General features: G+C 66.0%; 41 protein-coding genes (2 of these 41 only partly in view). 19 read left to right on the forward strand and 22 right to left on the reverse strand.

Annotated features, from left to right (window positions below):
* The 5 genes in view from ACSYG9_RS13955 to ACSYG9_RS13975 are tightly spaced (at most 28 nt apart) and all read left to right on the forward strand, a layout consistent with a single transcriptional unit that may run on beyond the window.
* A protein-coding gene (locus ACSYG9_RS13955; RefSeq protein WP_454838749.1) for a nuclear transport factor 2 family protein crosses the window boundary here: on the forward strand, positions 1–85 show its 3' portion. Its footprint begins 293 nt before the window's first position; the window shows 85 of its 378 coding nt (coding positions 294–378); its start codon lies beyond the left edge, outside the window; it ends in the stop codon at positions 83–85.
* Between the two features lie 11 nt (positions 86–96).
* Positions 97–906 (forward strand): SDR family oxidoreductase, encoded by an 810-nt coding sequence (locus ACSYG9_RS13960; RefSeq protein WP_454838750.1) that lies wholly within the window; start codon positions 97–99, stop codon positions 904–906.
* A 24-nt stretch (positions 907–930) separates the two neighbouring features.
* Positions 931–2,073 carry a sulfotransferase family protein gene (locus ACSYG9_RS13965; RefSeq protein ID WP_454838752.1) on the forward strand — a complete coding sequence of 381 codons (1,143 nt, stop codon included), beginning with the start codon at positions 931–933 and terminating at the stop codon, positions 2,071–2,073.
* 28 nt (positions 2,074–2,101) lie between these two features.
* On the forward strand, positions 2,102–3,163 hold the full coding sequence (locus tag ACSYG9_RS13970; RefSeq protein WP_454838754.1) for a DUF1214 domain-containing protein: 1,062 nt from the start codon (positions 2,102–2,104) through the stop codon (positions 3,161–3,163).
* A gap of 11 nt (positions 3,164–3,174) precedes the next feature.
* Positions 3,175–4,053, forward strand: coding sequence for a TIGR03619 family F420-dependent LLM class oxidoreductase (locus ACSYG9_RS13975; RefSeq protein WP_454842955.1), 879 nt, complete (start codon positions 3,175–3,177; stop codon positions 4,051–4,053).
* A gap of 6 nt (positions 4,054–4,059) precedes the next feature.
* On the opposite strand, the gene ACSYG9_RS13980 is transcribed toward ACSYG9_RS13975, so the two are convergent.
* Both ACSYG9_RS13980 and ACSYG9_RS13985 read right to left on the reverse strand, forming a co-directional pair.
* A complete protein-coding gene (locus ACSYG9_RS13980) occupies positions 4,060–4,551 on the reverse strand; it encodes an FBP domain-containing protein (protein WP_454838755.1) in 492 nt (163 codons plus the stop codon).
* A gap of 41 nt (positions 4,552–4,592) precedes the next feature.
* Positions 4,593–5,066 carry a MarR family winged helix-turn-helix transcriptional regulator gene (locus ACSYG9_RS13985; protein ID WP_454838756.1) on the reverse strand — a complete coding sequence of 158 codons (474 nt, stop codon included), beginning with the start codon at positions 5,064–5,066 and terminating at the stop codon, positions 4,593–4,595.
* An 86-nt stretch (positions 5,067–5,152) separates the two neighbouring features.
* On the opposite strand from ACSYG9_RS13985, the gene ACSYG9_RS13990 reads away from it, so the two are divergent.
* Positions 5,153–6,979, forward strand: coding sequence for an ABC transporter ATP-binding protein (locus ACSYG9_RS13990; RefSeq protein ID WP_454838758.1), 1,827 nt, complete (start codon positions 5,153–5,155; stop codon positions 6,977–6,979).
* Positions 6,980–6,997: 18 nt separating this feature from the next.
* Here the strand turns inward: ACSYG9_RS13990 and ACSYG9_RS13995 are convergent, their stop codons facing one another.
* A complete protein-coding gene (locus ACSYG9_RS13995; protein ID WP_440123144.1) occupies positions 6,998–7,768 on the reverse strand; it encodes an SDR family oxidoreductase in 771 nt (256 codons plus the stop codon).
* Positions 7,765–8,907 (reverse strand): isochorismate synthase, encoded by a 1,143-nt coding sequence (locus ACSYG9_RS14000; protein ID WP_454838759.1) that lies wholly within the window; start codon positions 8,905–8,907, stop codon positions 7,765–7,767. Before ACSYG9_RS14000 ends, ACSYG9_RS13995 begins: the two co-directional genes overlap by 4 nt.
* A 248-nt stretch (positions 8,908–9,155) precedes the next feature.
* Between ACSYG9_RS14000 and ACSYG9_RS14005 the strand changes: the two genes are divergently transcribed.
* Complete coding sequence (locus tag ACSYG9_RS14005; protein ID WP_454838760.1) at positions 9,156–10,193, forward strand: ABC transporter substrate-binding protein; 1,038 nt, start codon at positions 9,156–9,158, stop codon at positions 10,191–10,193.
* Positions 10,194–10,287: 94 nt separating this feature from the next.
* Here the strand turns inward: ACSYG9_RS14005 and ACSYG9_RS14010 are convergent, their stop codons facing one another.
* Both ACSYG9_RS14010 and ACSYG9_RS14015 read right to left on the reverse strand, forming a co-directional pair.
* Positions 10,288–10,941 (reverse strand): hypothetical protein, encoded by a 654-nt coding sequence (locus ACSYG9_RS14010; RefSeq protein WP_440123147.1) that lies wholly within the window; start codon positions 10,939–10,941, stop codon positions 10,288–10,290.
* A 108-nt stretch (positions 10,942–11,049) separates the two neighbouring features.
* Positions 11,050–12,486, reverse strand: a complete 1,437-nt coding sequence (locus ACSYG9_RS14015) for an MFS transporter (RefSeq protein ID WP_440123148.1) — start codon at positions 12,484–12,486, stop codon at positions 11,050–11,052.
* A 131-nt stretch (positions 12,487–12,617) separates the two neighbouring features.
* Here ACSYG9_RS14015 and ACSYG9_RS14020 point away from each other — a divergent pair, with 131 nt between their 5' ends.
* From ACSYG9_RS14020 to ACSYG9_RS14055, 8 genes are all read left to right on the forward strand, one after another.
* Positions 12,618–13,502 (forward strand): phosphoribosylaminoimidazolesuccinocarboxamide synthase, encoded by an 885-nt coding sequence (locus ACSYG9_RS14020; RefSeq protein WP_169688262.1) that lies wholly within the window; start codon positions 12,618–12,620, stop codon positions 13,500–13,502.
* Positions 13,503–13,507: 5 nt separating this feature from the next.
* Positions 13,508–15,634, forward strand: a complete 2,127-nt coding sequence (locus ACSYG9_RS14025) for a S9 family peptidase (protein WP_440123149.1) — start codon at positions 13,508–13,510, stop codon at positions 15,632–15,634.
* A gap of 478 nt (positions 15,635–16,112) precedes the next feature.
* Entirely contained in the window at positions 16,113–17,873 is a 1,761-nt protein-coding gene (locus ACSYG9_RS14030) for an ABC transporter ATP-binding protein (RefSeq protein ID WP_454838762.1), read from the forward strand.
* Positions 17,870–19,675: an ABC transporter ATP-binding protein gene (locus ACSYG9_RS14035; protein ID WP_454838763.1), complete on the forward strand. Its 1,806-nt coding sequence runs from the start codon at positions 17,870–17,872 to the stop codon at positions 19,673–19,675. The genes ACSYG9_RS14030 and ACSYG9_RS14035 overlap by 4 nt, the downstream gene beginning before the upstream one ends.
* Positions 19,676–19,746: 71 nt before the next feature.
* Complete coding sequence (locus ACSYG9_RS14040) at positions 19,747–21,381, forward strand: (2,3-dihydroxybenzoyl)adenylate synthase (protein WP_454842956.1); 1,635 nt, start codon at positions 19,747–19,749, stop codon at positions 21,379–21,381.
* Positions 21,378–34,658: an amino acid adenylation domain-containing protein gene (locus ACSYG9_RS14045; RefSeq protein WP_454838765.1), complete on the forward strand. Its 13,281-nt coding sequence runs from the start codon at positions 21,378–21,380 to the stop codon at positions 34,656–34,658. The genes ACSYG9_RS14040 and ACSYG9_RS14045 overlap by 4 nt, the downstream gene beginning before the upstream one ends.
* 68 nt (positions 34,659–34,726) lie before the next feature.
* Positions 34,727–34,954 carry a phosphopantetheine-binding protein gene (locus ACSYG9_RS14050; RefSeq protein ID WP_247272727.1) on the forward strand — a complete coding sequence of 76 codons (228 nt, stop codon included), beginning with the start codon at positions 34,727–34,729 and terminating at the stop codon, positions 34,952–34,954.
* Positions 34,955–34,978: 24 nt separating this feature from the next.
* Complete coding sequence (locus ACSYG9_RS14055; protein ID WP_454838767.1) at positions 34,979–36,814, forward strand: siderophore-interacting protein; 1,836 nt, start codon at positions 34,979–34,981, stop codon at positions 36,812–36,814.
* On the opposite strand, the gene ACSYG9_RS14060 is transcribed toward ACSYG9_RS14055, so the two are convergent.
* From ACSYG9_RS14060 to ACSYG9_RS14070, 3 genes are all read right to left on the reverse strand, one after another.
* On the reverse strand, positions 36,805–37,614 hold the full coding sequence (locus tag ACSYG9_RS14060; RefSeq protein WP_440123154.1) for an ATP-binding cassette domain-containing protein: 810 nt from the start codon (positions 37,612–37,614) through the stop codon (positions 36,805–36,807). The two genes, ACSYG9_RS14055 and ACSYG9_RS14060, sit on opposite strands and share 10 nt — an antisense overlap.
* A gap of 90 nt (positions 37,615–37,704) precedes the next feature.
* On the reverse strand, positions 37,705–38,397 hold the full coding sequence (locus tag ACSYG9_RS14065) for a response regulator (RefSeq protein WP_169688270.1): 693 nt from the start codon (positions 38,395–38,397) through the stop codon (positions 37,705–37,707).
* Positions 38,394–40,019, reverse strand: coding sequence for an ATP-binding protein (locus ACSYG9_RS14070; protein ID WP_440123155.1), 1,626 nt, complete (start codon positions 40,017–40,019; stop codon positions 38,394–38,396). The genes ACSYG9_RS14065 and ACSYG9_RS14070 overlap by 4 nt, the downstream gene beginning before the upstream one ends.
* Before the next feature lie 202 nt (positions 40,020–40,221).
* Here ACSYG9_RS14070 and ACSYG9_RS14075 point away from each other — a divergent pair, with 202 nt between their 5' ends.
* Positions 40,222–41,586 (forward strand): cation:dicarboxylate symporter family transporter, encoded by a 1,365-nt coding sequence (locus ACSYG9_RS14075; protein WP_454838769.1) that lies wholly within the window; start codon positions 40,222–40,224, stop codon positions 41,584–41,586.
* A gap of 225 nt (positions 41,587–41,811) precedes the next feature.
* Here ACSYG9_RS14075 and ACSYG9_RS14080 read toward each other — a convergent pair whose 3' ends face one another.
* The 7 genes from ACSYG9_RS14080 to ACSYG9_RS14110 all read right to left on the reverse strand — a co-directional run bounded on the left by ACSYG9_RS14080 (position 41,812) and on the right by ACSYG9_RS14110 (position 47,410).
* A complete protein-coding gene (locus ACSYG9_RS14080) occupies positions 41,812–42,594 on the reverse strand; it encodes a TetR family transcriptional regulator (protein WP_440123157.1) in 783 nt (260 codons plus the stop codon).
* Positions 42,595–42,786: 192 nt separating this feature from the next.
* Positions 42,787–43,581: a hypothetical protein gene (locus ACSYG9_RS14085; RefSeq protein ID WP_454838770.1), complete on the reverse strand. Its 795-nt coding sequence runs from the start codon at positions 43,579–43,581 to the stop codon at positions 42,787–42,789.
* A complete protein-coding gene (locus ACSYG9_RS14090) occupies positions 43,575–44,546 on the reverse strand; it encodes an LLM class flavin-dependent oxidoreductase (protein WP_440123159.1) in 972 nt (323 codons plus the stop codon). The genes ACSYG9_RS14085 and ACSYG9_RS14090 overlap by 7 nt, the downstream gene beginning before the upstream one ends.
* Before the next feature lie 52 nt (positions 44,547–44,598).
* Positions 44,599–45,075, reverse strand: coding sequence for a hypothetical protein (locus ACSYG9_RS14095; protein ID WP_440123160.1), 477 nt, complete (start codon positions 45,073–45,075; stop codon positions 44,599–44,601).
* Positions 45,072–45,320 carry a hypothetical protein gene (locus tag ACSYG9_RS14100; RefSeq protein WP_440123161.1) on the reverse strand — a complete coding sequence of 83 codons (249 nt, stop codon included), beginning with the start codon at positions 45,318–45,320 and terminating at the stop codon, positions 45,072–45,074. The genes ACSYG9_RS14095 and ACSYG9_RS14100 overlap by 4 nt, the downstream gene beginning before the upstream one ends.
* A 37-nt stretch (positions 45,321–45,357) precedes the next feature.
* Positions 45,358–45,981, reverse strand: a complete 624-nt coding sequence (locus ACSYG9_RS14105; RefSeq protein WP_440123162.1) for an HD domain-containing protein — start codon at positions 45,979–45,981, stop codon at positions 45,358–45,360.
* Positions 45,982–46,033: 52 nt separating this feature from the next.
* Positions 46,034–47,410 (reverse strand): MFS transporter, encoded by a 1,377-nt coding sequence (locus ACSYG9_RS14110; protein ID WP_454838772.1) that lies wholly within the window; start codon positions 47,408–47,410, stop codon positions 46,034–46,036.
* Positions 47,411–47,921: 511 nt separating this feature from the next.
* Between ACSYG9_RS14110 and ACSYG9_RS14115 the strand changes: the two genes are divergently transcribed.
* Positions 47,922–48,665 carry a class II aldolase/adducin family protein gene (locus ACSYG9_RS14115; RefSeq protein ID WP_054716787.1) on the forward strand — a complete coding sequence of 248 codons (744 nt, stop codon included), beginning with the start codon at positions 47,922–47,924 and terminating at the stop codon, positions 48,663–48,665.
* Positions 48,666–48,747: 82 nt separating this feature from the next.
* Complete coding sequence (locus tag ACSYG9_RS14120; protein WP_454838773.1) at positions 48,748–49,998, forward strand: amidohydrolase family protein; 1,251 nt, start codon at positions 48,748–48,750, stop codon at positions 49,996–49,998.
* A gap of 39 nt (positions 49,999–50,037) precedes the next feature.
* On the opposite strand, the gene ACSYG9_RS14125 is transcribed toward ACSYG9_RS14120, so the two are convergent.
* From ACSYG9_RS14125 to ACSYG9_RS14150, 6 genes are all read right to left on the reverse strand, one after another.
* On the reverse strand, positions 50,038–50,856 hold the full coding sequence (locus ACSYG9_RS14125; protein ID WP_454842957.1) for a FadR/GntR family transcriptional regulator: 819 nt from the start codon (positions 50,854–50,856) through the stop codon (positions 50,038–50,040).
* A 193-nt stretch (positions 50,857–51,049) separates the two neighbouring features.
* Entirely contained in the window at positions 51,050–51,226 is a 177-nt protein-coding gene (locus ACSYG9_RS14130; protein ID WP_440127658.1) for an NAD(P)-dependent oxidoreductase, read from the reverse strand.
* Between the two features lie 218 nt (positions 51,227–51,444).
* The gene (locus ACSYG9_RS14135) at positions 51,445–52,911 is read right to left on the reverse strand and encodes an MFS transporter (RefSeq protein ID WP_440123166.1); all 1,467 of its coding nucleotides are present in this window, start codon (positions 52,909–52,911) and stop codon (positions 51,445–51,447) included.
* Positions 52,908–53,789 carry a VOC family protein gene (locus ACSYG9_RS14140; RefSeq protein WP_440123167.1) on the reverse strand — a complete coding sequence of 294 codons (882 nt, stop codon included), beginning with the start codon at positions 53,787–53,789 and terminating at the stop codon, positions 52,908–52,910. The genes ACSYG9_RS14135 and ACSYG9_RS14140 overlap by 4 nt, the downstream gene beginning before the upstream one ends.
* Positions 53,790–53,805: 16 nt before the next feature.
* The gene (locus tag ACSYG9_RS14145) at positions 53,806–54,969 is read right to left on the reverse strand and encodes an acyl-CoA dehydrogenase family protein (RefSeq protein WP_440123168.1); all 1,164 of its coding nucleotides are present in this window, start codon (positions 54,967–54,969) and stop codon (positions 53,806–53,808) included.
* A 32-nt stretch (positions 54,970–55,001) separates the two neighbouring features.
* Positions 55,002–55,838, reverse strand: coding sequence for an alpha/beta fold hydrolase (locus tag ACSYG9_RS14150; RefSeq protein WP_440123169.1), 837 nt, complete (start codon positions 55,836–55,838; stop codon positions 55,002–55,004).
* Between the two features lie 272 nt (positions 55,839–56,110).
* On the opposite strand from ACSYG9_RS14150, the gene ACSYG9_RS14155 reads away from it, so the two are divergent.
* Positions 56,111–57,671: the 5' portion of a class I adenylate-forming enzyme family protein gene (locus ACSYG9_RS14155; protein WP_454838775.1), read on the forward strand. Its footprint extends 128 nt past the window's final position; 1,561 of the gene's 1,689 nt are visible here — the first part of the coding sequence; the start codon lies at positions 56,111–56,113; its stop codon lies beyond the right edge, outside the window.

Here is a 57,671-nt window from a genome sequence, read left to right on the forward strand (position 1 = left end):
CGAGTTCGACGACGAATGCCGGATCGTCTCGCTCAGCGTCGTCATCGATCCCGAAGCACACGCAGACCGAGCACGGCACGAGTGACGCGGCTGGGAATGCCCGAAGCGAGTCGGAGACGAAAGAAACTCCCACTGCTCGAAGAGAAAGTAGTGGTGGTTTCCGGGGTCGGGCCCGCATTGGGCCGGTCCGTCGCAGTTCGCGCTGCCGATGCGGGCGCGCGTGTCGTGCTGGCGGCACGGACCGCGTCGCGGCTCGACTCGGTGGCCGCAGAGATCCGGGCGGGTGGCGGAATCGCATTCTGTGTGCCCACCGATCTCACCGACAGCGCCTCGCTGCAGCATCTCGCATCGAGCGCACTCGCCGAGTTCGGCCGGGTGGACGCTGTCGTCCACAATGCGTTCGTCGTACCCACCCACGGCGGTCTGCTCGACGCTGCGCTCGACGATGTCCGGCAGGGAATCGACATCAACATGCTGGCGTCGCTCGAACTCACGAAGGTGTTGGCTCCGGCTCTGGCGCAGTCGCAAGGCGCGGTCGTGATGATCAATTCGATGGTGATCCGCAACCAGTTGCCGAACTTCGGTGCCTACCGCGTGATGAAGGCAGGACTGCTTGCGCTTGCCCGGAGTCTGTCGATCGAGCTCGGTCCGAAGGGTGTGCGCGTGAATTCAGTCGCGCCAGGGTATATCTGGGCAGACTCCGTCAAGCGTATGTTCGAACGGCAGGCCGAGCATCGCGGTGTGGATCCGAGCGTGATCTACGCCGAGGTTGCGGCCGGAACCGACCTGCGCCGGCTTCCTGAGCCGGACGACATCGCAGACGCCGTGGTGTTCCTCGCCTCCGATTTCGCCCGCGCGATCACCGGACAGTGCCTGGACGTCAACTGCGGTCACACTCATCACTGACAACCCGAGAACGACAGGATAACGATGACTGAGCACGACGGTGTGGGTTCGATCGACGACCTGCACGACGCCGCCCGAACCGCGACCGGGTACGACGACTTCGGAGAAGACGAGTATCTGGAGGGTTTGAAGGTCCTGCTCGACTCGTTCGAGCGCGAAGCCGATCTCACCCCGCACGGAAGGGTCATCGCCCGCAAGATGATCACCAACGCGCTCTCCGGTCGTCTGATCAGCGAAGCCGGGTTCTCCCGTCACCCCCAGTATGTCGATGTGGCGGTCGAGCGACCGATATTCGTGTGCGGACTGACCCGGACCGGCAGCACCGCGCTGCACCGGTTGCTCAGTGCCGACCCGGCGCACCAAGGCGTCGAAATGTGGCTCGCGGAGTCGCCGCAACCACGACCCGATCGTGAGAAGTGGCCGGAAAACGAGGATTTCCTCCGAACCGATGCCTTCTACCGGGCTCGTCAGGAGAAGGAGGCAGATCTCATGAAGGTGCACTTCATGGGGGCCGAGGAAGTCGAGGAATGCTGGCGGTTACTCCAGCAGACGATGCTGTCGATCTCGTTCGAGTGCGTGTCGTACATACCGTCCTACTCATCGTGGCTGGCCGAGCAGGACTGGACCGCGACCTACGTGCGGCACAAGAAGAATTTGCAGCTGATCGGGATGAACGACCCGGGTCGTCGGTGGGTGCTCAAGAGCCCCAGCCATGTGTTCGCGATCGACGCGATCATGCGGACATACCCGGATGCGTTGATCGTGCGCACATTTCGCGACTCACACACGTCCATGGCATCCACCTTCAGTCTCGCCGAGCAGGGCAAGCACGACATGTCGGATGCGTTCGACCGCGAGACTATCGGACGTACCCAACTCGAGTTGTGGGCGAGGGGCAACCGGGAATTCAACGATGCTCGCGCCCGCTACGACGCGGAGCAGTTCATCGATGTCGACTACCGGGACTTCGTCGCAGATCCGATCGGCACAGTGGAGAAGATCTATTCGCAGTTCGCGATTCCGTTCACCGCCTCTGCCCGTAACGCAGTGGAGCACTCGCACCGCGGCAGTCTCGCCGACCATCGTCGTCCGTCGCATGTGTACTCGCTCGAGGACTTCGGCGTCACGGCCGCCGATGTCGACCGGGCATTCGCCGTCACCTCGTGAACACCGACCGAAGAACAGGACCGAGCACATGAACGAGACCTGGGAGAAGTTCTGCGCTGATCTTCTCGAGACCGGCAACATCCTGCAGGACGAGATCGTCCCGCAGGATTCGGTGACGCAAGCCGAAGGTGTCCGCTATCTGAGCAGGCTGCTGCGGTACGCAACCATCAATTGCGTCGAGTACACCGATCCGCGGTGGCCGCAATTCACGTCGGCACCGAACCCGAACATGATGACGAAGATCGGCGCCGACAACCCCGACAACCTGTACATGCGCGCGAACATCTCCGGCAAGTACACCTACCGGATCACCGGAACACGGGGCACCGTACCGCTCGTGACGTTCGGGTCGCGGATCAACCGCTACCACATCGACGGCACCATGCTGCAGACCGGAGACCTCCACGGGCACGAACTCGATGTCGACGAACACGGACGCTTCACGTTCATCGCGAGCGTCGATGAGCCGGCACAGGGGTCGTGGCTGCCGTTGGCACCGGACAGCAACCTCATCTCCGTGCGGCAGACGTACCGGGACCGACGCAGCGAGGTGCCCGCCGAACTCTCCATCGAATGCCTCGACCCCGACGGGGAATTCGTGCCGCTGGGCTCGGAAGAGATGGCCGATCGCCTCGGGAAGGCCACCGCTATGGTCCGCGGGACCGCGAACACCTTCCTCGAGTGGTCGCGCGAATTCAAGGGACAGCCCAACGAGATCTTCGACCGCGGACAGGAGCGGTTCCAGAACGCAGGCGGCGATCCCACGATCTTCTACCTGCACGGCTATTGGAAACTCGCCGACGACGAGGTCTGGGTGATCGAGACCGAGGTGCCGGACTGTGAGTACTTCAACTTCGTGCTGCAGAACTTCTGGGTCGAATCGCTCGACTACAACCGGACCAGCGTCTACATCAACAACCACACCGCCAAACTGAATGATGACGGCACATTGACGATCGTCGTTGCCGCAAGGGATCCCGGTTTCGGCAATTGGATCGATACCGATTCGCACACCGAGGGCACGTGGGCAATGCGCTGGATCAATGCCGATTCGCACCCGATTCCGTCATCGCGTGTGGAGAGGCTGTGACGGGGTCCGTGATGAAATGGGCGTTGCCGGTGGCGATGATCGACACCGCGCACCTGCCCGAACTGGCGCAGGTCGCCGACGAGTGTGGATACGATGCGATTGCGTTGCCCGACTCGGTGTTCTACCCCGAGGCGGTGTCGGCCGACTATCCGTATTCGCCCGACGGCAAGCGGATGTGGGCCCCCGAAACGCCGATGCCCGACCCGTTCATCGCGATGACTGCCATGGCCGCCGTCACGCAACGCGTGCGGTTCTACACGAATGTGCTGAAATTGCCGTTGCGGGATCCGCTGCTCACCGCGAAGCAGGTGGCGACCATGGCGGTGATGGCGGGCAACCGTATCGCACTCGGTATCGGATTGTCTTGGATACCCGAGGAATTCGCCTTCACCGGCACTGAGATGCGTACCCGTGGTGCCCGCACCGACGAAGCCATCGCGATCATCAAGGCGGTGTGTTCCGGGGAAGGCCCGAGCTGGGTCGAATTCCACGGCACGCACTACGAATTCGACCGTCTCATGATCAGTCCTGCGCCCGACCGACCCGTGCAGATCTACGGCGGCGGTCACAGTGAGGCGGGCCTGCGGCGTGCCGCGCGCCTGTGCGACGGCTGGATCTCGGTCAACACGGGTGTCGAAGCGCTCACGGCGGCGATCTCGCGGCTGGCGGCGCTGCGTGCCGAGTTCGGTCGCGCCGATGTGCCTTTCGAGATCGATGTGTCACCGACCGACGTCTCCGACGTCGACGGATACCGGCGCCTGGCCGAGATCGGAGTCACCCGTGTGCGAGTGGCGCCGTGGCGTATGTACGACGCCGACCTGTCCGATCCGCAGGCCCGGCTCGACGCCGTCCGCAGATTCGCGGACGAGGTGATCAGCGTTCAGTCCTGATCGGCCTCAGTAGGGGCCGACGCGGGCGATGAAGGCGTCGAGATTGGACCGGACGCGTTCGATGCGGCCGTCGAGCGGGGAGTCGTCACGGTACAGGCGGCCCCCGCTCGGGGTCTTCTTCCGGCGTGCGTAGAGCGAACAGTCGAGGTCGGCGCACATGTAGGTGCCGATGGTGTTTCCCCGTCGGCCGTCGTCGCCGGTCTTGCGCGCCGCCATCAGGTGCACGCCGCCGTTCGGATGGGTGGTCTGGCAGATCGAGCACATCTGTGCGGGGCGTCGGCCGCCGGATTCGTGCCGCAGGGCGACACCGACGAGGCGGTCGCCCTGCTCGGTCACCACGTAGCACCGGCCGGGATACGACGGATCGGTCCAGCCGAGGAAATCGAGGTCGTCCCAGGGCAGGTTGTCGAGATCCGCGGGGACGGACAGGCGCTTGGCGTCACCCTTCGAGCAGTTGATGAACGACGATCGGATGTCTCGTTCGGTGACGGGCAGCATGCTTCTGGCTCCTTCGGCGAAGAGTGGGACGCCCGCCGAGGTTACGGACACTCGTTCGCCTGAGCAACGGATTTTCCGACGTGCGCCTCGCCGAAGTGCTCGTCGGTGAGCTTGCGGAGCAGCCGTGCAAGCTCGGCGCGTTCGGCAGTATCGAGGCGGGTGAACACCTCGGCGGCGTCGGCGTCGCGCGCTGTGTCCAGCTCGGTGAGCAGGCGTTGCCCGTCAGAAGTGAGCTGTACACACACTGCCCGGCGGTCGGCGGGATCGGGAAGTCTCTCGGTCAGCCCGCGCGATTCGAGACGGTCGACGACCTCGGTGGCGGACCGCGGCACGATGCGCAGCGACTTTGCGACGACTCCCAGCCGAACCGGCTCGTCGACGCTCCCGATCACCCGCAGCGCCCGGTGTTCGTGCGGCGTCAGACCCCAGGGGTGAATCCTCTCGTGCCAGCGTTTCCGCAGCGTACGAGTGGTCGCCATGAGGAGGTCGCGGAGCGTCGCGGGGGAGTCCGACATGACGTTCACCATACCTCAGTTGACGGCTGCCTCTTAATGAGGCAACCTCACTAAGTACGAACGAATCATGAATCGAGGTGGTGTGCATGATGCAGCCCCCACCGGGCCAGGGCGGCGGCAGAGGCCGTGGAGCCAAGGTCGACCCGAAAGATATCGAACAGCTGAAGGAATCACCCGTCAGTCTCCGGCGCATCGGCGCCCTGTTCGCCCCCTACCGCTGGCAGATCACCGTCGTCGTCGCGCTCATCGTCGCGTCGTCGGTCATCGCGCTCGCGAATCCCTTCCTTGTCCGCGCGGTCATCGACGACGCGATCCCGCACCAGAACGTGAGCTTGCTGCTGTGGACGGTGGGCGGCATGCTCGCCGTCACCGTGGTCGGCTCGCTGCTCGGCGTCGCCCAGACGTGGATCTCCACGACCGTCGGACAGCGGATCATGCACGATCTGCGCACCCACGTGTTCTCCCACCTGCAGCGGCAGTCACTGAGCTTCTTCACCCGCACCCGCGGCGGCGAGATCCAGTCGCGGCTGACCAACGACATCGGCGGAATGCAGTCGGTGGTGACCTCCACCGCGACATCCATCGCGTCCAACATCACCACCGTGGTCGGCACCGCCGTCGCCATGACGATCCTCAGCTGGCGGCTGGCGTTGCTGTCGCTGATCGTGCTGCCGCCGGCCATCTGGCTCACCCGCCGCGTCGCGATGATGCGACGCGCGATCACCACTCGTCAGCAGCGACGCATGGCCGACATGCAGACCCAGATCGAAGAGGGCCTGTCCGTCAGCGGTGTGCTCCTGGTCAAGACGCTCGGCACCGGTCCTGCGCTGTCCGAGAAGTTCGCCCGGACCTCCGATGAACTCGCCGACCTCGAACTGCACGCGCAGCTCTCCGGTCGTTGGCGCATGGCCACCATGAACATCGTGTTCTCGGCGCTCCCCGCGGTGCTGTACCTCGTGGCCGGGTTGCCCGCGACGTCCGGTGGCATGACCATCGGTACCCTCGTTGCGTTCACCGGCCTGCAGGCAGCTCTGTTCCGGCCACTGATGAGCCTGCTCGACGTCGGAATATCCATCGTCAGCTCGCTTGCTCTGTTCAGCCGCATCTTCGAATACCTGGACCTGGCTGTCGAGATCGACGACCCGGAGAAACCGGTCCGTCTCGATCGGCCAACGGGATCGGTCCGGTTCGAGAACGTCGACTTCCGGTACGACGGCGCGCACCGCCTCGCCCTCGACGGCATCTCCCTCGACGTACCTGCGGGCTCGCAGGTTGCGCTGGTCGGCGAGACCGGCTCGGGTAAGACCACGCTGGGATCGCTCGTCGCGCGGCTCTACGACCCGGAATCCGGGCGGGTGACCATCGACGGTGTGGACCTGCGCGACATGGCGCTGGCCGACGTCGCAGACCTCGTCGGTGTGGTCTCGCAGGAGACCTACCTGCTGCACGCCACCGTGCGTGAGAATCTGCGCTACGCGAAGGAAGACGCCAGCGACGCGGAGATCGAGGACGCTGCCCGCGCCGCGCGCATCCACGATCTGATCGTGTCGCTGCCCGACGGGTACGACACCGTCGTCGGGGCCCGCGGCCACCGTTTCTCGGGAGGCGAGAAGCAGCGCCTCGCCATTGCCCGCACGTTGCTCCGCGATCCGCGGATTCTCGTGCTCGACGAAGCGACCAGCGCGCTCGACAACGAAACCGAGCGTCTGGTGCAGCAGGCGATCGACACCGCGCGACACGGACGCACCACCATCACCATCGCGCACCGGCTCTCGACGGTTCGCGACGCGGACGAGATCGTCGTCCTGGACCACGGCAGGATCGCCGAACAGGGATCTCACGACGCGCTTGTCGCGCTCGGCGGTCGGTATGCTGCGCTGGAGGCCCGCGTCGAGCAACCCGTCGCAGTGTGAGCCGCACGTCGGAACGGATCACGCTCTGAGGGTGGCACCACCGTCGACGTACAGGGTCTGCATGGTGATGTGCCGGGCACGCGGTGAGAGCAGGAACTCTATCGACTCGGCGATATCCACGGGTTCTGCGATGCGTCCCAGTGGGATACCGACCTTGAACTGCGCGAGATCACCCGCGATGGCGCCCTGCGCTCCGGTGTCGTCGTCGGGGTCGGCCCACAGCGTGCGTTGCATCGCCGTGTCGGTGGAACCGGGCGCGACGACGTTGGCGCGAATCCCGTACTGCGCGAGCTCGAGGCCGAGAATTCGCACGAGCATCGTCGCGGCTGCCTTCGAGGACCCGTACGCCCCCATGCCCATGCGGGGCACGCCCGCGGAATTCGAACCGACCACGACGATCGATCCGGACTTGCGGTCGCGCATCGCCCGCCCGACGGCTCGCAGCACGGAGAGGAGCCCGGTGACGTTGATGTCGTGGATGCGTTGCCATTCGTCCGGGTCGCAATCGAGGACCGAGGCGACGGAGAACACGCCTGCGACGTGGGCGAGGCCCTCGATCGGGCCGTGGGTGCCCTCGATGTGGGCGATCACAGTGTCCACGGCGTCGCGGTCGCGGATATCGAGTTGATACGAGGGCGCAGGATCGTCCAGCATCGCTGCTGTCTCGCGCACTCCGTCGAGATCGCGATCGGCGAGGACGAGGCGATGCCCCGAGGCCGCGAGCGTCAGGGCGGTCGCCCGCCCGATGCCCTGGGCCGCGCCGACGACGAGAGTGACCGGCCGGGTCATCGGCGAACTCCGAAGGCATCGAGCACTGTTCCGAATTTCACTGTGGTCTCGGCTAATTCGTCGGACGGATCGGAGTCGGCGACGATGCCTCCGCCTGCGTGAGCGGTCAGTGTCGTGCGGTCGGGGTGGAGGACGGCGCACCGGATGGTGACCATCCATTCGCCGTCGCCGTTCTCGTCGCACCAGCCGAGTGCGCCGGCGTAGAATCCCCGGTCGCCTTCGAGTTCCTGGATCACCTCGCGTGCCAGGCCGGTCGGGGTGCCGCAGATCGCGGGCGTCGGATGGACGGCGAGCGCAAGGTCGAGCGCGTTGAGGGAACGGTCGCGCAGCCGACCGGATACGGGCGTGCCGAGATGCCACAACTGCCGAGTGTTCGTGAGGGACGGGCTATCCGGAATGTCGAGCTCCGAGCACAGCGGCTCGAGTGAGGCCCGCAGTGAATCGATGACGTGGGCGTGCTCGCGCAGATTCTTCGCGGAGGCCCGAAGCGTCTCGCCGGTGGCGCGGTCGACGTCGGGGTCCGAACTGCGGGGCGCAGAGCCGGCGAGCGGGTGGGCCGTGACGAGGTCGCCCCGGCGCCGGACGAGTACCTCGGGGCTTGCACCTACCAGGTGACACCCGGACCACTGCGTACCGGCCGCGCTGAGATCGACGGCGAATCCGTTGCCGACGGTGTCGCGGGAAATCAGAGCGGCAAGAAGCATTTCGGGAGCGAGGCGGCTCTCGGACTCGAGCGTGAGAGCGCGGGCGAGAACGACTTTCTCCAGCGCGTGGTCGTCGGCGCGGAGCAGTCCCAGCGCCGTGGTCACGCGGTCGACGTGTTCATCCTCGTCGGGGGTGACACCGGTGAGCCGAATAGTCGGTAGCGCAGGAGTTTCCGTCGTGTAGGGGGTGGCGATGTGGTCGAGGGCCTCGGGGACGGTCAGCGCTGCGGGGTGGTCGGGGGCGAAGGGCAGGGCGCCGGCCACCGCGCGGATCCGGCCGGCGCGCAGTGCGGATGCGGCGTCGAGGGCGGAATCGAAGCGGTCGTGAACACCGTGGGCGAGCACGGTGCCGTGAGGGCGGGACAGCACGAATGGGGGTGGTGCGGTCCGTGCTGCCCGGTCGGTTGCGGTAGCGGCGGCGACCGGTGCCTGCATGCTCACACCTTTCGGTTGCGGCTGGTCGGCCGCGGCGGCTGCGCGCGACCGGTGACGAAGATATACGGATAGCCTTACCTTTGCTAGCGCTACGGGTCGTGTCGTGCGGCAGCCTGGATCCGAGGTGGCCGAAATTTCGGTCGAAACAGGGTGAACCGGGCGCTTGGCCTCGTCGTCGATGTCGGTTAGCCTAACCAATTGTGACCGGGGCGACGTGCCGCGGCGTAGTGACATGTGGGAGACACACGATGCGGGTTCTGGAACGGAGCCGGGGGCGCGCCGCCGTAGTGCTCGGCGCGGCGGCCTTGTTGGCTGTCGGACTGGTCGGATGCTCGAGCGACGGTGACAGCGACACTGCAGATGGGGGTGCCGGCACCTCGGCATCCTCGGAGACGCGGACATTCGAGGCGCAGAACGGTTCCATCGAGATCCCGGCCGACCCGCAGCGCATCGTCGCCTGTGGCTACGCGGTGCTCCCTCTGATCCAGTCGAACGCCAACCTTGCTGCTGTGTGCGAGTGGACACGTGAGACCGAGAACATGGACGAGGAAACCCTCGCCGCATACGAGGAGCTGCCGAAGGTCGCTCCCGACATGTCGGTCGCCGACCTGAACTACGAGGCCGTCACCATGGCCGAGCCCGACCTCATCATCATGGGTGTTCCGGCGATGGTCCAAGAGCAGCTCGACATGGCCACACTGGAAACGCTTGCGCCGGTGGTGTTCCTCGGCCCCAGTATTCCGGGTGAATGGCGTGAACTCGGCGAACAGTTCGCCGATGCAGCCAACGTGAGCGATTCGTACGGTGAGTTCAAGGACGAGTACGACGCGCGCGCTGCGGAACTCGCCGAGAAATACGCCGGTACTCTCGGCAGCCTGAAGTTCGCGGGTGTGTGCAGTGAATGTGGCACGAACCCCGGCGAATACATGCGCGAATACAAGTCGTCCTACACCACGAACCTGTTCGACGACCTCGGCTTCGACTTCCCCGGCACGCCGGCCGACCCCGCAATCACTCACGGCGAGTACCTCTCGTTCGAGCAGCTGCCGGAGAACCTCGGTGACGCGGACGTGATCGTCTACGGCATCGAAGCGGACGGATCAGTCACTCCGGCCTTGCAGGAACTGTTCGATTCACCGCTGTGGAAGGAACTGCCCGCAGTGAAGGCGGGTAACCTCGTCGCCGTCGAGCACGCCAACGCGGCGACCTACCAAACCGCTCTCCTCGCACTCGATTCCATCGATGCGGCACTCGAGAAGCTGCCCGCCAACCAGTCGCAGCAGTAGTACTTCGTTGCGGGTGTGGCCCCGCGGCAACGCACGCCTGAACGGCCCCCGGCCCCCGGGGGCCGTTTTCGTGCCTGAACGAGCCGGTCATGCCTCAGGGGCGCAGAGCGTTCTTCGTGGTGCGTGCCCAAGACTCGATCGCAGAGTAGCTGTCGCCGACGCCCTGTGTGTAGGCCACGAGGGCCCCGTACAGGTGCGCTCCTTCGGTTGCCAGCTCGATCGTGCTGACCCAGTGGGAGGCACGCGCCATGACGGCGGCGGAGATGTCGAGGCGATCGCGGGTCTCCCGTGATACCGAGGTGAACGAGTCGTCCGCGATCATGAACGTCTCCGTCACCCCGCGCCAGTAGTACTCCGCGTCCATCGCTGCGCGCAATGATTCGTAGTCCGTCGTCTCCTGCATCGCCGTCGCATGCCGGAGCTGGCTCGACGCGTGGCCGGACGAGCCGAGCGGGATGTACGTGATGTCGTCGATGGATCTGTTGTCGCCGCGTCTGGTCCTCACCGCAGAGATGGTGCCTGATTGCGAGGCAGAACGGAACACGCGGTTCCAGAACGGTCGCGCACCCGGTCGGTGAGTGTGGGCAAGTCCCTGGTGATGGTGCGATTCGACATCGGACTCGTCGTCAGCGCGATCACGGTCGGTGGTGTTGCCGTACCCGGTCTCGGGCAGGCCACGCCGCCGATATCCGATCGCCGGAGTGGACCTGTGGTCGGACTCTGCATCGTGCCGCGACCACTTACGCATGGCCAGTTCGGTTTTCGTCTCGGCCGGTACCTACCCGAATTTCGATGAAGAGGGAGCGGCTCATCCTGATTCGTCATGCCCCGCCGCATCAGGTGAACCTGACCGAATTCAGGTGCGCTGGGTTTCTCTGCCGGGACGGTTCGGAATCGACGCTACACAGACGGCGAGCGCGAGCGCGCACACCAGAACGGCCGTGAACACGGGAGAGACGGACGCGGCGAGCTGCTCTGCGCCGGGTGCGGAGCCCTCGATCGCGCCGGAGCGAGCCAGCGCGGCGTTCGCGAGAGCGCCGAACACGGCAACGCCCACAGCACTGCCGATCGAACGGGCGAAGGCGTTCGCGCCGGTGACGACGCCGCGCTCATTCCATTTCACGCTGGACTGGGCGGCGATGAGTGATGGACTCGCGATCAGACCCATGCCCAGGCCGATGACGACACAGCAGCCCGCGACCTGCCACGGTGCCGAATCCGGACCCGTCTGTGTCAGGAGGGTGGTACCGGTAAGGAGCGGGACCGCACCGATGAGGCCTGTGGTGCGGAATCCGAGACGCAGGTACAGGCGTCCCGACTGCGCGGCTGCTATCGGCCAGCCGAGCGTCATCGCGGCAAGTGTGAACCCGGCGACCAGAGCGGTGGTGCCCAGCGAACCCTGTACGAACGACGGCACGTACGACGTCAGGCCCAACACCACTGCGCCGACCAGGCACGACACCGCGCTGGTGGTGATCAGAACCCGGCGGGTCAGCACCCACACCGGCAGGATCGGCTCGGGCACCCGCGTCTCGATCACGACGAACGACACGAGCAGGACCGCACCGGCCGTGAAGATCGCAATGCTCGTCGTCGACGCCCATGCCCACGACTGCCCGCCCTCGAGTAGCCCGAGGATCACCAGCGCCGCTCCGACGGCCAGCGTGGTGGCGCCTGCCCAGTCCACGGAGCGTCGCGGTCCATCGGGTTTCGACTCGTGGAAACTGCGCACGAGCACCCACGCCGCGACCGCACACAGCGGCACGTTCACCCAGAAGATCCACCGCCACGACAGAAAATCGGAGAACACCCCACCGACCGTGGGGCCGACGATCGACGACATTCCCCACACGCTGGCCAGGTAACCCTGGGCCTTTGCGCGCTCCGCCACCGTATAGATGTCACCCGCGATGGTCTGCGCCATCGGTAGCACCGCGCCCGCCCCGATCCCCTGCAAGGCACGGAAGGCGATCAGCGCAGGCATGCTCCACGCCACCGCGCACAGCACCGAACCTGCAGCGAACACACCGATACCGAACAACAGGACCGGCGTGCGCCCGAAGATATCGGACAGCTTCCCGTACACGGGTACGAGGACGGCCTGAGCGAGCAGATAACTCGAGAACAGCCACGGGAACTGGGTGAATCCGCCCAGGTCGTCGACGATCGTGGGTACCGCGGTTGCCAGGATCGTGCTTTCGAGTGCCACCAGCGCGGTGGCGAGCATCAGAGCGATCAGGATCGGCCCTCGCTCCGACCGGAAGCCGACGTCCACACGGTCCGACACGGCCATCACACCTTCCTTTGTTCTGCCGCGTCGTCGTCCGGGGGAGCGATCTTCGTGGCCTCTTCTCGCAATTGTGGTCGATGGGACATACGCCACGGCGTGCGGTACGAGTCGGTGTCGACCACTAGGGTGTCATCGTGCGTCCTTCACTCGAGTCCTACTCACACCTGGCAGGCGGCAAGGTCCGCGACCTCTACATCGTCGACGACGAGCACCTGCTGCTCGTAGCCAGCGACCGGATCTCGGCCTACGACCACATCCTGGAGACCTCGATCCCCGACAAGGGGCGCGTCCTCACCGCGATGAGCGTGTTCTTCTTCGACCTTCTCGACGCGAACAATCACCTCGCAGGCGAGCCCGACGACGAGCGGATTCCCGCCGAGGTTCTCGGACGCGCGCTGATCGTCAAGCGTCTCGAGATGGTGCCGGTGGAGTGCGTGGCCCGCGGATACCTCACCGGGTCCGGTCTCGCCGACTACAACGCCACCGGATCGGTATGCGGCGTCGAACTACCTGAGGGGCTGGTCGAGGCATCCAGGCTTCCCGAACCGATCTTCACGCCCGCGACGAAGGCCGACCTCGGCGATCACGACGAGAACGTCAGCTTCGAACAGGTCGCAGAGAAGATCGGACTGAACCTGGCGATGCAGCTGCGCCAGGACACCCTGGACATCTACGACCGCGCCTCGATCTATGCCTACGAGCGCGGCATCATGCTCGCCGACACCAAGTTCGAGTTCGGTCTCGACAAAGCAGGCAATCTCGTGCTGGCCGACGAGGTGCTCACCCCCGATTCGTCCCGGTACTGGGATCTGGCCGAGTACGAGGTGGGCAAAGTTCAGCCGAGCTTCGACAAGCAGATCGTCCGTAACTGGCTCACCAGTGACGAATCCGGATGGGATCGCGCATCGGACACGCCGCCCCCCGCACTGCCGCAGCACATCGTCGACAAGACCCGTGCGCGCTACATCGAGGCCTACGAACGCATTTCCGGACTGTCCTTCGACGATTGGATCGGCTGACCACGATGACCTCCCCGACCCCGCCCGTTGCCGCGAAAGTTCCACAAGAGCGCACCCATCACGGTCACACGTTCGTCGACGACTACGAGTGGCTGCGCGACAAGGACAACCCCGAGGTGATCGCGTACCTCGAAGCCGAGAACGCGTACACCTCGGCGCAGACCGCGCATCTGGCACCGGTGCGGGAGTCGATCTTCGAGGAGATCAAGTCGCGGACACAGGAGACCGACATGTCGGTCCCCACCCGCATGGGTGAGTGGTGGTACTACGCCCGCACGGTCGAGGGCAAGCAGTACGGAATCCAGTGCCGGTGCCCCATCACCGACCCGGACGACTGGACGCCGCCGGAGGTCGCAGCGGGCACCGAACTGCCCGGCGAACAGGTGCTGCTCGACGGCAACGTGGAGTCCGAGGGGCACGACTTCTTCTCGGTCGGCGCGTTCTCGCTCAGCCATGACGGCACGCTGCTCGCGTACTCGACCGATGTGGTGGGCGACGAGCGGTACACGCTCAAATTCAAGGACCTCACCACCGGCGAACTCCTCCCCGACGAGATCCCCGGCACCGCGCCCGGCGCCACGTGGGCACTCGACCACAGTCACATCTTCTATCAGACGGTCGACGAGTCCTGGCGCCCCGACACCGTGTGGCGGCATCGGCTCGGAACCGCCGTCGACGATGATGTGAAAGTCTTCCACGAGCCCGACGAGCGGTACTGGGTGTCGATCGGCGCCACGCGCAGCGAGAAGTACCTCATGATCTGGGTGGGATCGAAGATCACCACCGAGGGCTGGGTTCTCGAATCCGACAATCCCACAGGTCAGTTCCGCGTACTGCTGCCGCGACGTGAAGGTGTCGAGTACGGCGCCGAGCATGCCGTCGTCGGAGGCCAGGATCGGTTCCTGGTGCTGCACAACGACGTCGACCCCCGCACCGGCGAGAAGGCGGAGAACTTCGTCCTCGCGGAAGCCCCCGTCGACGACCCCTCGGCGCTGCGCACGCTGATCGAGCACCGCAAGGACGTGCGGCTCGAAGATGTCGAGGCGTTCGAAGGACACATCGTGCTGAGTTACCGCCGCGAAGCGCTCACCCGGCTCGCGGTATGGCCGCTCAACGCCGACGGATACGGCGACCTCCACGAACTCGAATTCGACGAAGAACTGTTCGCCGTCGGTCCGGGCGGAAACCCCGAGTGGAAGCAGCCGTTGCTCCGACTCGGATTCACCTCGTTCATCACTCCGACCCGTGTCTACGAGTACGCCGTGGGCACAGGGGAGTTGTTGCTACGCAAGTCGCAGCCCGTGCTCGGCGACTTCGATCCGTCGCGCTACGAACAGCGACGTGAGTGGGCGACGGCCGACGACGGAACGAAGATCCCGATCTCGATCGTCGCGAAGAAGGGCACACCCGCGAACGCTCCGGCCCTGCTGTACGGGTACGGCTCGTACGAGGCCAGCATCGACCCGGGGTTCTCGGTCGCGCGACTGTCGCTGCTCGACCGCGGCATGGTCTTCGCGGTCGCGCATGTGCGCGGCGGCGGCGAGATGGGCAGGCACTGGTACGAGCACGGTAAGTCGCTCACCAAGAAGAACACCTTCACCGATTTCGTCGCGTGCGCGCGACATCTCGTCGACACGGGTGTCACGAGCCCCGATCGGCTCGTCGCGGACGGCGGCAGTGCGGGCGGATTGCTGATGGGTGCGGTCGCAAACATCGCACCCGAGCTCTTCGAGGGCATCCTCGCGAATGTGCCCTTCGTCGATCCGCTGACCTCGATCCTCGATCCGTCACTGCCGCTGACGGTGATCGAATGGGACGAGTGGGGCAACCCTCTCGCGAATCCTGAGGTGTACGAGTACATGCGCTCGTACAGCCCGTATGAGAACGTCGAAGCGAAGGATTACCCGGCGATCCTCGCGATCACGAGCATCAACGACACCCGCGTGCTGTACGTCGAACCCGCCAAGTGGGTCGCGAAGCTGCGCGCGACGAAGACGGGCGAGTCGCCGTTGCTGCTCAAGACCGAGATGAGCGCCGGCCACGGTGGTGTGTCGGGCCGGTACGAGAAGTGGCGTGAGGTCGCATTCGAGTTCGCATGGGTGCTCGATACCTCCGGCGCCCTTCGCGCGTGAGGAGGTTCCTGCGACCGAGCTGCAGGTGACACCGTTTCGGTAGAACACCGACTAGGCACCCACGATGCCCTCCGGATGTACGCCCTCCAAGGCGCGCACCCGGAGGGCATCGTCCGTTCTCCGGCCGCTCGACGTGCCGCGCCGGACCTACCTCTGTACCGATCGACCTTAGGTAGGTTAGGCTCCCATTACTGATACCGGTCGAGGGGAGGGTTGTGTCTACAGGGCGTGTCCAGGTTCTGCACGTGAGTCCCGGTTCATGTTGTGCCGGTGAAATATTCGTGCACAGAGACGCCCGTGTATCCGCACTCCACCCACGACGAACCCGCTTCTGCGCGCGCACGAAGACTGGGGTCAGGCCACCCGCAGCGCTGTGCGCTGCGCAGGCTCGACGTATCGACCGACGCTGACTGACATACCGACCGCTCGGAGCCGCCGCGACTCGATGGCTCCGTCATGGGCCAGGAGAGCCGAGTACATGCGACTACCAGTCTTCTTCGAAGCGCCTGCGTCACCGCTGCGCACCGAACACATAGAGGTCACGGAATCCACGACTCCGCGGGAGCTGACGCTGCGAACGATGTTCGCTGCGAAGCGGTACACGGTCCCCGGTGGCCTCCTGCTGATCGTCCATCAGCTGTGCGGAGCTCTCGTTCCGGTCATCATGGGTGTGGCCATCGACCGTGCGATCAGCCCGAACGACGCGGGTCAGCTGGTGCTGTGGGTTGCCGTGCTCGCCGTCGACTTCGCGCTCGTGTCGTTCACCTTCCGGTTCGGATCCCGCGTCGGATTTCTCGGCATGCAATCGATCCAGCACCAGGTGCGCACGAGGATCACCGACCGGATCCTCGACGCACGAGGTATGGGCGGCCCCCGGCGCCAGCCCGGAATGCTGTTGAGCATTGCGACATCCGACGCACGGCAGCTCGCCATGGCCGTCGCGATCGTCATCTATCCTCTCGGTGAATTCGCTGCTGTGGTCTTCTCGGCATTGATTCTGCTCTTCATCTCGTGGCCGCTCGGACTCGCAATCCTGGTGGCAGCGCCGCTGATGCTGTGGGTCATGGACCGTGCAGGTTCGCCGTTGCGCAGACGGAGCATGCAGGAACAGCAGGTGGCAGGGGAAGCTGCCGGCACCGCCGCGGATCTCGTGGGCGGCTTCAGGATCGTCAAGGGCCTTGGCGCGGAACACGAGGCAGGACGCCGATACCTGGATGCCAGCGAACGCGCGCTGCAGGGCACCCTCAAGGCGAACGTCGCGCGCGGGGGCTACCTGGGGTCGATGGAGATCGTCACCGGACTGTTCATCGCCGGAGTCGCGATCGCTGCCGGAGTGATGGCGGTCGGCGGTGAGCTCACCATCGGCCAACTCATCACCGTGGTGGCAGTGACCCAGTTCGTGATGGGCCCCCTCCAGGCGTTCGCAGCGAACTTCGGTGCCATCTGGGCTCAGGCATTGGCCTCGGCGGAACGCGTACTGATGGTGCTGCAGGCGCCGTACTCGAACGAAGACACTGCTGCCGCGCGTGCTCCGCACGGCTTCGAACTGCGATTCGACGGCGTGACGTGCGGTACCGCGACCGAGATCGATCGCCGTATCTCCGAAGGGGAGTTCATCGCCGTCGACACGGATGCGGCCACCACCTCCGCGTTCGCCGACGTACTTACCGGACTGGTGAATCCGGACGCCGGGGTGATTACCGTCGGCGGAGTGGACGTCCGCGACCTGCCCCATGACTCTCGCGCAAGGACCCTGCTGGTCGCCCCGCACGAAAGCGATCTCTTCGAGGGAACGATCGGCGAGAACATCGCCGCAACGGACGATGTCACCGACGACGCCGTGGCCCGCGCCGTATTTGCAGCGGCCTGCGACGATGTGGTGGCGGCGCTTCCCGACGGCCTGACTACCGATGTCGGAGAGGCCGGACGACTGCTGTCGGGTGGGCAGCGTCAGCGTGTGTCGCTGGCACGGGCCCTCGCAGCGAACCCGGACATCCTCGTCCTGCTCGACCCGACGACTGCCGTCGACTCGGTGACGGAAGCGACCGTCGCCGAGCGTATCGCGGTTGCACGGGCCGGAAAGACCACTGTCGTGTTCACCTCGTCGCCGGCGTTGTTGGCGGCAGCATCGAGCGTGTGGCGTATCGACGCTGCCGCAGACGAGGCAGCCGAACCGCACACCCCCGCCGAGATGGTGGGAAGCGATATCGATTCGACGCTGATGGAGCCTTCACGATGACCACCCAGTCGATTTCCGAATCAGCGAGATTCCCGATCGCCGAGGCGCGAGCGGTGTGGCACGAGGTTCGTCGCGCGCTGCAGGGGCAGCACCTCCGCCTGGTCGCAGTCGTGGCGACCATGGTCGTCGGAGCTGCGCTCGGTCTCGTTCCGCCGTGGGCACTCGGCCGCATGGTCGATGCCGTCATCGACGGAGGCGGGACAGGGCGGATCTGGCTGCTCGGTGCCGCCATGATCGGCGCGGCGCTTGCGTTCGCCGGATTCACCGCGCTCGGAGTCATCCTGTCGTCCAGGCTTTTCGAGACAATTCTGGCGAGACTGCGCGAGCGAATGTTCACGACTAGTCTCTCGTTGCCGCTCGAACGTGTCGAGGCGGCAGGCAGCGGTGATCTCGTATCGCGAGCCACGGATGATGTCGAAGAGGTGTCCCGAGCGATCAGCACGGTGATGCCTGCACTGTCGACATCGTTGTTCACGGTGCTGCTCACCGCAGTGGGGCTGACCGCCCTGGACTGGCGGTTCCTCGCGGTGCTCGTGGTGGCCCTCCCGATCTACGTGCTCGCGGTCCGCTGGTATCTGAGCCAGGCGCCGGCGATCTACGCGGCCGAACGGGCCGCGATGGGGCTTCGAGCACAACAGGTGCTGGGCGGGGTGCGCGGACTGCGCACGGTTCACGCGTACGACCTGTCGCCCAGGCTGGCAGATCGCATCGGATCCCACTCGTGGGAAGTCGTCCGCTGGTCGATGCGTGCCCGCATCGTGCAGAACCGGTTCTACGGCCGGCTCAACACCGGCCAGTTCATTGTGATGGCAGGCCTTCTCGTGGCCGGATTTCTCCTGGTGGGGTCCGATGCACTGACCGTGGGAGCCACGACGACGGCAATGCTGCTCTTCCTCAGGCTGTTCGCCCCGATCGACGACCTTCTCCTCGTCATCGACGAGTTGCAGTCGGCACTCGCATCGCTCGCACGGATCGTCGGTGTGATCGAGGTCCGTACGGCGAAGGAGAGCGAGGGACAGGACGGTGACGACCGGGCTGCCGAATCCCGTACGCCTCGGCTTCCGTCGCGCGGTGCGCTCGCAGTGCGGAACGTGACGTTCGGCTACACACCCGGACGAGAGATCATCCGCGGTATCGATCTCGATGTCGCACCCGGCGAAACCGTTGCGGTCGTTGGGCCTTCGGGAGCCGGGAAGTCGACACTGGCGGCACTGCTCGCCGGGGTCCGGACGCCCGACTCCGGCGCCATCCGGTTCGGTGGCGTCGACATCCTGGATGTACCGGAGTCCGAGCGCGCGCAGCGGATCACGCTGGTCACACAGGAAGTGCATGTCTTCGCCGGATCGTTGCGCGATGATCTGGCTCTGGCGAACCCGAACGCCGACGACGCTGCCATGGAGGCGGCGTTGCGGACCGTGCTCGCCGGCGACTGGTTCGAACTGCTTCCCGACGGACTCGACACGGTCGTAGGGGACGCCGGCCATCAGCTCACACCCATGCAGGCCCAGCAGCTCGCATTGGCTCGGCTGGTGCTTGCCGACCCGCCGATGGTGATTCTCGACGAGGCCACCGCGGATGCCGGGAGCGCCGGTGCCTCGCTGCTCGAGCGTGCCGCCCGTGCAGCACTCGCCGGGCGCAGCGCACTCGTCGTTGCGCATCGACTGGGGCAGACGCGGGATGCGGACCGAATTCTCCTGGTGGACAATGGGACAGTTGTGGAATCGGGCAGCCATGAGCAGTTGATCGCACGTGGCGGCCGCTACTGCGAACTGTGGGATGCATGGAGCATGCATCGGCAGTGACCGTGAACGCGAATATGGAAAAGCGGGCCGGCGAGCACTTTCCCGCTGCAGACCGATCCGAGAGGGACCCGATGGCACCACCGAAGCTATCCGTCGACACCAGCACGCCCATCGCACCGCTCCGCCTCGACGGGGTGGTGGACTACCCGGCCGAGTTCGCCGCGCAGTACCGCGAGAAGGGCTACTGGATCGGACAGACACATTCGGCGCTCCTGGCCGGTACGGTCGCTGCCCATCCGGACCGGCCGGCGGTCGTGGATCCGCGGCGTTCGTTGTCCTACGCCGAACTCTCGGAGCGAGTGCAGATCATCGCGGGTGAATTCGCGGCCCGAGGACTCGGCCGCGGCGACCGCGTGATCGTCCACATGCCGAACACCGTCGAGTACGTCGAAGTCGTGTTCGCGCTGTTCGAAATCGGTGCGTTGCCGGTGTTCGCGCTGGCCGCGCACCGCTCCGCCGAGATCCGCCAGTTCTGCACGGCCGCAACGGCCCGCGGGTACGTCACCGTCGACAAGTTCGGTCTCACGTCGTACGGGGACCTCGCAACCGAGATCGATACCGACTTCCCCGATGTCTCGACCTTCGTGATCCCGATCGGTGACGAATCGTGGGCAACCGGCCCACCCCTGCCGCGCGTCGACCGCTCACTGCCGTCGGACGTGGCGTTCCTCCAGCTCTCGGGAGGCACCACCGGTACACCGAAACTTATTCCGCGCACTCACGACGACTACCTGTACTCGGTGCGTGAGAGCGCGCGGATCTGCCAGATCGACAGCTCCTCGGTGATGCTTGCGGTACTGCCGATCTCGCACAACTTCACGATGAGCTCGCCGGGGCTGCTGGGAATGATCGCCGTAGGTGGCCTCGTGGTGATGGCCCCGGACCCCAGCCCGGATACCTGCTTGCGGTTGATCGAGGAACACGCGGTCACCCATGCGGCGCTCGTACCGCCGGTGCTGATCGCGTGGCTGAATTCATCGGCGCGCCACGATCGTGATATCTCGTCGCTCTCCTCGCTGTGGGTGGGGGGCGCGAAGCTACCGGAGGAGGCGGCCCGCCGGGTCGCCCCGGAGCTCGGGTGCTCCCTGACGCAGGTGTTCGGCATGGCCGAAGGACTGGTCAACTACACACGCCCCGATGACGACGAGGAGACAGTCACCACCACCCAGGGTCGTCCCATCTCTCCCGACGACGAAGTGCGGGTCGTCGACGACGCGGGCGCGCCGGTGGCCGACGGCGTGGCGGGGCACCTGCAGACGCGTGGACCGTACACGATCCGCGGCTATTTCCGGGCGCCGAAGCACAACCGGACGTCGTTCACCGCCGACGGGTTCTACGCCACCGGCGACATCGTGGTCCGCGACCCCCGCGGATACCTCACGGTCGTGGGCCGCAGCAAGGATCAAATCAATCGCGGCGGCGAGAAGATCGCGCCGGCGATGGTGGAGAACCATCTGCTGGCACACCACGAGATCCACGACGTATCCGTCGTAGGTATTCCCGATGAGGCTCTGGGCGAACGCATCTGTGCGTACGTGATCCGGCGCGATCCGAACTCCGCGACACCCACCGCGTCCCAGCTACGCGCATTTCTGCGGACCGAACGGCAGGTGGCGGCGTACACGATCCCGGATCGCTTCGAGTTCGTCACCGAGTTTCCCACCACGTCGGTAGGCAAGATCGACAAGAAAAGTCAGGGATCATGACACTCACCGAAGGGCACCCGGCCCCGACCACTGCCGCCGCGACTGCCACACCCACGCTGATGCCGCTCACCGGCGCGCAACTCGGGATCTGGAACGCGCAACGACTCGAACCGGATTCGCCGTACTACCTCGTGGGTGAAGTACTCGAGATCGACGGCTCCGCGGCAGGCGTGGAGATAGATCTGCCGGTGCTCATCGCGGAGATCTCGGAGACCGTCGCCGAGGCCGAGACGATGAGGTTGCGATTCGTCGACACCGATGACGGACCCCGCCAGTGGATCGCCCCCGAACAGACGTTGTCGATCCCCGTCCTCGACCTCGGCGACGAGAAGGATCCGCTCGCGGCAGCACACGAGGCCGTAACCCGCATCCGCGCCGACGCAGCCTGCGCTGCCCGGGACATGGAGGAGCGAGAACTTTTCACTTACACGCTGCTCCGCTTGTCGTCCACGCAGGTGTGGTGCGTTCAGCTGTACCACCACTTGATCGTCGACGGGTACTCCGCGGCGATGATCTCCCGTCGGCTGGCGACTCGCTACACCGCTGCAGTGACGGGAAAGCGGCTTCGCCCGAACACTTTCGGTTCGATCTCCGAGGTCGTCACCGAGGATGTGGAGTACCGGGACTCCGAACAGGCGTCGCTGGACCGTGCCTACTGGACAGCGCGTCTCGATCCACTGCCCGAGTTACACGGCCGCCGCGGGGGAGCCGATCTCGGATCGGCAGCACAGACACATTCTGCTCGGGCGATCCTCGATGCCGAGGTTATGGAGCAGCTGAAACAGATCGCTGCAGAGAGCGGATGCACGTGGGCGGACGTACTGATCGGTGCCTACGTGGGATTCGTTGCCCGGCTGCACGGGACCGCCGACGTCGTGCTGGCGCTGCCCGTCATGGTGCGCACCACGCGCACCGCACTCACGACACCGTCGATGGCGGTCAACGTGCTGCCGCTGCGCGTCTCGGTGTCCCTGTCCGATGACATCTCGATGCTGGGGTCGTCGGCCGCGACCGCTCTGAGTGAGCTACGTGAGCACCAACGCTACCGCGGCGAGGATCTCGTACGTGATCTGGCCGCGCCCGGAGCGGGTGCCGTCCTGCACGGGGTGGGAATCAACCTCAAGGCCTTCGATTTCGATCTGAACTTCGCCGGAGCAGTCGGAACCCTGCGCAACGTCGCGGGCGGGCCGCCGGAGGAACTGGGTCTGACAGCGACACCCATCGACGGCGGGCGCATGATGCTCGGGTTCGAAGTCGACGCCCGGATCGTGTCCGAGGCCGAGGTGAACGCCCGGGCCGAAAGCCTGGCCGGGCTCATCCGCGCACTGTGCGCGCCCGAGCGACCGTCGCTCGGCACGGTGGGTCTGCGCTCCCGCGGTCTCGACGAGAAGTGGAGTCCCGCTGCGCTTCCGCAGGCCGGTGCCCGCTCGGTCGCCGACATGTTCGCGGACATGGCAGCCGCGCACCCCGACGACGTCGTGCTCTCCGATTCCGACAACCACGTGACGGCAGCAGATCTCGCATCGCGCACGTACCGTCTTGCACGCCTGATCCGCTCCCGCGGAGTGGGCCCCGACGACATCGTGGCGATTGCCCTGCCACGGACCACGGACATCGTCGCCTGCATCTTCGCGGTCTGGGAAGCCGGCGCCGCCTACGTCGTACTGGATCCGGCGTACCCCACCGAACGACTCAACGGCCTCGTCGAACTTGCCCGCCCCTCGCTGCTGCTGTGCGCAGGGGAACCGCCGGTGACGAACGCGGCATGCGAGACGATCCGGCTGGGGACGGAAGAGACCGAATCCGAACTGGACTCACTTCCCGACGCACGACTGCGCGACGGCGAGCGGGCAGCCACCCCGCACCCCGACGACGCCGCCTACGTACTGTTCACCTCGGGTTCGACAGGGACGCCGAAGGGTGTCGTCGTCCGCTCAGGAGGGCTCGCGCATCTCGTGCATCGTCAACGCGACACGGTGCACGCGGATGCTCGCGCGCGAGCCGGGGGACGTCAACTGCACGTCGCCCACACCACCTCGTTCGCGTTCGACGCCTCCCTCGATCCGCTGATGTGGATCGTCGGCGGTCACCATATTCATCTGTACGGCAGTGATATTCAGCGCGATGCCGATCTGCAGATCGAAAAGTTCACCCATGATGCGATCGACGTCGTCGACACGACCCCGTCGATGGCGGCGTTCCTCGTCGAAGCGGGACTGATCCCGACTTCGTTCGCGACCGACACGGGCCACCGGGTCGATACGATCGTCGTCGGTGGTGAAGCGCTGCCCTCCGCACTCGCCGAGCAACTCGGACGGAGTCCGGCCCGCGCCTACAACATGTACGGGCCCACCGAAGCCACGGTCGATGCGATCGCGGCCGACGTGACCGGCCCCGACGTCTACATCGGTATGCCCTTGGAAGGCACCGCGGCCTATCTCCTCGACGCGGCACTGCATCCCGTTCTGGATGGGGAGGCCGGTGAGCTGTACCTGTCCGGCCCCCAACTTGCACGCGGCTACCTCGATCGGCCCGGGATCACCGCGGACCGATTTGTGGCGGACCCCTTCGATGCGTCGGGTGGGCGGATGTACCGCACCGGCGATCTCGCCTGCTGGAACCCCGAGACCGGCTTCGAATACCGTGGCCGCGTCGACGACCAGGTCAAGATCCGCGGCCACCGGGTGGAGCTTCGTGAAGTCGAAGCTGCTCTGGCACAGGCAAGTTCGGTCACCTCATCGGTCGCAGTCGTGCACGGGGCAGGTGCCTTCGCGAAGCTCGTCGGATACGTCGTGTCCGACGACGCCGCACTGTCCGGCGACGACGTCCGGCGTGAGCTGCTGACCAGGGTCCCGGATCACCTGGTGCCGTCCGTGGTCGTGGTCCTGGACGAGCTGCCGGTGACGGTCAACGGCAAGATCGACCGGAAGCAACTGCCGGATCCTTCCAGTCTCGCATCCGCGCGGGGCGACTCCGGTCGCGAGCCCGGCACGCCTGCGGAATACGCTTTGTGCGCAGTCGTAGCCGAGGTGCTGGGCGCGGAATCCGTGTCGCTCGACGCCGACCTGTTCACGCTCGGCGGCGACAGCATCGGTGCCATCAGCATCAGCAGCCGGCTACGCGCGCACGGACTGGCCCTCACCCCCAAGGAACTGCTGTCCGGCCGAGACCTCGCCACACTCGCGGCACTCGCACGTGAACTGGTCGACGACGCCGCGGCACTGATCGACGACACCGGGATCGGGCGGGCGCCGACGACGCCGATCATGCGCAACGTCCTGCGGAGCGACTCGATCGAGTCGGTGTCGTCGTACGCGCAGTGGACGGCCGTCGACATCGACGGCCACATCGACGGTGAGGCGCTGGCAGCTGCGGTACAGACACTGCGGGAGCGGCATCCGGCCCTGCGGATGATCGTCCGCGACGACGACTCCGTGGACATTCCCGCCGCTACCACCGCGCCCGTGACGATCGGAGAGCGCGGGCCGGTCTCCGCAGTCGACTTCGTGCGCGAGGTCGCCTCCTGGGCCCGGGACAGCGCCGAAGAACTGGCACCGCGTGCGGGCGATCTGCTGCGGGTGAGCATCGTTCGTATGACGGACGGCAACGATCGGTTGCTCGTCGTGATCCACCACTTCGCCGTCGACGCGGTGTCCTGGAGCACTCTGCTGACCGATCTTGTGGCGGCCTACCGCGGTCGTGCACTCCCGACGACGGCGAGCGAATCGTGGCTGCACCGCGCGAGGGATCTCGCCGCCCGTGGTGCCGTGCACCGCTACGTCGACGAGAAGGCGATGTGGTGTGAAGTTCTGGAGACGGGCTCGCAGGTGCTCGTCGAGTCCGACCTCCGGCCCGGCATCGATACCCATTCGACCGCGCAGGTGACTCGAACGAACACGACAGCCGCGGTCGGCACCGCGGTCGTCGACACCCTGTGCGCGATGTACCGGGCACGACCCGACGAGGTGCTGCTCGCGGCACTGACCGTCGCGATGCGCGCCTACCGGGGAACAGCAACAGGCGATTTCCCGGTCCTGGCGGAAGGGCACGGCCGCGACGCGGACTCGGGTTCGGACCGTGGATCGACCGTCGGCTGGTTCACCACCGAATATCCGGTGTCCGTGCCTGCCGCATTCGTCGACACCGACGAGCGCCTGGCCGAAGCGTTGGGCGGGGGACGCGTCGTCGCCGAGATCCTGCACGAGGTCAAGGCCCGCCGCCGCGCGGGACGCGACAACGGGATCGGCTACGGCGTCCTGCGATTCCTGGACGACGCCGGTGCGGCCCTCAGCGAGCTGTCCGCGCCCCAGATCGTGCTCAACTACCTCGGAAAGCCCGCCGGAATGTCGGGTCCGGATTGGCGCACGATTGCCGGTGACGCATTCGGCGTGGTGGAGCCGGGCACCCGCACGCTCACCGAGATCCTGGCGATCAATGCGTTCGTCCACGACGACCCCGCGGGGCCGGTGCTGTCCATCGAATGGACCGCCGCCGGTGCACTTCTCGACGGATCGGCGGTCGCGGAGCTGCAGCGATGCTTCGACGAGGCATTGAGCGGTTTCGCCGCCCACGCTGCTCTGCATCCCGGAGGGTTGAGCGCCGCCGACTGCGATGACGTCGTCGTCACGCAGCGCCAGATCTCCTTCCTCGAATCGATCACCGGACCGCTCGCCGAGATCCTGCCGCTCTCCCCGCTGCAGGAAGGGTTGCTCGCGCATGCTGCTCGCTTCACCGAACACGACCCGTACGTCCTGACCGCGGTCGTCGACCTCGCGGGTGAGCTCGACACCGACCGGTTACGTGCCGCATTCTCGGCCGTCGTCGCCCGTCACCGGAACCTGGCCGCCGGATTCCATTTCGACGGTGTCGATGAGCCTGTCGCGACGATCCCTCAGGTGATCGAGATTCCGTGGCGGGTCTCCGATCTTCGGGATCTGCCGGAGAGCGCAGCCGCTGCGGCCGCCGCACAGACCCGGCTGCGTGCTGCGGAGCGGATCTTCGACGTGCAGCGGGGACCTCTCCTGGCGGGGCATGTGCTCCGGCTCCCCGGTGGGCAGACGCAACTGATACTCAATGCGCACCACCTCGTGACCGACGGCTGGTCGACGCCGATCGTGTTGCGCGAACTGGTGTACGTCTACAACCACGGCACGGCCGGTTTGCCGCCCGCTCCCGACTATGCCGACTTCCTGCGGTGGCTGAGCCGCCTCGACCGTGCTGAACTGCGCGGAGCCTGGCGCCGCCGTCTGGCCGGGCTGACGGAGCCCACACTGGTCGCCCGCGGCGAGGGCGCCGGGGAGCATCCGGTGGCAACCGAGGTCGCGGTGGACGACACGCTCGGGCAGCAACTTGCGGAGGTTGCGCGCGCGAACGGGCTCACTGTCAACACCGTCGTGCAAGGTGCGTGGAGTGCCGTTCTGTGCGCGCTCGTCGACAACGACGACGTCGTGTTCGGCACGACCGTGTCCGGCCGGCCCGCCGACCTCGAACGGGTCGAGACGATGGTGGGCCTGTTCAGCAACACCGTTCCGGTGCGCATGCGGATGGATCATCGTCCGTTGCGGGACGTGCTGCAGGCCGGCCAACGAGACCAGTACGACCTCGGCGATGCGGAACACCTGCCGCTGTCGGAGATCGAATCCTGCAGCAACGTACGTGGCGGCACGGGTCTGTTCGACACCCTGGTGGTGTTCGAAAACTATCCTGCGCGATTCGGCGCGAACCCGGACGACTCCGCCGACTCGACGCACATCCTCGGCATCGGCAACATCAGTACGACGCAGTACCCGCTGTCGCTGCTCGCACCGCCCGGCGACCGGTTCCGGCTCGTGGTCGACCACGACCCTGCCGTGGTGGACACGACGACCGCGTCGAAGGTCGTCGAGGCGCTCCCGACCGTCATCGCGGACATGATCTCGAACCTGGACCGTCCTGCGTCCGAGTTCGTTCCGCGTGCGATCGGCGTCCTGCCGCCGCGGGCCGTCGCCGCCCGCGTACCGTCGTCCGGTGGTACCGCACTGCCGCACCTCGTCGATACTGTGACCGCGCAACTGGGTGAGGTACTCGAGACCACTCTGCTCCCCGACGACGACTTCTTCGATCGTGGCGGGCATTCGCTGGTCGCGATGCGCGCGGTCAGCGGTCTGCGACGGCACGGCATCGTCGTCTCCGTCGCCGACATCTTCGCGGCGCGCACGGCCCGGGCACTCGCCGCGCGCGCACAGGCTTCCCCGGCAGCCCCCGTTGTGGATGCATCCGAGCCGGACGACATCTCCCGTGAACCGGTGTTGTCGTCCGCGCAGGAGCGGCTGTGGATCCTGCACCGACTGGATGAGCAGTCCCGTGCACACGACGTCCCCGTCGTACTCGCACTGTCGGACACTCCGGACACGGCGGCGCTGCGCGCTGCGTGGCGAGACCTGTTGGCGCACTTCCCGATCCTGAGGACCTGTTATCCCGCGGGGCCCGACGGTAACCCTGAGGTGCGAGTGCTGCCCGAGTCGGCGATCCCGGAACTGCGGGACCGCAGCACGGAACTCGACCTCGACTCCGCTGTGCGCCAGGACATCTCGGACCCGGATTCGGTTTTCGATCTGACATCCGCGGTGCCTGCACGGGCCACCGTGCTTCGCGGACCCGGATGGGCAGCGCTCGTCATCGTGATCCACCACATCGCAGTGGACGGCGCGTCGGTGCCGATCCTGCTCGACACCCTGGCTCAGGCCTACCGGGATCGGCTGACGGGCCGCACTCCGCAGCTGGCCTCTGTCGCACCCGATTTCGCTGAGTTCGCTCGGGCAGACCGAGTCCGGACAGCTTCGGCGGACGCCGAACGGTCGTTGGCGCACTGGGAACGACGGCTCGCCGCTCTTCCCTCCGAACTCGAGCTGCCTGCCGACCGGCCCCGCTCCCGGCATGCGACGCACCGGTCGGTCGATGCAGTGCGGCTGCTCGACAGCGCGATGGCGGACGCACTGAAACACGCAACCGTCCGGCACGGAGTGTCGGTGCTGATGCTTCTCGAGGCTGCAGTCGCATTGACGTGGCAGCGATTCGGAGCGGGCAGCGACATTCCACTCGGCACAACGGTATCCGACCGGGAACTTCTCGCGGACGGGCGATTCCGGGACACCGTCGGATACCTGGTGAACACCGCCGTGCACCGGATCGACCTCGCCGGCAATCCGACACCCGGACAGGTGCTCGACCGCGTGCGCGCCGTCGGGCTCGACGCGCTCGAACACCAGCACGTGCCGTTCGATCGTGTCGTCGACGCGGTCGCACCGGAACGCGCCGCGGGACGTCACCCGTTGTTCCAGACGATGGTCGGACACGAAATCCTCGGTGCGCCGATCGAACTGGGTGACGTCACGGCCACCCCCGTCGAACCGATCGATCCGCCTGCGCGCATGGATATCTCCGTCTGGCTCCGTGAGAGCGGAACGGCGACCGAGATCCGTCTGGGCGCCGCCGCCGATCTGTTCGATGCGGACGCGATCGCCCACATGGCCGACGAACTCCTCGTCACGCTCACCCACATCGTCGAGCGGCCGGACCGGCCGATCTCGGCGCTCGGCAGTGTCGATGCCCACGACGGTCCGATGCGCGAGCATGCACCGCAGTCGGTGGTCCAGCGGTTCCTGACCCAGGTCGGGGAACGACCCGATGCCCCCGCGATCGTCGTGGACGGGAAGGAGACCAGCTATCGCGAGGCCGGTGCCCGCGTCGATGTGCTCGCCCGCGAGCTGACTGCGCGCGGAGTACGTGCGGGGTCGGTGGTCGGGGTCGCGGTCGGCAGGGACGCCGGTCTGCCACTGGCGTTGCTCGCGGTGCTGCGATGCGGTGCCGCCTACCTGCCGCTGGATGTCGACTATCCACGCGATCGTCTGCAGTACATGCTCGACGATGCACGTCCGGTCTGCGTGCTGGTGTCGGCGGCGACCGCCGACGACGTCGGATGGATGGACCTCCCCGCGCTGCGGGTCGACGCTGCAGGCATGGAGATTCGGACAGAGGTCGTGCTGCCGGAGGTCCCCGTCGCCGACGACGGACTCGCCTACATCATCCACACGTCGGGGACGACCGGAAAACCCAAGGGGGTCATGGTCACCTCGGCCAACCTCGCGGCGTTCGCGGATGCCACGGGCCGGCTGGGCTGGATCGGCAGTGACGATCGGGTGATGGCGGTGACCACCGTGTCGTTCGACATCGCGGTGCTGGAGCTGATGTGTCCGTTGGCGCTCGGCGCGTCCGTGGTGGTGGCTCCGCGCTCGTCGGTGGTCGATCCCGAGAAGCTGGCCGCGCTGATCGAGGCGTCCGGTGCCACGGTCGTGCAGGCGACCCCGTCGCTGTGGCGACTGCTCCTGACCGTGCCCGGCGTGCGGGCGGCGCGTGCCCTGATCGGTGGTGAAGCGGTCCCCGCCGAACTGGCCGATCAACTGACCACGGTCAGCGACGAGGTCTGGAATGTGTACGGCCCCACGGAAGCCACGGTGTGGGCCACGACGGACCGCCTCACCGCGGGTGCGCCGGTCACGATCGGTGGACCGTGGATCGACGTGCGGGCCACTGTTCTCGACGACCTCCTCCGTGAGGTTCCCGAAAGTGCGTTCGGTGAGCTGTACCTGGGGGGTGCCCAGATCGCTCGCGGGTACCTCAACCGACCGGGGCTGACCGCGACCCGATTCGTCGCCGACCCGCGGCGCCCGGGGGAGCGGTTGTACCGGACGGGCGATGCGGTGCGCAGACGCCGCGGCCGTATCCAGTACCTGCGGCGCACCGACGACCAGGTGAAGGTGCGCGGGTTCCGTATCGAGCTCGGCGAGGTCGAGACTGCGCTGCGCGCGTTGCCCGAGGTCACCGACGCGGCCGCGAAGGTGGCTGCGATCGCGGATGGATCTTCCCGGCTCTTCGGGTACGTCGTCGTCCGTAACGGCATCTCGGCCGATCCTGTCCGGATGCGGCAGGCACTGGTGGAGTCGCTGCCGGATCAGTTCGTGCCGCAGTCGATCACTGTCGTGGAGTCCCTGCCACGCACGTTGAACGGCAAGCTCGACCGTGCGGGTCTGCCTGCGCCGGCGATCACCGCCCCGCCGAGCGGAACGTTGCCGGGTACCGGCGACCGGACATCGGGATCGATCGCCGAGGCTCTCGCTGCAGCAGCCCGCGACGTCCTCGGAACCCAGATCGACATGGGATCGAACTTCTTCGCTCTCGGTGGGGACAGTATCGCCGCAGTACGGTTCGTGGCAGCGGCGTCCGGCCGCGGGGTGCGCATCGCCGTGGCCGACGTGTTCGAGTGCGACACCCTGGACGAACTCGTGGACCGTGCAGTTCGGATGTCGACCGGAGACGATGCACCGCACACGCGTGCCGAGCTCGTCGAGATGGACGATACGGCCCGAGCACGTGTGGACGCCGAGTACCCGGGGTGGCAACAGGTTCTGCCGCTGACCCCGTTGCAGCGGGGAATGTACTTCCAGTCCGTGAGTGGCGGGCGCGGCGCCGCGGACAACTATCACGTGCAGCACCGCTTCACCTTCGCGGAACCCGCCGACCGTCGGGCATTGGCCGCTGCGTTGGCGGCTATCGTTCTCCGGTACCCGAATCTCGGTGCGGCATTTACGCATTCGATGTTCGCAGAACCGGTGTCGGTCATCGGAACGGTGACGATCGACATAGAAGAGAAGCAGTCCGAATCCCTCGTCGGCCTCGATGACGTCGCTGCCGACGAGTTCGCTCGTCCCTTCGCGCTCGACCACGCACCACTGGTGCGCGCGGTGCTCGTCACGGCGCCGGATTCGGCCGGGCAGCTGATCGTGACCCAGCACCATCTCCTGTCCGATGCGTGGTCGCAGGGAGTTCTGTTCACCGAACTGTTCACGCTCTACGGTGTCGCGAAGATGCTCGTCGGCCTGTACCCGGCGGACTCGGCAGGTGATTCCGAGGTGGCGTCGGCGCTGCAGCGTGTGCTGGTTCCGGCGGCGGACTTCACCGATCATCTGCGTCATCTGGCCGGACTCGATGCGGACGTCGCTGCGAAGGCCTGGGCACTCCACCTGGCCGATCTCGACGAACCGACGCTGATCGCACCGAACGCGGCCCCCGGCACGATGTCGCTGCCCAACCGCGTCACACAGCGGCTCGACGACTCGGTGCGCGACGAGATCGTCGCGTTTGCCGCAGAGAACGGTGTCACGGTGTCGACCGTGATGTCACTCGCGTGGGCACTGACCCTGCGCCGACTGACCGGACGCGACGATGTGGTCTTCGGATCGACGGTGTCAGGACGCGACCCGCTCGTGCCGGATGTCGATCGTATGGTCGGGCTGACACTGAACACCGTGCCGGTCCGGGTTCACCTGCGTTCGTCCATGACCTTGGTGGATACGCTGCGCCGGTTGTTCGTCGATCAGGGTGCTCTGATCGAACACCACCATGCAGGCCTCGGCGAGATCGCCCGGGCCGCAGGGTTCGGGGTGCTGTTCGACACGCTGGTGGTGTTCCGCAACGTCGGAGGTGACGCGGCGCGAGTCGGTGTGTTCGAACGCGCGGGGATCTCGGTGGCGGAGGCGACGGACTCGACCCACTACGCGATCACTGTCGACATCGACCCGCGCAGCCGCAGCGGCGCCATGGAAGTGACGATCGAGAACCGGCCCGATCTCGTCGACGACGAGGCCGCCGCGTCCCTGCTCGCCGACCTCACGGGCATGATCACGGAAATTGCGGGCGCTCGGGCGCGGATCGCTACCACGGTGGCAGAGACCGGGCGTGCGTACGCGGAGCTCGAACGCACCGCGCTTACCGCGCCCCGCGAACCGATACCTCTGCCCGGTGCGGCACAGGGCAGCATCGACACGTTGCTGTCCGAACGCGCCGCCGCCACCCCGGACTCGCCGGCACTGACCTGTGGTGCCGAGACGTTCACTGCCGGTGAGTTCGACAGCCGGGTGACCGCGCTTGCTCGGCACCTGGTGGCGACCGGAGTCGGGGCCGGCGACCTCGTCGCCCTGATGTTGCCGCGGATCGCCGATCACGTCGTGGCGATCTTCGCGGTGATGCGCGCGGGTGCCGCGTATCTTCCGCTCGATCTCGCGCATCCGAGTTCGCGACTGCGGGAGATCGTGCTCGACAGCGGTGCCAGGACGGTCGTCACGGCCGACGCCCGCACCGAACGGGTCGCCGAGGTGGTGGCCGAGCTACCGGGGGTCGGCGTCGTCGACCTCGCCGACCAGGAGATCGCCGAGGTCCTGTCGGGAGTTCGTCCCGCACCGGACGTGCCGACGCACCGTATCGGTGGGCCCATCCATCCGGATCAACCCGCCTATGTCATCTACACATCGGGCTCGACGGGTAAGCCGAAGGGTGTGCAGGTCGGTCACCGCGGTCTGACCACGATGTACCACAACCATCGTGACGAGATCTTCCGCGGCACGGAGAGCATCGTCGACGGCAGGCAGTTGCGGATCGCACACACCGTGTCGTTCTCCTTCGACATGTCGTGGGAGGAACTGTTCTGGCTGCTGGCAGGTCATCACGTGCATGTCATCGACGAGGAGGCCAGGTCCGATCCGCGTTCGCTGGTGCAGCACTATCGGACCGTCGGAATCGACGTGGTGAACGTGACGCCGTCGTACGCGCGCGAACTGATCGCTGCCGGCCTGCTCGACGACGAGCGGGCCCCGAAGCTGGTGATGCTCGGTGGTGAGGCCGTCCCACAAGAATTGTGGAGCAGGCTGCGAGACCAGGTAGGCATCGACGGTTACGACCTCTACGGACCGACCGAATTCACCATCAACGCGATGGGATCGGCCGTCGCGGACAGTGCGACCCCGTGCCTCGGCACACCGATCCGCAATGCCTGTGCGCGCGTACTCGATTCCGGGCTGCGTCCGGTCGCCGTCGGGGCGTCCGGTGAGCTCTACATGTCCGGTGACGGTGTGGCGCACGGATATCGCGGCCGGTACGGGCAGACCGCGTCGCTGTTCGTGGCGGATCCGTTCGCGGCCGGAGAGCGGATGTACCGCACAGGCGATCTCGTCCGTTACCTCGACGGAGGGCGGCTGGAGTATCTCGGGCGAGTCGATCGGCAGGTCAAGATCCGGGGTATCCGCATCGAACTCGGCGAGATCGAGTCGGCACTCGAGGCGCTGCCGGGTGTGGCGCGGGCCGCCGCGACGGTCCTGTCGACCGGCAACGCGTCGCGACTGATCGGGTACGTCGTGGCCGACGGTGCACACACGGAGAGCGAACTGCGTGCACAATTACGCGACACGGTTCCGGCGCATCTCGTTCCGGCGCAGATCGTGCGAGTGGACACCATCCCCCTCACGGTCAACGGCAAGCTCGACCGGGCGGCCCTGCCCGAACCGCCGCGCCGCAACGTCGCGGATTCGCTTCGCACGCCGACACAGTGGATCGTGGCCGCCGTGTACTGCGACCTGCTCGGGTTGGACGAAGTGGGCGCAGACGACGGTTTCGTCGACTGTGGTGGAGACTCGCTGGCAGCGATGCGACTGGTCTCGCGGCTCGAACGCGACACCTCCGTCCGCGTGGATGTCGCGGAGTTGCTCGACCGCCAGACCGTCGAGGCAGTGGCCGAACTCGTCGACGCCCGCCGGGGCGGCGATGCCGACGATGCGACGAGAGACGTTATCCGCTTCGGCCGCAGCGGAACCGGAGAGCCCCTGTTCTGCATCCATCCGGCCGGAGGCTTCGCGTGGCAGTTCGCGTCGCTGGCCTCGATGCTCGACCGTCCCGTCGTCGGACTGCAGCTTCCCGCGCACGACCGTCCCGAGTCGTTCGACGACCTCGTCGCACACCACCTGCGGGCAGTGCGGCGCGAACAGCCGCGAGGACCGTACCGCCTGCTCGGATACTCGTTCGGTGGAACGCTCGCACACGCGATCGCGGCGGTGCTGACGGAGGAAGGTGACGTCGTCGACTTCGTCGGGCTGGTGGACAGTGAACCACTCGACGGGCGCAGCACCGATGTGCCGGCAGCACGCGCGTCCGGACTCCCGTCGGAACTGGCCGCCGACATCGCCGAGAACTTCGCATACACCGCGACTCTGCTGGATACGGCGAAGGCGCCGGTGTACTCGGGGACCCTCACGCTGTTCGAGGCCCAGCGGTCGAGGCCACCGGTCTGCTTTGCCGACCGGTGGGAGCGAATCCACGCTGGGACACTCGTGGTCCATTCCGTGGACGCAGATCACGACGGCATCGCGACGGCTGCCGGGTGGCGGCAGATCCTGCCCTCGCTCGAGGAATGATCCAGTTCGCGCCAGGGTCTCGGGCGATACGAAGAAACACGCAAGACGAAACAGGAAAGGACAACACAGTGCTTACGCGCGAGATCGTCATCGGAGACATCGCCAGTGCTCTGGATCAGCCGCTCGAATCGATCAGTGACGAGGTGAATCTCCTCGACGAAGGGTTGGATTCGATCCGGATCATGGGACTTGTGGAACGCTGGCGCTCCGCGGGGGTGGAAGACCTCGATTTCCCGACGCTCGCCGCCGATCCGACCGTGGCACACTGGGTTGCTGTTGTGCTCGGCGAGTACTGATTTCTTCGAACGAAAGGGCTATCGATGGCTGGGACCGTCCGCGAGCTCGAGGTATTTCCCATCTGTATCCGAGAGATGGACGTGCTTCGGGTCGAAGATGTCACACCGGGTATGCGCCGGGTGACCGTCGGAGGACCGTCGATGGACTCCCATGTTCGTGACGGTGTCGAGTTGCCGCCGGTACGGACCAGTGGTTTCGACGACGACGTCAAGCTGTTGCCGGTCGACCCGAAGACCGGGGAACTGCCGTTCGAGGTGCCTCGGAACTCCGACAGCGGTGCCGTCGAGTGGCCGTCGGGATCGTTCCAGTACGCCCGGACCTACACGGTGCGCTCTTTCGACGCAGACACCCGTGAGATGGCCATCGACTTCGCGATGCACGAGGGTGGGCTGGCGTCGGACTGGGCGAATCGTGTGCAGCCGGGGGAGACGGTCCTCATGGCGGGGCCGAAGCATTCGGCAGGCCTGCCCACTGCCGCCGACTGGATGCTCATCGCAGGCGACGAGACCGCACTGCCCGCGATCGCGCACTGTCTCGAGCAACTCCCGCCGGATCTGCCCGCGACGGTGGTGATCGAGGTCGCCGAACCGTCGCATCGACAAGAGCTGAAATGCGAGGCACCCCTCGACGTCACCTGGCTGTTCCGTTCCGACAACGGGGGTGAGTCGAGGCTGGTCGAGACGGTGCAGGCGGCACAGTGGCGTCCCGGGCAACCGTATCTGTGGGTTGCGGGCGAGACACTGACGATCAAGCCGCTGCGACGGTGGGCGAAGCGGGACAAGGAGATCGCGAAGGAGTTCGTCGAGATCACCGGGTACTGGCGTCACCGGGAGGTTGCGCACGCTGCGGCGGATTCGCAGGACGTCACGGCGGTCGCCGAGGCCGACCCGGACGCGCAGTTGCACGAGATGTCCGAGTTGCTGCCGCCGCTCGTCATCCGGACGGCAGTGACCGTCGGGCTCTTCCCCGCGATCGACGGCGGCGCCGACACTGCGGGCACGATCGCCGCAGAATGCGGGACTCACCCTGCGGCAACGGCGAAACTGCTGCGTCATCTCGTACTGATGGACCTGCTGGCCGTCGAGGACGACCGATTCACACTCACCGAGATGGGATCGATCCTGGCCGATCAGGACACGTTCGCCAGCCAGGCACTGCACTTCGACAAGATCCACACCCGACTCGACATGGCCTTTCTGGGACTGCTCGACGCCGTCCGGACCGGGGCGCCCGCAGCCGGACACAGCTTCGCCGACAAACTTCGCGAACCCGGATTCGTGGACGACTTCCACGAGGAGGTCGCGTTCGGGTCCGTGTACCGCGCGCCGGCACTACCCGACGCGGTCGATCTCGACGGCGTGCGCACCGTCGCGATCTACGGGGAAGGCGCCGGCGTCTACGCCGACACCCTCGCCCGCCTCCATCCAGATCTCGAGATTTCGCTCGTGGGACTGCCCGCCCAGAACACCCGGAACCTGGGCGACGTGGCCCAGTCGCGCCGCGAGCAGATCCAGCGCATCGACGGCAGCGAGTTCACCGCGCTCGCGACGCCCGTCGACCTCGCCGTCGCAGTGGAGATGGTCGACAGTCATCCCGACGCCGACGCGCGCCTGCTGCTCGGTGCACTCGGCGCGTCTGCGCGACGGGTCGTGCTGGTCACCGACGTACTCGATCCGCAGACCACCGACGACCACGAGACAGAAGCCGATCTTCTGAAACTGTGCCTCCACGGATCAGGCCAGCGCACCGAGGCGGAACTGTCGGCGCTGGTAGAGGAGTCGGGATGCGGAACGCCCCGATTCGGGGCGCTGGGCTGGGGGTCGACGGTCGTCGAGTTCGCCGGTACGCGTCAGCTGTAGGCCTGCACCGCTCCGGTGGCCGACCACCGCCCGGCGCGGCGCTCGACGGCGATCGGATGCCGGAAGGCCTCGGAAATCGTTTCGGAGGTCAACGCCTCGTCGACCTCACCCCGAGCGACCACCGTGCCACCGGAGAGGACGAGAGCGTGTGTCGTCGAGGCGGGCAGTTCTTCGAGGTGGTGGGTGACCAGCACGGAAGCCAGTTCGGGGCGGAGCTGACGTAGCTCGGCGAGGACACCCAGGAGGACCTCGCGGGCTGCGAGGTCGAGTCCGGTGGTCGGCTCGTCGAGCAGCAGCAGATCCGGGTCGGTGACCAGGCCGCGCGCAATCAGTGCGCGGCCTCGTTCTCCCTGCGAGAGCACCGACCACGGACTGTCGGTGATCGCACCGAGCCCGAGCATGCCGATCAACTCGCCGGCCTTGCGCTGCTCCTCGTCCGACGGGGCGGCTCGCGGCGGCAGTGAGGTGGATGCGTAGAGCCCGGTCAACACTGCGTCACGCACCGTGACACGAGGGTCGATACGTGTGCGTGGGTCGACGTGACCGATGTGTGTTCGCAGTGAGCGCATGTCCACGCGCCCGAGACGGTGTCCGAGGACGTGCACGGTGCCGGTCGTCGGGTGCTGGTGGGCTCCGCACAATGCGAGCAGCGTCGACTTCCCGGCACCGTTCGGCCCCATCAACGTCCATTGCTCGCCTGCACGGACATCGAGATCGATGTGTGCGATCAGTGACCGGCCCTGACGCACGACGCTGACGTCCTGTAGTTGGAGGACGGAGGGGCGGTTATCTGTGCTCATGAATTCGTATTCTGTCATTTCGGAGTCAGAGCATCGGCGATGGCCTGCAGGTGTTCCCGGGCGGTGGGCGCTGTGACGGTGAGGGCGGTGTCAGGGAGTGCGCGCGTAGCGCACCTGCGGTCGCCCGGCCTTTCCGTATTCGGTGAGTCGCACGAGTGCCCCGTCGTCGGCGAGACGCTCGAGATAACGCCACGCCGTCACCCGTGATACACCGATCCCGGCGCCGACCTGAGCGGCAGTGCACGGGGCATCCGCGTCCCGGAGGTACCCGACGATGAGGTCGAGGGTCGCGGGCGCGATGCCTTTCGGACTCGATGCGCGCGAGTCGGACGTGCGCAACGCCGACATGGCGCGATCGATCTCGTGCTGCCCGGCGGCCTTTCCTGAGTCGTCGAGCGCCTCACGGTAGGACACGTAACGTTCGAGTTTGTCGCGTAGGGCCGCGAAGGTGAACGGCTTGAGTAGATACAGCACGATTCCGCGGGCGACGGCAGTGCGCACCACCTCGAGTTCGCGCGCCGAGGTCACAGCGATGATGTCGGGACTCGGATGGAACACACTCAGTGCGGCTGCGATGTCGAGTCCGCTGGTGTCGGGTAGCCCGATGTCGAGGAGCACGAGGTCGATCGGCTCACCCCCGTGAGCTGCCGTGGTCACGGCGCGCAGTGCATCCTGTCCGGTGTGCGCGACCGCAACGACGGTGAAACCCGGTATGCGAGCGAGATATTCGCGATGGGCTTTCGCGATCAGCGGCTCGTCCTCGACGATCAGCACACGGATCATTCGTCGTCTCCAGGCTCGGCGGCGAACGCAGAGTCGTCGGTGCCGGTCCGGCCGAGCGGGATCTCCACAACGACCATCGAGCCGAGGGACGGCTCGGTGCGCAGACTTCCCCGGTACTTTCTGACCAGCCCGTTGACCAACGCCAGACCGAGCCCGTGGTGATCGAACTTCGTGGAGTAGCCGCGTGCAGTTGCTCGTGCCAGGGTTTGCGCGGACATGCCCGGTCCACTGTCTGCGACTTCGACGATCATGGTGGTTCCATCCTGCCGTATCCCCACCTCGACCCACGGTTCGTCCGAGATGCGCGCGGCGTCGATCGCATTGTCGACGAGATTGCCCACGAGCGTCACCAGGTCGCGAGTGCTCATGATCGAGGTGGAGTCGAGTGCGGTGTCCTCGGTGATCGTCAGCTCCACACCCCGGTCGGAAGCGTCCGCACTCTTCCCGAGCAGCAGCGCGACGAGCGCGGGTTCGCGCACGGCCGAGGTGAGACGGTCGATGAGCGCCTGCGACATCGCGAGCTCCTCCGTCGCGAAGGCGACCGCGTCGGTGGTCCTGCCGAGTTCGACCATGGTGATGATCGTGTGCAACCGGTTGGCGGATTCGTGGGCTTGCGCGCGCAGTGAATCGGCGAAACCCTTCACCGCGTCGAGTTCACCGAGCACACTTCGCAGCTCCGTGTGGTCACGCAGCGTCACGACCGTGCCGAGCGTTCGCCCGTCCCACCGCACCGCATCACTGTTGATCAGGAGAACGCGGCCCTCCGTGACGTGGACCTCGTCCCGAACGTCGTGGCGGCTGAGCAGGTCGCGGACCGTCGCGGGCAGAGCATCGAACGGCACCGGACCGGTGCGCGGCAGATCGAGAAGCCGCCGTGCCTCGTCGTTGACCACATCGATCCGCGGTCGCGACGACTCGACATCGAATACCAGCAACCCCTCACTGATCGAATGCAGTACCGCGTCGTGATGCTCGTAGAGGGTGCGGAGCTGCCGCGCATCGAGGCCCAACGTCTGCCGGCGGAACCGGCGGGCGATGAGATACGCGCCGACAGCCGACACCGCCACCCCCGCCGCGACCACTCCGAGGATCGTGGGTAGTCCAGCAACGAACTCTTCCCAGATGTGGGTACGCGTCACCCCGACGGACACGAAGCCGACGAGGTCGCCTGCCTCGTCGTAGACGGGCGCAACGGCGCGGATCGACGGGCCGAGCGAGCCGGTGTATGTCTCGGTGAACGTCGCACCCGCGCGTGCCTGATCCGTGTGGCCCGTGTACGGCCGCCCGATCTCCCCGGGGGTGGGATGAGTCAACCGGATCTCGTTCATTCCCATGACCACCACGAAATCGACCCCGGTCGACGTGCGAACCTCCTCGGCCCGCACCTGCAGGTCGCCGCCCGCGTCATTCGTGGTGATTCCGACAGCGACTTCGGGAAACTGCGCGAAGGTGTCGGCGATCTCGGTCACTTCGCGTCCGGTGGCGTCATCGGCCTCGCGGCGTTCGTCGAGTACGAACAGGACTCCGGCGACCACGGCCATCACCGTGAACACCACCAGCTGCAGGATCAGCAGTTGGCGCGCGACGCTCAGAGGGCGGCCGCGACCCGGTCCCGACCTCATCTCGACCTCCCGCCGCGCGTCTTCTCCAAGAGTTCACGCGCACGTTCCCCGTGAACACAATGCACGCAATCTTCTGCGCGCACTGCCCTTCACTCCACCATGTTCACAGTGCGCGTGACTTCGGTCACCCGATTCGACGCCGGTGGAACCTCGATCCGAGCAGGTTCGTCGCCGACACTGCACCACAACGTGAAGGGCACACATGAGTATCACCACGCGCGGGGAGAAACACCGCGACCGCACCCACTGGTTGTACATCGGCGTCATCGTTGCGGTGGTCGCGGGTGTGATCGTCGGATGGCAGGCACCCGAGGCCGGTAAATCGCTCGGTGTGCTCGGCACGATGTTCGTCGATCTGATCAAGATGATGATCAGCCCGGTGATCTTCTGCACCATCGTGCTCGGCATCGGCTCGGTGCGTGCCGCCGCCAGCGTCGGGCGGATCGGTGGTCTCGCCCTCGCCTACTTCGTCGGAATGTCCACGGTCGCCTTGGCGATCGGACTCGGCGTCGGGAATCTTCTCGACCCGGGCTCAGGCCTGACGCTCGACCCGGAGACCGCAGATTCGGGTGCCGCACTCGCCGAGCAGGCGCACGCTGCGGGCGGTACTGCCGAGTTCATCTCGTCGATCATTCCCACGTCGCTGCTGTCGTCGCTCACCGCGGGCAGTGTGCTTCAGACACTGTTCGTCGCGCTGCTCGTCGGCTTTGCGATCCAGGGCATCGGGAAATCGGGTGAACCGATTCTGCGCGGCGTCGCGCATATCCAGAAGCTCGTGTTCAAGATTCTGACGATGATCCTGTGGCTCGCACCGATCGGAGCATTCGGCGCAATCGCCAATGTGGTCGGACAGACGGGGCTGAACGCAGTCGTGCAGTTGGGTGCGTTGATGCTCGCGTTCTACCTCACGTGCCTGGTGTTCGTGTTCGGTGTGCTCGGCTCGCTGCTCAAGGCCGTGGCGGGAGTCTCGGTGTTCAGACTCGTCCGCTACCTGGCCCGTGAATACCTCCTGATCTTCGCAACGTCGTCGTCGGAGTCCGCGCTGCCGCGTCTGATCGCCAAGATGGAGCATCTCGGCGTCGAGCGCACCACCGTCGGTGTCGTCGTGCCCACGGGGTATTCGTTCAACCTCGACGGAACCGCCATCTACCTGACGATGGCCGCGCTGTTCGTCGCCGATGCCATGGGAAGTCCGCTCACGTTGTCGGAGCAGGTCTCGTTGCTGGTGTTCATGGTGATCGCCTCGAAGGGCGCGGCCGGGGTCACCGGCGCCGGTCTTGCGACGCTGGCCGGTGGCCTACAGAGCCACCGCCCCGACCTGCTCGACGGTGTCGGTCTGATCGTGGGTGTCGACCGCTTCATGTCGGAAGCGCGCGCGGTCACCAATTTCTCCGGCAACGCTGTCGCGACGCTGCTGATCGGCACGTGGACACGCTCGGTCGACCGCGATCGAGTGGACGAGGTGCTCTCGGGTCGGCTGCCGTTCGACGAGAACATGCTCGGCGACAATGACGGCATGCCGGAACCTCTCAAGGAACCGTCTCGGCTCGAGAAAGTCTCGGCCTGACCTACTGTTCTCTCTCATCGGAGACCGGTTACCGCCGGCACGGAAGCCGTGTACCTCTCAGAGATGTACCGGCAGCCGTGTCGGTGCCAGGCGGTTGATGCGGGAATGCTCTGAGTGCGCTGGGTTGCTGTTGAGCCGTAGTGCCGGAGTCAGGGTGAATTCACGCTCCGCCGCACGAGTGGCGGGTTGGTAGAGACCTGTCGGTATGCCCACCCCGTCAGCAAGTCAGTCGTCGGTAGCGGTGCTGCCATTCGCGTTGCGAGACTTGGACAACGATTCCATAAGACCGCGCATGGCACGCATATCGGAGCGTAGCTCGTCCAGTTCGGAGCGAAGGTCGTCCACTGTGTCGATCGGTGGTTCGGCGGGCGCCGGTTCGCGCTTCACCTTCGTCGACGACGGGGGCAGCGTCATTGTGGTTGATTCGGTTCGTGCCGGGGCGAACCCGTCGAAGAAAACCGATGTGACAGTGGCGGTTATCGATTCGATGTCGGCGGCGAGGGTGTCTCGGTGCCACCTGACCGACTGGAAAACGCACTCTCGCATCATCCGCTGAAACTCGAATACATCTATACCGGAATTGAATTCACCATCGCGTACTCCTTCATCGACAACGTCGAACCATGCCCGGTGCGAGGACTCGACGGCACCGGCGATCTCCGTGTACTCGGGGAGCGCACCGAGGTTCTCGATCTCGTTCTGATAGATCTCTGTGGCGTAGGGATGCTGGTCTGCGACTTCGAGTGAGACTCGGACCATGAGCCCGAGACGATGGCGGGCCGTCTCGGGCTCGGCCCGGACGCTCTCGTAGTTGCATACCAGGTCTGTCAGGAAACTCCTCAGGATCTCGGAAACGATGGCATCCTTGGAACTGAAGTAGTGGTACAGCGTCCCGGAATTCAGCCCGACCGCGTCGGCGATCTCGCGGATCGTGGTGGCTGACATTCCTCGTTCGGAAAAAAGCCGAGCCGATTCGGCCAGGATCTTCTGACGCCGACTGGCTGTCACTGTTCACCTCTCGTGTCCGGGTCTGACGATCTGTGCATGCGCCGCCACATCCGAGGCTATCAGCAGGTCAGGGCTGTTTACCTGAGCCACGTCAATGCGCTCTTCGCTCGTTGTGGCCATGTTTGCCGAGCATGCGACCCCGGTGGGGTCGAGTTGCCACGTGGTAGGGGTGTGATGCGGGAAACTGCTTTCTCACGAGTCGAACCATGTCCAGTTCCAGGGCTCGATGTTGCGTAGCACCCCGGAGAACAAGAGTTCGATGCCTTCTTCGAGCGGGGTCGGCTCGAGTTCGATCCCGCGCCGTGCCCGATCGGCCAGATGTAGGGCTGGGTCTCCGTCGAGAAACACCATCACGATCCGCACCTGACCCGATGAAGTGCGGTCGTCCTCTGCGAACGTGACCCCGTCGTCCGAATCGCGTCCCACGTCGAGTGTGGTGCTGTAGCTCGAGAAGGTCCACACCCCTGCGACCTCCTCGCATTTCAGCAGGGCCGGTATTACTTCGCGGTCCTGCTTGGCGAAGAACTGCTCGCTCACACTGCCGTTGGGGTCCTGGACCCGAGTCGCGACCAGCGAGATTCCCCGGTTCGGGCGGATCGGCAACGCGTCCGCGCTGAGCAGACAACGCGGGCTCACGTAGCCCTTGACCGGCATGAAAGTGCCCATCGCCAGACGCCGGCTGAGCCGGACATCGGGTCGCCGTCCCAGTTGGAACGTCCTGACCGCGAGGTTCTGCCATTGGGCGAAGCTCTCGTCAACGGGGTCCCGGAACCAGTAACTGTTGACGTAGTGCACTCCGTCGAGCACTTCGCAGGTCCGGGTGGATTCTGCGCAGTCCGGGCTGTGCACCCACCGCTCGCCGTGGGCGACGCCGTCCAGAGCGAGATTTTCGGGCCGATGGTCGAGCTGGTGCCAAGCGTTGTACTCCGCGTGCGAAGTCGGGTCTGTCACCTGGGTGAACGAGAAGAAGACCTTGCGGCCTAGCATGGTGCTGCCTCGGCGAGCACCGGCGCGACCCGGGTGAGTAACAATTCCACGTGGCGGTCGACCAGCGCGTCGGGCATCCCCGGGAGTCCGGCCCACAGATAGACGTGCTCGACTGGCATGGAATGAGTTCGGAGACGGATCTCATGGGCCGCCACCTCGGGTGTGGCGACGGTCAGTCCCGGCACCGCGCCCGTCAGGTCGAACTCGGCGATCAACTCGATCTCCAGATCGGCGGCGCTGCGCGCATCACCACGCCTGCTCGCATATGTTGCCTGCTGGTGTGCCCAATGCGGGATCAGTCGTCTTGTAGTCGACTCGGGATCATCGGCCACAATGATGTTGAGCATGCCACCGCGGCGGGCCGCGTCCGCGCCGTGGCCGCCCTCCTCGAGACCGATGAGGTACGGCGCCGACAGAGCCGGGTCGAGCGACAGCAGTCCGGCTCCGAGACGTCCGGCCCGGGCGGCGCCGCGGGGCCCCTGATATCCGAGCCACATCGGCACCGGTGCCTGCGCTGGCCCCGGCGTGACACCGCCATCCGACAGCAGATTCCGCACCGCGGAGAACACTGTGTCGGTGACGTCGTAACGGGTGCGAAAGTCCGATCCGAATGCGTCGAATTCCTCTGAGGACCACCCGGCGCCGAGCCCTAGTTCGAGTCGCCCGCCCGAGACAAGGTCTACGAGCGCGGCCTCTTCCGCGATGTGGACGGGATGGCGGTGGGGCGCGAGCAGGACGGCCGTGCCGATCCTGATGCGCTCGGTTCGGGCGGCGATCGCGGCGGCGAGGGTGAGCGGTTGCGGCAGGTAGCCGTCCTCGAAGAAGTGGTGCTCTGTCAGCCACACCGAATTTGCGCCGAGTTGCTCGGCCCAGGCAACCCGATCGAGCATCGCACCGTAGTGCTCGGCGCGGGGGCGTTCCCATCGGGTCGGGTTGCGCATGTCGAGAAAGAGTCCGAGCTTCACGAAAAGCGGTGTCCTGTCCGTCGGTGTGGTCAAAATGAATGAAGTGGCTGGCTCAGTCAGCGGCGGGAGGGGTCAGGGCCATCGAAGGCACGATCTCTGCGGCGGCGTTGTCGCCTGAATCGGCGGCGCCGCACACGTCGACATCCGCGCAGTCGCGCGCGTCCTCGATGTCGGCCCCTCTACCGATCTCGGTTTCGAAGGTAGTTTGCCACTGGGTGAGCTGCTCGGAGGTCCAGCCGAACTGTGTGCGTTCGTCGAGCAGGCGATCGGCGACCCTTGCAACCATCGCCACCCGAGGTGCGCGTCTCGACTCGACCTCCCCGAGAATGTCCGCGGGGGCCAACGGCCGTGTCTTTGTGCGGTAGTGCGCCCAGGTGGCCTCGAGAGCGTCGGATTCGGCGCAGTCCCTGAGCAGTTCGGACCAGTAGTACTCGCCGAATCCGTCCGGGGGCGCGTACTGTCCGATTCCGGACCGGATCCGAAGGATTTCCCGGCACGTAAAGACGTCGACGGTCTTGACTCTGGTCACGACGCGATCACATTCGATGATGCGGCCGTTACGGATTCGAGCGCCACCCGGCGTATATCGCGCCTGCCGAACTTGCCGCCCGACGAGCGCGGTCGACGGCCGGATGTGTTCAGCCTTCGGTCCGATGTGTCGGAGCGCTCGGGGGTGGCAACGGCTTGTACCCGCACGATCTCGTGCAGCGGGTCGGTGCCCCACCAACCCGACTCGACGTACTGCCGTGCAGTCGCTGCGTCGATCGAACTCATTGTCTGGTTCCTCCTGTGCGGGGTGGGGGCGTGCGGACTACGCGGAGTGCGGGTCCCCGGAGTCCTCTTTCGACCACACCAGGTCCTGATCCCCCCACGTGCGCGGTGGGCGGGAGAAGACCTCCTCGAGCATCGGCATGAAGAACTCGAGGGGTTCGGTGTCGTAGTCGGGGTCGAACGACTCCTGGTCCCAGGCTGCGCAGAAGTGGGCGCAGGTATCGAAGTACGGGGAGTCCCGATACCGGTCACGACTGTCGGTCGGAATTCCTAGCTTGTCGCCGTAATGGTAGGTCTGGAAGACACCGTGGTGCTTGACGATCCACACCGCCTCGTCGTCGAGCACCGGCCGCAGGATCGCGGCAGCGACCTCGCTGTGATTGTCCGGGCAGAGATCGTCGCCGATGTCGTGCAGGAGGGCGGCCATCACGAGATCGACGCGGGCACCCTCCCGGTGTGCACGGGTCGCGGACTGCAACGAGTGCTCGTAGCGATCGACGCGGTAACCGAAGGTATAGCCCTTCATCGACTCGAGCAGACGTACAACCGTCCCGAGCCAGTGGTCGCGACGATGGACCGCGGCCTCGTCGCGGATCAGTTCCATCTCCGCGGCAGTGGCGTCGTCCATCCGGGAGAACTCGACGGTACGGGTATTGTCGATCATGTCAGCTTCTTTCGGTCTCGGTCTCGTTGGTCGATGCGTCGGGCCCCGGCAGTCAGGCCGGGCTGACAGTGGTTTCGCTCGGCGCGTCCGTCTCCGCGGTGAGGGCGAGGCCCTTGGTCTCCTGGGTGAAGTAGGCGGCGGCGGCAACAGCCAGTGCGAGCACGATGACGTACCAGGTGAACAGGTCCGGCGTACCGCGGGAGGTCAGCCACGAATTGAGGTACGGCGCGGTACCTCCGAAGATCGCAGCCGCGAGCGACACCGCGATTCCCGTACCTGCCGCGCGGGACTTCGTGGAGAACAATTCGGCGAACCAGGCGACCTGTGTACTGGCCGCGAGCGCCTGGATGACGAGCGCCAGGGACATCGCCACGACCAGGGTGAGAGCCGAACCGTCGAGCATGCCCGACAAGGGGAAGGCGAGCAAGGCCACCAGCAGTCCCCACACGATGTTGTTGGGACGACGTCCGAATCGGTCGGCGAGGAGTGCAGCGAGCGGGAGAGCGAGGATGAAGACGATGTTGGCGACCACGCCGGCCCACATCGCAAGTTTGTCGTTCACGTGGTGGAAGCTGATGGCGTACGCGGGAGCGTTGACCGACCAGGTGTACGAGAAGACCGATGTGCCGCCGACGAGGAGAACGACGCGCAGGATCGAGGTTCGCTGCGCCCAGATGTCGCGGAGCGCGGAGCGTGCCGACGACCGTGTCCCGGTGCTCGCGGCCTCGGCGGCGTGGTCGGTGAAAGCTGCGGATTCCTCGAGGCCGCGGCGCAGGTAGAGCGCGAAGAATCCGAGCGCACCGCCGATCAGGAACGGGATGCGCCAGCCCCAGTCGGCCATCGCCTGGGAGTCGATCGCGGTACGCATCACTGCGCCGAGGAGGGTGGCGAGCACTGTTCCGCCGACGGTGGACATGATGACCGTGGTACCCCACAGCGCGCGGTTGTCGGGCCGCGCCACCTCGGCGATATAGGTGTACGACCCGCCCTGCTCACCACCGTGTGCTACGCCCTGGATGCAGCGGACGACGAGCAGCCACAGCGACGCGAACACGCCGATCCGTTCGTAGGTGGGCGCGATCGCGATGAGGACACTCGATGCTGCGACCAGTGTCATGGTCAGCACCATGACGAATTTCCGTCCGCGGCGATCGGCAACCAACCCGAAGATCAGGCCGCCGATCGGGCGCATGACGAACCCGACCGCGAACACCGCCATCGTCGACAACAGGTTCGACACCTCGTTGGTCGAGTGGAAGAACTGGTTGGAGAAGTAGACCGCGAAAATCGCGAACACTGTCCAGTCGAACCACTCCAACGTGTTTCCCATATTGACGGCCAGAATCATCCGAGCCCGGCCCTTGACCCGGGATCGGATCGCCGGCGTCGGACTCTCCGCAGGATTGTTCTGTGTTGGTGAGGCGGTCATGCCGGTTCTCCTTGTCGGGAGGGGTGCGGTGGGGCAGTGGGAGGGGCGGAGCAGTCTCAGCGCTGGACGGTTGTTGGAGGGGACACGGTGCCGTCGTGTGGTTCCTCGGTTTTCTGCTCCTGTCCGATTCGGAGTCGGGACGAGGGGCACGAGAACACGGAGGACTGCGCGCTGTATGGCGAGCATCACAAATTTAGGGCGATCCGCAAAATATGTCAATCAAGCGTTTGGCTGGCAATGGCGGGACGTGGGAGGCGCGATGTGCATCTCTGGCGGCTCTGGCCGCACGGTATGTGTGCAGATCGGGAGACCTGGGGGCCGGTCGGTGGTCGCGGGTGCGGGCTGGTGCTGTTCGTCGACGGCGTGAGGTTTGCTGATGTGAGGGCTTACATCGGTATCTTTTGTAAGATAGAGTTCCGACACGTCCGAATCTGTGACCCCAATCTCACTCCATGGAGGCGCTGTGACCGTGTGCGACGAATCGACGGCCATCGGAGGTGGTCCGGATTCGATGGGTGAGTGGCGACCGCGTGCCACGCCCCCCATCGGGGTCGATCTCAACAACGAGCAGAAGCTCGCCTGCGCGTTCCGGATTCTGGCGCGCGACGGCTTCAGCGAGAACATGGCCGGCCACATCACCTGGGCCGATCGGGACGACGACAGCCTCCTGATCAACCCGTGGGGGTTGTGGTGGGACGAGGTCGCGGCTTCCGATGTGTGCCGTGTGGACGCGAACGGTGCTGTGATCGAGGGTAAATGGGATGTCACGCCCGCTTACCACATCCACACCGAACTGCACCGGCGTCGTCCGGACGCCCGGGTGGTCATCCACAACCACCCGTACTACGTGACCGTGCTGGCTGCTGTCGGTGTTCTGCCGATGATTGCGCATCAGACCGGCAGTCTGTACGACGACGACCTCTCCCTGGTCGACGAGTACGACGGTGAGATCAACGACGCCGAGCTCGGTCGGGGTCTCGCCGACCAGATCGGCGACCGTAACAACGTCATCCTCGCCAGCCACGGCATCATCACCACTGCCGACACGATCGAACTCGCGGTCTACCGCGCGGCCTCGATCGACCGGTTCTGCCGGCTGGCGTACGACATCCTGCTGCTCGGCAAGGACCCACTGCCGATCGAGAAGAGCATTCGAGTCGCGATGCAGAAGGCGCTCGTCGAGCGAGCGGCCGGTGTCTACTGGGCCGGCGCCGTGCGCAAGCTGCTCCGGACCGATCTCGACGTTCTCGACTGAAGACCTCCATACCCCAAAATTTGCGGCTGCGTAGGTAACGCAGCCGGATTCGCCGACCCCCGACAATTGAGGAGCATGCGAGATGGCCAATCTCGACGAACTGATCCACAACACCGACTTCACCCAGAACGTCAAGGGGAAGGTGACCTTCCTGCCCGAACCGGAGAGGGCGCACCGGCCCTTCCCCTTCATCTCCGTCGATGACCACATCGTCGAGCCCAAGGACGCGTTCGAAGGTCGCCTGCCGGCGAAGCTCGCCGACCGGGCACCCAAGGTCATCCACCGCGACGGCGCGGATATCTGGGTGTACGACGGTAAGGAGATCCCGAACGTCGGTTTCAATGCGGTCGTCGGACGCCCGGTCGACGAGTGGGGTTTCGACCCGCAGCGCTTCGAGGACATGCGCCGTGGTTCGTGGGACATCCACCACCGTGTCAAGGATATGAACCTCTCGGGTGTGTATGCGTCCCTGAACTTCCCGTCGTTCCTCCCCGGCTTCGCCGGTCAGCGTCTACAACTGAGCACCAACGACCGGGAACTGGCGCTTGCTGCGACGCGCGCCTACAACGACTGGCACCTCGAGGGCTGGGCGGGCCCGTACCCGGACCGCATCATCCCCTGCCAGATCCCGTATTTCCTCGACCCCGAGATCGGTGCGCAGGAGATCTACCGCAACGCCGAGCGGGGCTTCAAGGCGGTGACCTTCTCCGAGGGCCCCCACGCCCTCGGGCTGCCGTCCGTGCACTCGGGTCACTGGGACCCGATCATGCGGGCGTGCGAGGAGACCGAGACCGTCATCAACCTGCACATCGGCTCGTCCAGCACGTCGCCGAGTACGTCGGAGGACGCTCCGCCTGATGTGTCCGGCACGTTGTTCTTCGGCTATGCCATGTTCGCGACCGTCGACTGGTTGTTCTCGAAGATCCCGGTGCGCTTCCCGAATATCAAGATCGTAATGTCGGAAGGTGGAATCGGTTGGGTTCCTGCACTTCTCGACCGTCTCGATCACATGAACACCTACTCGTCGATGTACGGCACATGGGAAGGCATCGACATCTCCCCAGCGGACGTGCTGAAGCGGAACTTCTGGTTCTGCGCCGTGGAGGATCCGTCGACGATGGTTCTGCGTGACCGGATCGGGATCGACCACATCCTGCTGGAGGAGGACTACCCGCACAGCGACAGCCTGTGGCCCCGGACCATGGAGGTCGTCAGTGAGTCCATGAAGGGACTCTCTGCAGGTGAGCTACGCAAGATCACATGGGAGAACGCATCCAAGCTGTACCGGCATCCAGTGCCGCAGAGCGTGATCGACGATCCGAACAGCTTCTGACCGAGTGCTGGTCGGGTCCGGCCTTCCGGTCGGGCCCGCTCAGCCGAAGAATAGACGGTCCCGCGCGACCGCGGGATCGAGCGAGACGGCCGGTCGGTCCGGGTCGTGCGGATAGGTTTGTACATCCCGGAGATGCCGGGCCGCGATCACCCGCGCAGATGCGGCGTCGCCGTCCTCGATGCACTGCAGGATCTGGCCGTGAACGGCCAGCGCCTGGGTCCGTTCGGTCGGCGGAATCCGTTCCGGGTCCGCTCGCTTGCTGGCCCAGTCCGTGACGTGACTCGACCACAGGGCCTCGAGGGCTCCAGCCAGCACGATCAACGACCGGTTTCCGCACAGCTTCACCACGGATTCGTGAAACCGTCGCGAGAGTGCGGTCGCGGCAACAAGATCGTCGACTTTCGACAGTGATTCCTCGTGCAGGGCGCGCAGAACCGGAACCACCTCGGTGGCACGGTCTCCGCGTTCCGCGCACAGCGCCGCGCACATCGGCTCGACCTCGTGCAGCGCGCGACCGACGTCGTCGATGTCCGTTCCCGACATCGCGAGCACCATCGAGAGGCTGTAGGCAACGTTTCCGGGGGTGGGCCGGTGCACGACGGCTCCGCCCCGGTTACCGCGGCGGACACGGACGAGACCCTCGGCCTCGAGAATGCGCAGGGCCTCACGCAGGGACTGGACGTTGACCGGGTACTGCTCGCGCAGTTCGGCTTCCTTCGGCAGGAGGTCGCCCTCGTTCAGGTCGCCGCGCAAGATCCGCTCGCGGATCTGGTCTGCCACCATCTCGGCCAGTCGTCGCCAGCGCAGGCTGCCCGGATCGGGAATCTGCGATTTCCGGTCCGGTGCCCCTGCGGGCACCGCCGTCGCGTCCTTTCGATCTCGGGAGTCCATGAAGCCAAAGTTACCAAACTTAGTGAATTTGGTCTGCGCCTGCTCTGTCGTTCCCGCCGGGTCGGCGGGATTACCCCAGCATCCACAGCGGCAGTTCGTCGCGGCACACCCTGCGATATCGGCCGCTGCCATCTCGAACATGCGCTGACGGGCAGCCGAACTACCTCCGGCGACATGAGGGCTCAGCAGGACGTTGTCCAGCTCCGAAAAGCGGACTGCCGGACTCTAGCGGTTCGCTGACAAAGACCTCCAGCGCGGCCCCGGCCACGGATCCGGAGCGAATCGCAGCGGCGAGCGCAGTCTCGTCGACGACCGGACTGCGGGCGACGTTGATCACCAACGCTTCCGGTGGCAGCAACGCCAGTTCGCGATGACGATGACGATGTCGGCGTCCGGCAGCAGGGCTGCATTTCCTCCGCGGTACGGACGGTGGGTACGAGGAGCCGGCATCACCGACAGATGGTGCGCGCACCGCCCGCTCGACTGCCGGATCCTCTATGAGAATCAGGACTCGGTCGGTCGGGCGGTGCGTCCTGTGCCGATGCTGCGCGGGGGTCAGGCCGTCGATGGTTCGCCGGTTCGTCCGGGCAGTCGCGTCGCCGCCAGGCCACCGAGCACTGCGGATGCGGCGATCAACATGTACGCCCACTGGAAGCCGATGCCCTCGTACAACGGAATTCCGCCGGCCATCGCCTGAATGTTCGCATTGAGCACCACGAACACCACGGTCGTGCCGATACCCGCCATCAGGGTGCGACTCACCTCGGTGAGGCTGGAGCTGACCACCTGATGTTCGGGTGGCACCGCCGCGATGACCAGGTTCGGGATCGCGGCGCCCGCCAGTCCCACACCGAGATGGGCAAGTCCGGTCGCGGTGAGCACGAGCAGTTCGTCGCCGCGTCCGAGGCCCATCGTCAGCGCGCCGACCGCGACGGCGACGGCCGCCGCGACCATGTGCGCTTTCGCTCCGAGTCGCTGCACCGTGAGTCCGACGATCAGTCCGCCGACGACGATGCCGATGCCGTTGATCACGCCGAAGATCGCGAACTCACTGGCTGTCATGCCGAATCCGTAGTCACCGCCGGCCTCGCGAGGCGTCATGGCCATGATCGCGAGGATCGAGCTGGTCGTGGTGCCGACGCCATACACCAGGCCCGACGCGAGCACCGTGTACAGCAGCGCCGGACGACGCAGTTGCTGCAGATCGACCAGCGGTTCGGGGACGTGGCCCGCCTGCACGATCCAGGCCGCGAACAGGGCGCACCCGGCCGCCAGCAGGCCGAGGGTTCCGGCGCTGGTCCAGCCCCACTGCGGCGCCGAGCTCACCGCGACCAGGACGGCCGCGACCGAGCTGCCCAGCAGGAACGCACCCATCAGGTCGGGACGCGAATCCGAGGACCGCACCGGGGATTCCGGCACTACGAGCAGAGCGGCGACTGCCAGTGCCGCCGTGAGGACGGTGACGAAACAGAAGGCGCCCGCGACACCGTGATTGTCGATGAGCCAGCCCGCGAGGAACGGCTGCAGCACGACGACGATACCGGTCCCGGTCACGGTGACACTGACCGCGAACGGCACGATCTTCTCCGGGAAGACGTCCCGGATCAGCGAATAGCAGAGGAACGCGACCGAGAAGATCGCACCCTGTAGTGCCCGGCCGAGAAGGAACATCGGGAAACTCGACGCGACCGCGGACAGCAGGGAGCCGACGACGGTGATCGCGAGCACGACCATCAACAGGCGCTTCTTGCCGTACATGTCGGCGAGCTTGCCCACCAACGGCATCGCGATGCTCGCGGTGAGGAACGCGATCGTCATGGTCCAGCCGGCCTGGGCGGTCGCGTACTCGGCCGAGATGGCAGGCAACGCGGTACCGGCGAGGACCGCGGACACCGGGATGATTTCACTGACGAGAATCAGGACGATCAGGATCGTCACGAGCCGGGGCGTCCACCGGTGGGTGTCCTCCGCGCCGACGGTGGTGCCGCCCGCCGGCACCCCGCCGTCGACGGTGCCTGTCACTGCGGGAGACCCTTCGCTCCGGCCGGCGGCGGCGTGTACCGGTGGCCCCACACTGCGCCCTCGGTGATCCGGTAGGTCGGTGCCGCGTCTTCGATTCGTTCACCACCCCATCCGATCTCGGTGGCGTGCCCGTCGGGGGAGTAGGTGTAGAACGAGAGCATCCGGTCGTTGGTGTGCTTGCCCAGCGACTGCATCATCGGGACGTTGAGATCGTGGGCGCGATCGAGAGCTTTGCCCACGTCGTCGATGTCGACGGTCTCCACCATGAAGTGCAGCAGTGCAGGGCCCGCGGCAGGATTGAGCCCGAGCGTGTGCTGGCGTGCGTTGCAGCCGAGGAAGTAGCTGGTGCCGCCGGGCAACGCGAGCGAGTTGCGCTCGGCGAATCCCAGTACTCCTACGTAGAATTCGTAGGCCGCTTCGGTATCCACACAGTTGAGGATGACGTGTCCCATGCCCTGATCGCCGGTGACGAAGCCGGACAGGTGCCCAAGCTCCACACTCCGATGGCTCAGTACCGGCCCGTAGAACAGTTCCACCCGGTTGCCGGACGGGTCGTCGAATGCGGCGAAGCCCGTGACCTGCCGCAGCGCGCACTCCTCGGGGGTGCCGGCGTGGGTGTCGATGCCCGCGGCCTCGACTCGGGACATCAGGTCCTTCAGGTCGGAGCGGTTGAGGACCTCGAAACCGACGGCTTCGAGTCCCGGTGTGGCCGATTCGGTGACGACCAAGCGCGGCGGGTAGTGGTCCATGCGATAGTGCAGTGAGTCCGCCGACGGGCCGTCGACCGGCATCATGCCGATGAAATCGCGGACGAAGGGATTCCACCGCTCCGCAGACTCGACGTTGAGACGTAGGTATCCCAGTGACAGAACAGGCATTGCGTACTCCTCGAAATCAGTAGAGGTTGCCGGGTTCGCCGGTGAGCATGTACCGGCCGTATTCGAGATTGACGATGTCCGGCAGGTTGATGGCATGGTGCTGGCCGGCATGGACGTCGCGCCAGACCGATTGCAGTGCACTCGACAGCGCGATCGACCGTGGCCCACCCACCTGGTATGCCTTGTCCGCGGCCGAGACCGCCAGCCCGACGGCTGCAATGTGATCGCGTTTGGTGCGCTGCCGCATCGCCATCGAAACCGTCGCGCCGCGTTCGACGGCACCGAAGGCGTCGGCGAGGTCGGCCTGAAGAGTCCGGTACGCGGTGTCGACCTCGAAGTCTGCCTCGGTCAGGCGTGCCAGCGTGGCCGCGTGCGGCATCTTGGACACGTCGATCGCCAAGCGGGACCTGTGAATCGAGACAGCTTCGTCGATCACCCGGCGGGCCATGCCGATCAACGGCACCGCGACGGCATTGACGAATAGGGTGTACCAGGGCAGCCGGAAGAGTCCGGCGGTGTTCACCTCGTTGCCGGGATAGCGCTCCGCGTAGAGGTCGACGACGTCGTGTGTGCGATGTTCGGGCACGAATGCGCCGTCGACGACGATGTCGTTGCTGCCGGTACCGGCGAGGCCGGACATGAACCAGACGTCGTCGATCGTGTAGTCGGCGCGGGGGAGCAGCAGATGGATGTGCTGCCCGGTGCGCTTCCCCTGCTCGTCGGTGACCATTGCGCCCAGGAAGACCCAGTCGCAGTGGTCGCTGCCCGACGAGAATCCCCAGCGTCCGGTCAGTTCGTAGCCGCCCGGCACGATCTTGGCGGTGCCGGCCGGGCTGTAGGACGAACTGATCCACGCGTCGGAATTCTCTCCCCACACGTCCTTCTGGGCTCGATCCGGGAACAGGCCCAGGTGCCAGGAGTGGACGCCGACGACACCGGTGACCCAGCCCGCAGAGCTGGACAGCCGTGCGAGCTCGTACATCGCGGTGTTGAAGACGCCAGGATCGGCCTCGAACCCGCCGTAGCGCTTGGGTTGGATGAGTCGCATGATGCCCGCGTCGCGCAGGATCTTCGCGGTGTCCGCCGAGAGTCGGCGCTCCTCGGTGCATTCGGTTTCGAGTGCCTTCAGGCGGTCACCTGCAGCGAGGGCGGTGTCCAGTGCGTCGTGCTGGAACTCCATGTGGGAAAACTCCTTCGGTGCCAGAGGGGAAATCAGCGGGTGAGGAAATCGGTCGTGAGCGACTCGAAGTCGTGCTTGCGTTCGACTTGGGCCCAGTGCCCGCATTCGCCGAGAATGTGCAGGTCCGCTTTGGGCATGCGGCGGAGCGCGAACAGGGCGCCGTCCGGGGGCAGCATGCGGTCGTCGCGGCCCCAGGTGACCAGGGTCCGGTGCGGGATCTCGTCGGTGCGTGCCCACAACGGCGCCTTGCCGGGCAGGGCCAACGACGCCATGACCGCGCGCATCCGATCGATGGCGCGGGGTGCGGTGGCGTTGTTCCAGCGCTCGTCGAGCAACTGCGGTGTGATCGTCGCCGGGTCGTAGACCATCGACTCGACCCAGGCTTCGAGTGCCTCGCGGGTGGGGTCGACGAGAAAGGCGTTCAGGCGCCGGGCGCCCTCGCTCATCATCGGTCCCAGTAACGGTGCGTACAGGCCGCCGGGGCCCATCAACACCAGTCGCTCGACGCGTTCTGGTGCGATCGCCGCCGTCTCGAGCGCGACCCATCCGCCCATGGAATTGCCGAGAACGTGGGCCTTTTCGATGCTGAGGTCGTCGAGCAGCGTGACTATCGACTCCGCGGCGAGTTCGGGGTACGGACGGTCGTACTCGATATCCGGGCTCGCACCGAATCCGGGCATGTCGACAACGATGGTGCGAAAGTTGCGTGCGAAGGCCGGCAGGTTCTTCGAGAAGTTGGACCAGCCGGAGACTCCTGGTCCGGACCCGTGCAGCAGTACGAGGGGATGACCTTCACCGGCCTCGTGGAAGTGCAGTTTGTCGGTGGCGGACGGTCCGTGCGTCGTGGCGTCGTAGTCGAGGGTTTCCATGCGATCCGATCTTTCTCTTGCGGCTAGTGCATTTCGCCCCGACGAAGCCGGGGCCGAGGTCCACGAGGAAGTGGACCCGGTCTCAGCAGGCCCAAGTTGTGTGAGGCGAGTCACGTACGAGGGGTACGGTAACGGCTGTTGCAGTTCCGATCAAGCGAACGGTTGAGAATTCCCAATCAAGTGATTGATCAACCGTTGTTCTGGCGCTACCGTGTGTTCGGGCCGTCGTGTGATGGCCGACACGATCATGAATTCAGGCCCGGGAGGCAGTGATGGACAACGCGGCGGCTGCGCGCTACAGGCAGGCCGGCTGGTGGGGTACGCGTTCGCTCGGTGAGGTCGTCGCCGACCACGCGAGGAGGATTCCCGCGGCGCCGGCGTTTGTCGCCGGTACGGACCGGACGAGCTGGCTTGCCTACGACGCATATGCCGACACCATCGCGGCGGCACTGGTGGGTGCAGGAATCGAGCCCGGGGGCCGCGTCGGGGTGCTCCTCCCGGACACTGCGGATGTGCATGCCGCGTTGGTGGGGACCGAGCGAGCCGGCCTTGTGGCGATGGGCATCGGCGCACGTGCCGGCGACGCCGAGATCACGCACCTGCTCGGTCGTTCCGGTGCGGTCGCGCTGATCACGAGAGCGGATGACCGTGGCCGCGACATCGAGCAACTCGGGCAGCTCGTGCGTGCGGCCGGGCTGCCGGTCCGCGTGCACCTCGTCGTTGGGGACGGGCAGGTGCAGGCGCTCCGCCGGCTCGACGCAGGACGCTGGCGTGAGGTCCCGGTCGAGTTCGCCCCGGACGACCTGGTGCGTCCGCGCGCTCTCGGTCCGGACGATGTCTCGATGCTGAACTCCACTTCGGGCACCACCGGCCTGCCCAAGTGCGTGGTGCAGTTCCAGAACCGCTGGATGCATTTCTCCCAACTGGCCATCGACGCCGGCGAACTCGGCCACGACGAGGTATTCCTCGCGGCGGTCCCGGCTCCCTTCGGCTTCGGACTGTGGACGAGCCACTTCGCACCGGCGATGCTCGGGGCACCCGCGGTGCTGCTGCCTCGCTTCACCGCCGACGAGATGGTGCGGAAAATTGCAGAGGAGCGGGCGACTGTCCTGTTCTGTGTCAGTACGCAATTCCGCATGCTGCTCGCCTCGGATCTGGCGGAACAGGTCGATCTGTCGTCCCTGAAAGTCATGTTCACTGGCGGCGAAGCGGTGCCGTACCGCGACGCCGCGAGGTTCGAGGACCGGACCGGCGCCACCGTGCTGCAGTTCTTCGGATCCAACGAGAGCGGCGCGTTCAGCTACACGACGACGAAGGACCCTCGGGAGAAGCGGCTGACGACTGCGGGCCGGATGGTGCCCTCGATGACAGTCCGGCTGTACGACGACGAGGGGCGGGACATCACCGCCAGTGGCGGACCGGGGCAGCCGGGTGGCACAGGGCCGCTCTTGAGCATGGGGTACTACGACGACCCGGCGGCCAACGACGAGCTCTACGCACCGGACGGCTCGCTGCTCATGGGAGACCTCGTCACCATCGACGACAGCGGCTACCTCACCGTTGTGGGCCGCAAGGCCGAAATCATCATCCGAGGAGGGAAGAACATCTCCGCCGCCCACGTGGAGCGAGAGGTCGAGACCCACCCGGATGTCGAAATGGCCGTGGCTGTCGGACTTCCGGACGACGTCTTCGGTGAACGGGTCTGCGTCGTCGTCAGCGGAAGTTCCGCTGCCCGGCTGACGTTGCCCGGCCTGGTCGCGCATCTGATCGAGCACGGGGTGACCAAGGAGTGCCTGCCCGAGTACCTGCTCGTAGTCGACGAGCTGCCCCGGT

Source organism: Rhodococcus sp. SJ-2 (genome assembly GCF_053750035.1).

Excerpts from the sequence above, each read along its gene's own strand:
- ACSYG9_RS13990 (WP_454838758.1), top strand. The coding sequence starts at position 5,153 with ATGATGCAGCCCCCACCGGGCCAGGGCGGCGGCAGAGGCCGTGGAGCC.
- ACSYG9_RS14065 (WP_169688270.1), bottom strand. The coding sequence starts at position 38,397 with ATGATCCGTGTGCTGATCGTCGAGGACGAGCCGCTGATCGCGAAAGCC.
- ACSYG9_RS14100 (WP_440123161.1), bottom strand. The coding sequence starts at position 45,320 with ATGAGTTCGATCGACGCAGCGACTGCACGGCAGTACGTCGAGTCGGGT.
- ACSYG9_RS14010 (WP_440123147.1), bottom strand. The coding sequence starts at position 10,941 with ATGCGTAAGTGGTCGCGGCACGATGCAGAGTCCGACCACAGGTCCACT.
- ACSYG9_RS14110 (WP_454838772.1), bottom strand. The coding sequence starts at position 47,410 with ATGACCGCCTCACCAACACAGAACAATCCTGCGGAGAGTCCGACGCCG.
- ACSYG9_RS14045 (WP_454838765.1), top strand. The coding sequence starts at position 21,378 with ATGACACTCACCGAAGGGCACCCGGCCCCGACCACTGCCGCCGCGACT.
- ACSYG9_RS14040 (WP_454842956.1), top strand. The coding sequence starts at position 19,747 with ATGGCACCACCGAAGCTATCCGTCGACACCAGCACGCCCATCGCACCG.
- ACSYG9_RS13980 (WP_454838755.1), bottom strand. The coding sequence starts at position 4,551 with ATGCTGCCCGTCACCGAACGAGACATCCGATCGTCGTTCATCAACTGC.
- ACSYG9_RS14070 (WP_440123155.1), bottom strand. The coding sequence starts at position 40,019 with ATGAGGTCGGGACCGGGTCGCGGCCGCCCTCTGAGCGTCGCGCGCCAA.
- ACSYG9_RS14145 (WP_440123168.1), bottom strand. The coding sequence starts at position 54,969 with ATGGAGTTCCAGCACGACGCACTGGACACCGCCCTCGCTGCAGGTGAC.
- ACSYG9_RS13960 (WP_454838750.1), top strand. The coding sequence starts at position 97 with ATGCCCGAAGCGAGTCGGAGACGAAAGAAACTCCCACTGCTCGAAGAG.
- ACSYG9_RS13995 (WP_440123144.1), bottom strand. The coding sequence starts at position 7,768 with ATGACCCGGCCGGTCACTCTCGTCGTCGGCGCGGCCCAGGGCATCGGG.
- ACSYG9_RS14140 (WP_440123167.1), bottom strand. The coding sequence starts at position 53,789 with ATGCCTGTTCTGTCACTGGGATACCTACGTCTCAACGTCGAGTCTGCG.
- ACSYG9_RS14060 (WP_440123154.1), bottom strand. The coding sequence starts at position 37,614 with ATGAGCACAGATAACCGCCCCTCCGTCCTCCAACTACAGGACGTCAGC.
- ACSYG9_RS14120 (WP_454838773.1), top strand. The coding sequence starts at position 48,748 with ATGGCCAATCTCGACGAACTGATCCACAACACCGACTTCACCCAGAAC.
- ACSYG9_RS14000 (WP_454838759.1), bottom strand. The coding sequence starts at position 8,907 with ATGCAGGCACCGGTCGCCGCCGCTACCGCAACCGACCGGGCAGCACGG.
- ACSYG9_RS14005 (WP_454838760.1), top strand. The coding sequence starts at position 9,156 with ATGCGGGTTCTGGAACGGAGCCGGGGGCGCGCCGCCGTAGTGCTCGGC.
- ACSYG9_RS14150 (WP_440123169.1), bottom strand. The coding sequence starts at position 55,838 with ATGGAAACCCTCGACTACGACGCCACGACGCACGGACCGTCCGCCACC.
- ACSYG9_RS13965 (WP_454838752.1), top strand. The coding sequence starts at position 931 with ATGACTGAGCACGACGGTGTGGGTTCGATCGACGACCTGCACGACGCC.
- ACSYG9_RS14055 (WP_454838767.1), top strand. The coding sequence starts at position 34,979 with ATGGCTGGGACCGTCCGCGAGCTCGAGGTATTTCCCATCTGTATCCGA.
- ACSYG9_RS13970 (WP_454838754.1), top strand. The coding sequence starts at position 2,102 with ATGAACGAGACCTGGGAGAAGTTCTGCGCTGATCTTCTCGAGACCGGC.
- ACSYG9_RS14115 (WP_054716787.1), top strand. The coding sequence starts at position 47,922 with ATGGGTGAGTGGCGACCGCGTGCCACGCCCCCCATCGGGGTCGATCTC.
- ACSYG9_RS14025 (WP_440123149.1), top strand. The coding sequence starts at position 13,508 with ATGACCTCCCCGACCCCGCCCGTTGCCGCGAAAGTTCCACAAGAGCGC.
- ACSYG9_RS14085 (WP_454838770.1), bottom strand. The coding sequence starts at position 43,581 with ATGCTAGGCCGCAAGGTCTTCTTCTCGTTCACCCAGGTGACAGACCCG.
- ACSYG9_RS14105 (WP_440123162.1), bottom strand. The coding sequence starts at position 45,981 with ATGATCGACAATACCCGTACCGTCGAGTTCTCCCGGATGGACGACGCC.
- ACSYG9_RS13975 (WP_454842955.1), top strand. The coding sequence starts at position 3,175 with ATGAAATGGGCGTTGCCGGTGGCGATGATCGACACCGCGCACCTGCCC.
- ACSYG9_RS14075 (WP_454838769.1), top strand. The coding sequence starts at position 40,222 with ATGAGTATCACCACGCGCGGGGAGAAACACCGCGACCGCACCCACTGG.
- ACSYG9_RS13985 (WP_454838756.1), bottom strand. The coding sequence starts at position 5,066 with ATGTCGGACTCCCCCGCGACGCTCCGCGACCTCCTCATGGCGACCACT.
- ACSYG9_RS14015 (WP_440123148.1), bottom strand. The coding sequence starts at position 12,486 with ATGGCCGTGTCGGACCGTGTGGACGTCGGCTTCCGGTCGGAGCGAGGG.
- ACSYG9_RS14035 (WP_454838763.1), top strand. The coding sequence starts at position 17,870 with ATGACCACCCAGTCGATTTCCGAATCAGCGAGATTCCCGATCGCCGAG.
- ACSYG9_RS14030 (WP_454838762.1), top strand. The coding sequence starts at position 16,113 with ATGCGACTACCAGTCTTCTTCGAAGCGCCTGCGTCACCGCTGCGCACC.